The sequence below is a fragment of the Paenibacillus sp. MB22_1 genome (assembly GCF_047200555.1).
GTDB classification, from domain to species: Bacteria; Bacillota; Bacilli; order Paenibacillales; family Paenibacillaceae; genus Fontibacillus; species Fontibacillus phoenicis.
Genome location: NZ_JBLADV010000002.1, coordinates 1,223,983 through 1,281,653, shown reverse-complemented (window position 1 = coordinate 1,281,653; position 57,671 = coordinate 1,223,983). Strand labels below are relative to the sequence as shown.

48 protein-coding genes (1 of these 48 running past the window's edge) are annotated in these 57,671 nt (G+C 54.3%); 44 read left to right on the top strand and 4 right to left on the bottom strand.

Annotated features, from left to right (window positions below; genetic code table 11):
* Window positions 1–125 precede the first annotated feature (125 nt).
* The 21 genes from ispE to hydG all read left to right on the top strand — a co-directional run bounded on the left by ispE (window position 126) and on the right by hydG (window position 27,338).
* Entirely contained in the window at window positions 126–980 is an 855-nt protein-coding gene (ispE, locus tag ACL02P_RS17795) for a 4-(cytidine 5'-diphospho)-2-C-methyl-D-erythritol kinase (protein ID WP_260071386.1), read from the top strand.
* A 114-nt stretch (window positions 981–1,094) separates the two neighbouring features.
* On the top strand, window positions 1,095–1,931 hold the full coding sequence (purR, locus tag ACL02P_RS17790; RefSeq protein WP_009226350.1) for a pur operon repressor: 837 nt from the start codon (window positions 1,095–1,097) through the stop codon (window positions 1,929–1,931).
* 176 nt (window positions 1,932–2,107) lie between these two features.
* Window positions 2,108–2,392 carry a septation regulator SpoVG gene (spoVG, locus tag ACL02P_RS17785; RefSeq protein WP_009226349.1) on the top strand — a complete coding sequence of 95 codons (285 nt, stop codon included), beginning with the start codon at window positions 2,108–2,110 and terminating at the stop codon, window positions 2,390–2,392.
* Between the two features lie 165 nt (window positions 2,393–2,557).
* Complete coding sequence (gene glmU / locus ACL02P_RS17780) at window positions 2,558–3,958, top strand: bifunctional UDP-N-acetylglucosamine diphosphorylase/glucosamine-1-phosphate N-acetyltransferase GlmU (RefSeq protein WP_412837802.1); 1,401 nt, start codon at window positions 2,558–2,560, stop codon at window positions 3,956–3,958.
* A gap of 112 nt (window positions 3,959–4,070) precedes the next feature.
* A complete protein-coding gene (locus ACL02P_RS17775) occupies window positions 4,071–5,024 on the top strand; it encodes a ribose-phosphate diphosphokinase (protein ID WP_009226347.1) in 954 nt (317 codons plus the stop codon).
* Between the two features lie 664 nt (window positions 5,025–5,688).
* Complete coding sequence (pth, locus tag ACL02P_RS17770) at window positions 5,689–6,249, top strand: aminoacyl-tRNA hydrolase (RefSeq protein ID WP_009226346.1); 561 nt, start codon at window positions 5,689–5,691, stop codon at window positions 6,247–6,249.
* Window positions 6,250–6,334: 85 nt separating this feature from the next.
* Window positions 6,335–6,565 carry an anti-sigma-F factor Fin family protein gene (locus ACL02P_RS17765; RefSeq protein WP_009226345.1) on the top strand — a complete coding sequence of 77 codons (231 nt, stop codon included), beginning with the start codon at window positions 6,335–6,337 and terminating at the stop codon, window positions 6,563–6,565.
* Between the two features lie 158 nt (window positions 6,566–6,723).
* Window positions 6,724–10,248, top strand: a complete 3,525-nt coding sequence (gene mfd, locus ACL02P_RS17760) for a transcription-repair coupling factor (RefSeq protein WP_260071389.1) — start codon at window positions 6,724–6,726, stop codon at window positions 10,246–10,248.
* On the top strand, window positions 10,235–11,395 hold the full coding sequence (locus tag ACL02P_RS17755; RefSeq protein WP_260071390.1) for a peptidylprolyl isomerase: 1,161 nt from the start codon (window positions 10,235–10,237) through the stop codon (window positions 11,393–11,395). The genes mfd and ACL02P_RS17755 overlap by 14 nt, the downstream gene beginning before the upstream one ends.
* A 314-nt stretch (window positions 11,396–11,709) precedes the next feature.
* Window positions 11,710–12,252, top strand: coding sequence for a stage V sporulation protein T (gene spoVT, locus ACL02P_RS17750; protein WP_009226342.1), 543 nt, complete (start codon window positions 11,710–11,712; stop codon window positions 12,250–12,252).
* Window positions 12,253–12,458: 206 nt separating this feature from the next.
* On the top strand, window positions 12,459–14,114 hold the full coding sequence (locus tag ACL02P_RS17745) for a polysaccharide biosynthesis protein (protein ID WP_260071391.1): 1,656 nt from the start codon (window positions 12,459–12,461) through the stop codon (window positions 14,112–14,114).
* 138 nt (window positions 14,115–14,252) lie between these two features.
* Window positions 14,253–15,749: a nucleoside triphosphate pyrophosphohydrolase gene (gene mazG / locus ACL02P_RS17740; RefSeq protein WP_260071392.1), complete on the top strand. Its 1,497-nt coding sequence runs from the start codon at window positions 14,253–14,255 to the stop codon at window positions 15,747–15,749.
* 194 nt (window positions 15,750–15,943) lie between these two features.
* Entirely contained in the window at window positions 15,944–16,216 is a 273-nt protein-coding gene (locus ACL02P_RS17735) for an HU family DNA-binding protein (RefSeq protein WP_009226339.1), read from the top strand.
* Window positions 16,216–16,497: an RNA-binding S4 domain-containing protein gene (locus tag ACL02P_RS17730; RefSeq protein ID WP_009226338.1), complete on the top strand. Its 282-nt coding sequence runs from the start codon at window positions 16,216–16,218 to the stop codon at window positions 16,495–16,497. The genes ACL02P_RS17735 and ACL02P_RS17730 overlap by 1 nt, the downstream gene beginning before the upstream one ends.
* A gap of 504 nt (window positions 16,498–17,001) precedes the next feature.
* Complete coding sequence (gene hydE / locus ACL02P_RS17725) at window positions 17,002–18,060, top strand: [FeFe] hydrogenase H-cluster radical SAM maturase HydE (protein ID WP_412837801.1); 1,059 nt, start codon at window positions 17,002–17,004, stop codon at window positions 18,058–18,060.
* Window positions 18,061–18,160: 100 nt separating this feature from the next.
* Window positions 18,161–19,153 carry a 2-oxoacid:acceptor oxidoreductase family protein gene (locus ACL02P_RS17720; protein WP_036646166.1) on the top strand — a complete coding sequence of 331 codons (993 nt, stop codon included), beginning with the start codon at window positions 18,161–18,163 and terminating at the stop codon, window positions 19,151–19,153.
* 63 nt (window positions 19,154–19,216) lie between these two features.
* Window positions 19,217–21,508, top strand: a complete 2,292-nt coding sequence (locus tag ACL02P_RS17715) for a thiamine pyrophosphate-dependent enzyme (protein WP_412837800.1) — start codon at window positions 19,217–19,219, stop codon at window positions 21,506–21,508.
* Window positions 21,509–21,545: 37 nt separating this feature from the next.
* Window positions 21,546–22,049: an NADH-quinone oxidoreductase subunit NuoE gene (gene nuoE, locus ACL02P_RS17710; RefSeq protein ID WP_036646164.1), complete on the top strand. Its 504-nt coding sequence runs from the start codon at window positions 21,546–21,548 to the stop codon at window positions 22,047–22,049.
* A gap of 130 nt (window positions 22,050–22,179) precedes the next feature.
* Window positions 22,180–23,952 (top strand): NADH-quinone oxidoreductase subunit NuoF, encoded by a 1,773-nt coding sequence (nuoF, locus tag ACL02P_RS17705; RefSeq protein ID WP_412838260.1) that lies wholly within the window; start codon window positions 22,180–22,182, stop codon window positions 23,950–23,952.
* An 18-nt stretch (window positions 23,953–23,970) separates the two neighbouring features.
* Window positions 23,971–25,707: an NADH-dependent [FeFe] hydrogenase, group A6 gene (locus tag ACL02P_RS17700; protein WP_412837799.1), complete on the top strand. Its 1,737-nt coding sequence runs from the start codon at window positions 23,971–23,973 to the stop codon at window positions 25,705–25,707.
* A 194-nt stretch (window positions 25,708–25,901) separates the two neighbouring features.
* Window positions 25,902–27,338 (top strand): [FeFe] hydrogenase H-cluster radical SAM maturase HydG, encoded by a 1,437-nt coding sequence (gene hydG, locus ACL02P_RS17695; RefSeq protein ID WP_412837798.1) that lies wholly within the window; start codon window positions 25,902–25,904, stop codon window positions 27,336–27,338.
* Between the two features lie 1,147 nt (window positions 27,339–28,485).
* Here hydG and hydF read toward each other — a convergent pair.
* Window positions 28,486–29,748, bottom strand: coding sequence for a [FeFe] hydrogenase H-cluster maturation GTPase HydF (gene hydF / locus ACL02P_RS17690; protein ID WP_323078426.1), 1,263 nt, complete (start codon window positions 29,746–29,748; stop codon window positions 28,486–28,488).
* A gap of 15 nt (window positions 29,749–29,763) precedes the next feature.
* Window positions 29,764–31,197: an aspartate ammonia-lyase gene (locus tag ACL02P_RS17685; protein WP_412837797.1), complete on the bottom strand. Its 1,434-nt coding sequence runs from the start codon at window positions 31,195–31,197 to the stop codon at window positions 29,764–29,766.
* A 159-nt stretch (window positions 31,198–31,356) separates the two neighbouring features.
* Between ACL02P_RS17685 and yabP the strand changes: the two genes are divergently transcribed.
* From yabP to ACL02P_RS17595, 18 genes are all read left to right on the top strand, one after another.
* Window positions 31,357–31,638, top strand: coding sequence for a sporulation protein YabP (gene yabP / locus ACL02P_RS17680; RefSeq protein WP_009226328.1), 282 nt, complete (start codon window positions 31,357–31,359; stop codon window positions 31,636–31,638).
* Window positions 31,635–32,222: a spore cortex biosynthesis protein YabQ gene (yabQ, locus tag ACL02P_RS17675; protein WP_260071765.1), complete on the top strand. Its 588-nt coding sequence runs from the start codon at window positions 31,635–31,637 to the stop codon at window positions 32,220–32,222. The genes yabP and yabQ overlap by 4 nt, the downstream gene beginning before the upstream one ends.
* 17 nt (window positions 32,223–32,239) lie before the next feature.
* A complete protein-coding gene (locus ACL02P_RS17670; RefSeq protein ID WP_260071766.1) occupies window positions 32,240–32,596 on the top strand; it encodes an FtsB family cell division protein in 357 nt (118 codons plus the stop codon).
* A gap of 124 nt (window positions 32,597–32,720) precedes the next feature.
* The gene (locus ACL02P_RS17665; RefSeq protein ID WP_009226325.1) at window positions 32,721–33,191 is read left to right on the top strand and encodes a S1 domain-containing RNA-binding protein; all 471 of its coding nucleotides are present in this window, start codon (window positions 32,721–32,723) and stop codon (window positions 33,189–33,191) included.
* A 399-nt stretch (window positions 33,192–33,590) separates the two neighbouring features.
* On the top strand, window positions 33,591–36,098 hold the full coding sequence (spoIIE, locus tag ACL02P_RS17660) for a stage II sporulation protein E (RefSeq protein WP_339300863.1): 2,508 nt from the start codon (window positions 33,591–33,593) through the stop codon (window positions 36,096–36,098).
* Between the two features lie 112 nt (window positions 36,099–36,210).
* The gene (locus ACL02P_RS17655) at window positions 36,211–37,122 is read left to right on the top strand and encodes a winged helix-turn-helix domain-containing protein (RefSeq protein ID WP_323078432.1); all 912 of its coding nucleotides are present in this window, start codon (window positions 36,211–36,213) and stop codon (window positions 37,120–37,122) included.
* A 240-nt stretch (window positions 37,123–37,362) separates the two neighbouring features.
* Window positions 37,363–39,117, top strand: a complete 1,755-nt coding sequence (locus tag ACL02P_RS17650) for an ABC transporter substrate-binding protein (protein WP_036646187.1) — start codon at window positions 37,363–37,365, stop codon at window positions 39,115–39,117.
* 81 nt (window positions 39,118–39,198) lie between these two features.
* Complete coding sequence (locus ACL02P_RS17645; protein ID WP_009226321.1) at window positions 39,199–40,152, top strand: ABC transporter permease; 954 nt, start codon at window positions 39,199–39,201, stop codon at window positions 40,150–40,152.
* 17 nt (window positions 40,153–40,169) lie between these two features.
* Window positions 40,170–41,105, top strand: coding sequence for an oligopeptide ABC transporter permease (opp4C, locus tag ACL02P_RS17640; RefSeq protein ID WP_009226320.1), 936 nt, complete (start codon window positions 40,170–40,172; stop codon window positions 41,103–41,105).
* 12 nt (window positions 41,106–41,117) lie between these two features.
* The gene (locus tag ACL02P_RS17635; protein ID WP_009226319.1) at window positions 41,118–42,101 is read left to right on the top strand and encodes an ABC transporter ATP-binding protein; all 984 of its coding nucleotides are present in this window, start codon (window positions 41,118–41,120) and stop codon (window positions 42,099–42,101) included.
* A complete protein-coding gene (locus tag ACL02P_RS17630) occupies window positions 42,094–43,059 on the top strand; it encodes an ABC transporter ATP-binding protein (RefSeq protein ID WP_009226318.1) in 966 nt (321 codons plus the stop codon). The genes ACL02P_RS17635 and ACL02P_RS17630 overlap by 8 nt, the downstream gene beginning before the upstream one ends.
* Window positions 43,060–43,103: 44 nt before the next feature.
* Entirely contained in the window at window positions 43,104–43,586 is a 483-nt protein-coding gene (locus tag ACL02P_RS17625) for a hypothetical protein (protein WP_323078438.1), read from the top strand.
* 151 nt (window positions 43,587–43,737) lie between these two features.
* Window positions 43,738–44,481, top strand: a complete 744-nt coding sequence (locus ACL02P_RS17620) for a VWA domain-containing protein (RefSeq protein ID WP_260071771.1) — start codon at window positions 43,738–43,740, stop codon at window positions 44,479–44,481.
* A complete protein-coding gene (locus ACL02P_RS17615; RefSeq protein WP_260071772.1) occupies window positions 44,453–45,406 on the top strand; it encodes a serine/threonine protein kinase in 954 nt (317 codons plus the stop codon). The genes ACL02P_RS17620 and ACL02P_RS17615 overlap by 29 nt, the downstream gene beginning before the upstream one ends.
* A gap of 244 nt (window positions 45,407–45,650) precedes the next feature.
* Window positions 45,651–47,108 carry a tRNA lysidine(34) synthetase TilS gene (gene tilS, locus ACL02P_RS17610; RefSeq protein WP_412837796.1) on the top strand — a complete coding sequence of 486 codons (1,458 nt, stop codon included), beginning with the start codon at window positions 45,651–45,653 and terminating at the stop codon, window positions 47,106–47,108.
* A gap of 51 nt (window positions 47,109–47,159) precedes the next feature.
* Entirely contained in the window at window positions 47,160–47,699 is a 540-nt protein-coding gene (hpt, locus tag ACL02P_RS17605; protein ID WP_009226313.1) for a hypoxanthine phosphoribosyltransferase, read from the top strand.
* A gap of 100 nt (window positions 47,700–47,799) precedes the next feature.
* Window positions 47,800–49,929, top strand: coding sequence for an ATP-dependent zinc metalloprotease FtsH (ftsH, locus tag ACL02P_RS17600; RefSeq protein ID WP_412837795.1), 2,130 nt, complete (start codon window positions 47,800–47,802; stop codon window positions 49,927–49,929).
* 544 nt (window positions 49,930–50,473) lie between these two features.
* Window positions 50,474–51,838 carry an ISNCY family transposase gene (locus ACL02P_RS17595; RefSeq protein ID WP_019007868.1) on the top strand — a complete coding sequence of 455 codons (1,365 nt, stop codon included), beginning with the start codon at window positions 50,474–50,476 and terminating at the stop codon, window positions 51,836–51,838.
* Between the two features lie 93 nt (window positions 51,839–51,931).
* Here ACL02P_RS17595 and ACL02P_RS17590 read toward each other — a convergent pair whose 3' ends face one another.
* Window positions 51,932–53,308, bottom strand: coding sequence for an IS110 family transposase (locus tag ACL02P_RS17590; RefSeq protein WP_009227146.1), 1,377 nt, complete (start codon window positions 53,306–53,308; stop codon window positions 51,932–51,934).
* A 156-nt stretch (window positions 53,309–53,464) separates the two neighbouring features.
* On the opposite strand from ACL02P_RS17590, the gene rlmH reads away from it, so the two are divergent.
* The 3 genes from rlmH (at window position 53,465) to ACL02P_RS17575 (ending at window position 56,190) form a co-directional block, all read left to right on the top strand.
* A complete protein-coding gene (rlmH, locus tag ACL02P_RS17585) occupies window positions 53,465–53,944 on the top strand; it encodes a 23S rRNA (pseudouridine(1915)-N(3))-methyltransferase RlmH (protein ID WP_412837794.1) in 480 nt (159 codons plus the stop codon).
* Between the two features lie 281 nt (window positions 53,945–54,225).
* Window positions 54,226–55,458 carry an FAD-dependent oxidoreductase gene (locus ACL02P_RS17580; RefSeq protein ID WP_260070439.1) on the top strand — a complete coding sequence of 411 codons (1,233 nt, stop codon included), beginning with the start codon at window positions 54,226–54,228 and terminating at the stop codon, window positions 55,456–55,458.
* Between the two features lie 96 nt (window positions 55,459–55,554).
* On the top strand, window positions 55,555–56,190 hold the full coding sequence (locus ACL02P_RS17575; protein ID WP_009223398.1) for a TetR/AcrR family transcriptional regulator C-terminal domain-containing protein: 636 nt from the start codon (window positions 55,555–55,557) through the stop codon (window positions 56,188–56,190).
* Between the two features lie 263 nt (window positions 56,191–56,453).
* Here the strand turns inward: ACL02P_RS17575 and ACL02P_RS17570 are convergent, their stop codons facing one another.
* A complete protein-coding gene (locus ACL02P_RS17570) occupies window positions 56,454–57,140 on the bottom strand; it encodes an NmrA family NAD(P)-binding protein (protein ID WP_009223399.1) in 687 nt (228 codons plus the stop codon).
* On the opposite strand from ACL02P_RS17570, the gene ACL02P_RS17565 reads away from it, so the two are divergent.
* Together ACL02P_RS17565 and ACL02P_RS17560 are read left to right on the top strand one after the other, a co-directional pair.
* Entirely contained in the window at window positions 57,126–57,308 is a 183-nt protein-coding gene (locus ACL02P_RS17565; RefSeq protein ID WP_232282215.1) for a winged helix-turn-helix transcriptional regulator, read from the top strand. The two genes, ACL02P_RS17570 and ACL02P_RS17565, sit on opposite strands and share 15 nt — an antisense overlap.
* A gap of 135 nt (window positions 57,309–57,443) precedes the next feature.
* Window positions 57,444–57,671 carry the 5' end (the start) of an aminoglycoside phosphotransferase family protein gene (locus ACL02P_RS17560; RefSeq protein ID WP_412837793.1) on the top strand. It continues 633 nt past the right edge of the window, so only the first 228 of its 861 coding nucleotides appear in the window; its start codon is at window positions 57,444–57,446; its stop codon lies off the right edge, out of view.

Genomic DNA, 57,671 nt, shown 5'->3' with positions numbered 1-57,671 from the left:
AGAGGGAGGAAAAATTGTCTTTCATACATAGACGTGGAGGCAACGTTTTTTTAGAATTAAAGAATGTGCCAAAAAGACCGGATGGATGCGGATATTCCACGGAATTGCTGAGGTGGGGAAGCGGCATGAAAATTTACGAAAAAGCACCGGCCAAAATTAATTTAATGCTCGACGTGTTACATAAGCGTCCTGACGGATACCATGAGGTCGAGATGATCATGACCATGGTGGATCTGGCAGATCGTTTGGAAATGAGCGCCCTTCCGCGGGATACGATCATTATTTCGAGCCAGGCCGGATATATTCCGCTGGATGAGAAGAATTTGGCGTTTCAGGCGGCGAAGTTGATTAAGGAACGCTACAACGTGCGGAGCGGGGTTTATATACACCTCGATAAGAAAATACCGGTGGCTGCCGGCCTTGCCGGCGGCAGCAGTGACGCGGCGGCTACGCTGCGGGGCTTAAACCGGCTATGGGAGCTTGGCATTCCCGAAGAGGAGCTGAAGGAGCTGGGGGCGGAGCTGGGCTCGGACGTGCCTTTTTGCGTGACGGGCGGGACGGCGCTGGCGACAGGGCGAGGCGAAGTGCTGACGCCGCTGGTGAATCCGCCGCAATGCTGGGTGGTGTTGGCGAAGCCTCCGATCAACGTGTCGACTGCAGAGGTGTATGGACGTCTACAGGCGGAGCGAATTACCGATCATCCGTCGGCAGCCCGGATGCGGGAGGCGCTGGAGAGACGATCATTCACGGGTGTATGCCAAGAGCTCGGCAACGTGTTGGAGCAGGTGACGCTGGAGCTTCACCCGGAGGTGGCGCAACTGAAAGAAGCGATGCTGCGTCTTGGCGCGGACGGCGTGTTGATGTCCGGCAGCGGACCCACGGTGTTTGGGCTCGTGTCGAAGGAATCGAAGGTGCCCCGCATTTATAACGGATTACGCGGGTTCTGCAAAGAGGTTTACGCCGTGCGGCTGTTGACCTAAAGCTCAGCTGCGGAACTGGAGCCGGGTACTCCTTCCTCGTTCCAAGGCTTGGACAAATCCGTACAAAAGTGTTATAGTTTCATTAAAATATTCGGATTTAGCGAGGGGTACTTCGTGAAGAAATTAAAAAGAAGCGCTCGTTTGGTGGAGATGACCCATTATCTGTTGTCTAGACCACACCATTTAATCCCGCTGACTACCTTTGCGCAACGGTATGGGGCGGCTAAGTCGTCCATCAGCGAGGATCTGGGGATTATTAAAGAAGTGTTTGAAGGCGAAGGCATGGGGGAATTGCTGACGCTTGCCGGGGCGGCCGGCGGCGTGAAATACATTCCCCGGGTCGGACGGGAGCAAGCGAACGCTTTTATCCAGCAGCTCTGTGAGAAGCTGGCGCAGCCAGACCGAATTTTACCGGGCGGATATTTGTATATGTCGGATCTCTTAGGACAACCGGCGCTGATGAATGAGGCGGGCAAGTTGTTTGCCACCGTCTTCGGTGATTTGGAGATCGACTGCATTATGACCGTGGAAACGAAGGGGATCCCTCTCGCTTATGCAACGGGAGCGGAGCTGAATCTGCCGGTCGTCCTGGTTCGCCGCGACCATCAGGTGACGGAAGGCTCCGCCGTTAGCATTAATTACGTATCGGGCTCTCACAAGAGCCTGCATACGATGACGCTGTCGCGCCGGGCATTGAAGGAACACTCTCGCGTCTTGATCGTCGATGACTTTATGAAGGCGGGGGGTACGATTCAAGGGATGGTTGACCTGCTGGCTGAGTTTAACGCGGAGGTTGCCGGAGTCGGGGTTCTGGTTGAATCAGGTGAAGTTGCCAGCGAACAGCGTCTGTTACATGATTACGTTTCCCTGGCTACACTTCGGGCGGTTGATCCCAAGGAGAAGGAGATTTCAGTAGAACCTGGGAATTATTTTTCGAAATTTGAACAATAAGAACTATGTCGAGATCTCCTCAAATTGTAAGAATTCTCGACGAAACATGTCGAAAACCCCGTTTTATCAAAAAAAATCGTGATTTTAGGCCATTTTGTTGATCAAAAAAAAAGGATTTCGGTTTGCTATGTGGAATAATACACCAAGTCTCTGATGGAAAAAGGTGGTGAACACATATGCAAATTACGGATGTAAGACTCCGCCGAGTCAGCTCTGAGGGCAGAATGAAGGCCATCGCATCCATTACCATCGATAACGAATTTGTTGTTCATGACATTCGCGTCATCGATGGGAACAATGGGATGTTCGTAGCAATGCCTAGCAAGCGCACGCCGGACGGGGAGTTCCGGGATATCGCTCATCCGATTTCCTCCGGTACTCGCGAGAAGATTCAAGCCGCAGTTCTGGCTGAGTACGAGCGTGCCGCCGAACAAGAGGAAGCGATTGAAGAAGGGGCGTAAGTCGCATTTATTTGATTTATCGATCAATTGGGGTTCGAGGAAAAGGGAGCCATGTCCGCATGGCTCCCTTTTCTTTTTGCCCTAAATGAGATATATTCAGTAATGAGTTTTAATGAGAGAGAGAGAAATACTTCTTTTTTTAAAAATAAGAAGGAGGCCGGGGACTTGAAGAGATTAGCGATCGTTCTTGCCGCAGGCCAAGGGAAACGGATGAAGTCCAAGCTCTATAAGGTGCTTCACCCCGTTTGCGGCAAACCGATGGTTGGGCATGTACTAAATGCGGTTCAAGAAGCAGGTTGCGAACGCAGCATCGTCGTTGTTGGCCATGGAGCTGAAGCTGTAAAATCCTATTTGGGTTCATCGGCGGAATACGTGTTGCAGGAGCAACAGCTGGGAACCGGACATGCCGTCAAGCAGGCCGGGCCATTATTGGCGGGAGAAGAAGGAGTCACACTGGTTATTTGTGGCGATACCCCTTTGGTTACGGCGGAAACACTGGAAGCTCTTTTCGAACTTCATCAACGTAAGGGAGCGGCAGCAACCGTACTGACAGCGGTGATGGAACAACCGTATGGTTACGGCCGAGTGATCCGCGGCGCTAACGGAACGGTTGAACGGATCGTCGAACAGAAGGACTGCTCGCCGGAGGAAGCCGCCGTGCAGGAGATTAACACAGGCACTTATTGTTTTGATAATGCAAAATTATTTGCTGCACTGGAGAAAGTGACGAACAACAACGCCCAGCAGGAGTATTATCTTACCGACGTGATCGGCATTTTGGTGCAGGCGAACGAAATCGTAGAAGGCTATGCAGTAGCCGACGTTCGCGAATCGATTGGCGTCAATGACCGAGTGGCCTTGGCGGAGGCCGAAGCCGTCATGCGGGAACGCATCGTGCGGGGCCATATGCTGAACGGCGTAACGGTGATTGATCCGGCTTCCACGTACATCGGGGCCGATGTCACCATTGGAGCGGATACCGTAATTTATCCGGGGACCGTTCTATCCGGTAAAACGTCCATCGGTGAAGATTGCGTGATTGGGCCGGCCGCAGAAATCGAAGATAGCGTGATCCAAAACGGCGCGAAGGTGAAACAGTCGGTGCTCAGCCAGGCAGAAGTCGGCCGGGAGACGACGGTTGGTCCTTTCGCTTATTTGCGTCCAGGGGCGAAGCTCGGAGCGCATGTGAAGGTCGGCGATTTTGTAGAAATTAAAAATGCGACCCTCGATGAAGGCTCCAAAGTCTCGCACCTCAGCTATATCGGCGATGCGAAGGTTGGTAAGAACGTGAATATTGGCTGCGGCGCGATAACAGTGAACTATGATGGTTATAATAAGTCCATTACGGAGATCGAGGACGATGCCTTTGTAGGCAGCAACGTCAACTTGATCGCTCCGGTTAAGGTGGGCAAAGGCGCTTATGTCGTTGCCGGATCTACGATCACACAATCGGTTCCGGACAATGATCTTGCTATTGCCAGAACCCGGCAGGAGAATAAACCCGGCTATGCCGAGAAGATTCGTGCCCGGGCGAAAGCGAAGAAGGAAAGACAGCAACAATCTTAATTTCAAATGCAGTGATCTGCAGTGACCATTTGAATAGACGGGGTAGCTGTGAAGGCGGGTTGTTTAAGAGACTCCCTGACGCTATCTACACAGCACGGAGGGTTTTAATTTTATGACTTATTGTGATTCTAAATTAAAGATATTCACCTGTAACTCCAATCCGAAATTGGCTCATCAAATCGCTGACTATATCGGCATTCCGATGGGCGAATCGGAGACGACGAGCTTTAGTGACGGCGAAATACAGGTCAAGCTGTCCGAAAGCGTTCGGGGCTGCCACGTCTATGTGGTGCAATCGACTTGCGCACCTGTCAACGATAACTTGATGGAGCTCCTCGTGATGGTGGATGCTTTGAAAAGAGCTTCGGCCAAGAGCATTAATGTCGTTATCCCGTATTACGGTTACGCCCGCCAAGACCGGAAAGCCCGTTCGCGCGATCCGATCACGGCGAAGCTGGTTGCCAATCTGATCGAGAAAGCCGGCGCACATCGGGTCATTACGATGGACCTTCATGCGATGCAGATCCAAGGCTTCTTCGATATCCCGGTGGATCATATGCTAGGCGTGCCGATCTTGGCCCAGTATTTCCGTTCCAAGCATATCGCGAATCCGGTTGTCGTCTCGCCTGACCATGGCGGGGTGGTACGTGCCCGTAAGCTGGCAGATTTCCTGAACGCTCCGCTGGCGATCATCGACAAGCGCCGTCCAGAACCGAATGTCAGCGAAGTCATGAACATTATCGGGAACATCGAAGGGAAAACTGCGATTCTCGTCGACGACATCATCGATACCGCCGGTACGATTGTCCTTGGTGCCAACGCGCTCAAGGAAGGCGGGGTAGAAGAAGTGTACGCTTGCTGTACGCACCCTGTCTTGTCCGGTCCGGCGATGGAACGTCTGGAAAACTCTCCGCTGAAGGAAGTGATCGTGACCGATACGATCCCGATCACACATCCGAATCCGACAAGCAAGCTCAAAGTGCTGTCTGTCGCTCCGCTGATGGGCGAAGCGATTATTCGCGTGCACGAGGAGCTGTCGATCAGCAAGCTGTTCGAGATCGAATAAAATGGTCACTGCCACACCAGGGGTTGCGTCCTCCCAATCGGGGACGTAACCCCTATCGGTGTATTGGCAGTGTTGGGTGTTAGGCGGAGGCAGGCATCCGTGTGAAATGTTCTTACGATCGCTGTTGCTCGCGGATTTCTTGAATTGGACTAAAATCAGAAGTGGTAGAAATCCGCTCACAAAGGCGAACGCCTCGCTTCTTCAGAACATTTCCCCCTCTTGCCTGAATCCGCCCAACGGACAATGCTGCCCCACCGATCGAGTGGTGATGGCCATACGCTGAGGGCAACGTCCTCGTTAGGGTGTTGGCCGCAATGCCCTGGAGTGGCAGTGGGGTGGGGAGTAGTAGGGACGACGGGATTGTTGGCACTCCCCGTCGGTGAATACAAACTAACTGGAATTTCTACCGTTAATTTTGGCGGGAACGTAGGTTTTGGGCGATTTAACGGTAAATTGTATAGTTAATTTGGGTACTTTTTCGCTAAAGTGGCAATTTCGCTGAAATTAACAGTAGGTTTTACCGTTAGTTGCGCGGACAGCCGATCCACGCCGAAATTAACGGTACATTTTCCAGTTAATTCGAGGCAAGTAGTAGTTAGTTTAACGAACAATCAAGCACCAGAGGCGGTTTGAAGATACATTAGCGTTTGGAGGGACATGACCCATGAAGTGGATCGTAGGGCTCGGCAATCCGGGAGCCCAATATGAGAAAACCCGGCATAATATCGGCTTTATGGCCGTGGATGAGCTGGCGCGCCGGCATGGCATCGAGATCAAGCAAAGCAAGTGCAAGGCTTTGATTGGAGAGGGGATGCTGCCGGGCGGGAAAGTCGTGCTGATCAAGCCGATGACCTACATGAATTTATCTGGCGAAGCGGTGCGCGCTTATATGGACTACTATAAGGCGTCGATTGAAGACATGATCGTGGTGTACGACGACCTCGACACCGAGTTGGGGCGTAATCGGCTGAGATATCAAGGCAGTGCCGGTGGGCACAACGGCATTAAGTCGATCATTCAACATATCGGCACGCAGACGTTTAACCGAATTCGGATGGGCATTTCCCGGCCGGAGCCAGGGTATGCGGTCGTAGATTATGTTCTGTCGCCGTTTCCGAAGAAAGATAAGCCGCTGCTTGATCAGTCCATTCAAGCGGCATGCGATGCATTGGAATATAGCCTGGACCATACCTTCGAACAAACGATGGCAAAGTTTAACGGCTAAATAATTGATCTAGCAGGGTCGATAGGCTAAAAGCCGTCCGCTTGGGGCATACTGGAGACATAATGAATCTTCAGGAGGCATATAGATGGCTGTAAACTATGTTTGTCGGCACTGCCGAACGGTGATTGGTAGAATCGAATCGCCTCAAGTCACAGAAGCCCAATTAGGCTTCCATTCCTTGACCCCCGATGAGCGGAGAGATATAATAGCGTATGATTCAAACGGCGAAATGACGGTCCGGGTGACCTGCGACTATTGCAAGGAAGCACTTGATCATAACCCGGAACTGCTGCTGCTCGCCAATCCTTTGCAGTAGACTGCAAGCTACGAGGAACAATGGACAAATTTACCGGAATATACGGTTATAGAGCCTTGGCACGTTGCTGAGGCTCCTTTTTGGTTCGGGTAAGCTGGACTTACCCTTTTCGTCTAGCCATAGATTTCTATCCATCAGCAGTAAGAGAGGTGCCTCATTTGCTACAAGCACTTATTGAAGCTTTTTCACGCGATACCGATTTTGCTTCGACGGTTGCGGGCATTAATTCGGGCATGAAGGAGCAGTTGATTTCCGGCTTGTCGGGTTCATCCAGGCAAGTGATGCTAGCCGCGCTGCATCAGGAAACGAAACGGCCGCTGCTCGTCGTGACCCACAATATGTTCTCCGCACAGAAAATGTATGAAGATTTACAGGAAGCGCTATCACCGGATCAGGTGCTGATGTACCCGGCGAATGAGCTGGTTGCTGCCGAATCGGCCGTATCCAGCCCGGAAACGCTGGCCCAGCGGATCGAGGTGCTGCTGCAATGCTCCCGGGGATTCCGGGGCATCGTGGTGGTGCCTTATTCCGGTATTCGCCGCTATATCCCAACGCCGGAGGCCATGGCCGAAGCGGGACTGACCGTCCGGCTCGGGGGCACGCTGGAGCTGGAGCGTTTCATGGCTCAAATGGTCGAGCTGGGCTACGAGCGGGTCGAACGAGTGGAATCCCGCGGCGAAATGAGCCTGCGCGGGGGCATCATTGACTTTTATCCACTGACAGCGTCCATGGCTTACCGGGTGGAGCTGTTTGATGATGAAGTTGATTCGATCCGGACCTTTGATCCGGCGGATCAGCGATCGGTGGACCAGATCAAGGAAGTGTTCATTCCACCTTGCAAGGAACTGATCGCAACGAAGGAACGGATGGGCCAGGCAGCGCAGGCGTTATCCGAGAAGCTGGAGATCCAGCTGGACAAGATGACCGACCGCCAGGCCAAAAATCGTCTCCGCGAAGAGATGTACAAAGAAATCGAAATGCTGCGCGAGCATGTTTATTTTTCGGAAATCTATAAATATATTTCTTTGATCTATCCAGAGCGAAAAACGTTATACGACTACATGCCAGAGGATACGCTGCTTCTGCTGGACGAACCGTCGCGCCTGCTGGAAACGGCCAAGCAGTTGGAACGCGATGAGGCGGAGTGGAATCTGCACCTGTACCAGAACGGGAAGAGTCTCCCCGACCTGCCGCTTGCGGTGGACGTGGATCATCTGATCTACCATCGTCCGTTCCAGACGTTGTTTCTGTCATTGTTCCTGCGTCAAGTCCCGCATTCCCAGCCGCAAAATATCGTGAATTTCGTTACGCGGGCAATGCAGGATTTTCATGGGCAAATGAATGTCTTAAAGGCAGAGATGGAGCGTTGGAAAAAAAGCGGCGCCCACGTCATCATGTTGGCCAGCACCGAAGAGCGCGTGGATCGGATGCGGCGGGTGCTGCAGGATTACGGCATTGATGAGCCTCAATTACTGCAAGGCAACCTGCAGTCCGGCTTCGAACTGCCTTCTGTACACCTCGTCGTGATTACCGAAGGCGAGATGTTCTCCCAGAAGCAGCGCAAAGCGCGCCGCGTCGCCAAGAGCATGGACAATGCCGAACGGATCAAGAGTTATACCGAGCTGAAGGTCGGCGATTACGTCGTTCACCAGAACCACGGGATCGGGAAATACATGGGCATCGGTACGCTGGAGGTCGGCGGGATCCACAAGGATTACATGCATATCCTCTATGCCGGCGGCGACAAGCTGTCGGTACCGATCGAACAGATCGACATGATTCAGAAATACGTGGGTTCCGAGGACAAGGAACCGAAGATTTATAAGCTGGGCGGCAACGAGTGGAACCGCGTGAAGAACAAGGTTCGTTCCTCCGTCCAGAACATCGCCGACGATTTGATCAAGCTGTACGCTGAGCGGCAAGCTGCCCCGGGGTATGCCTTCGAGAAGGACACTCCGGAGCAGCAGGAATTCGAAGCGATGTTCCCGTATGAGGAAACTCCGGACCAGCTGCGGGCCATTGAGGAAATCAAGAGAGATATGGAACAAAGCCGTCCAATGGACCGCCTGCTGTGCGGTGACGTTGGTTATGGCAAGACCGAAGTCGCTATCCGCGCGGCCTTTAAGGCAGCGATTGAAGGCAAGCAGGTTGCCGTGCTTGTGCCAACGACGATTTTGGCGCAGCAGCACTATGAGACGTTCCGGGAGCGGTTTGCCGGTTATCCGATCAACATTCAGACGCTTAGCCGTTTCCGCAGCCGCAAGGAGCAGAACGAAACCATCAAGGGGATTCGTCAGGGCACGGTGGATATCGTGATCGGAACCCACCGCATTTTGTCGCAGGATCTGGTCTTTAAAGACTTGGGACTGCTGATCGTTGACGAAGAGCAGCGGTTTGGCGTCACCCATAAAGAGAAGTTAAAGAAACTGAAAACCAACGTAGACGTGCTGACGCTGACGGCGACCCCAATTCCGCGGACGCTGCATATGTCCATGCTGGGCGTACGGGATCTGTCGGTCATTGAAACGCCGCCGGAAAACCGGTTCCCGGTGCAGACGTATGTCGTCGAGTACAGTCAGTCGCTCGTGCGCGAAGCAATCGAACGGGAAATGGCGAGGGGCGGACAGATTTATTACCTGTATAACCGCGTGCAAGGGATTCATGAAATTGCCGCACAAATCTCTATGCTCGTGCCGGAAGCGCGAGTTGTCGTTGGTCATGGGCAGATGTCGGAGCAGGAGCTGGAGAAGACGATTCTCGATTTTCTTGACGGGGAATACGACGTCCTGGTCAGCACCAGTATCATTGAAACCGGAGTGGACATTCCGAACGTCAATACGCTGATCGTGCATGATGCGGACAAGATGGGCTTGTCCCAGCTGTATCAGCTGCGCGGCCGTGTTGGACGATCCAACCGGATTGCCTATGCTTATTTCACATATCAAAAGGATAAGTCCTTAACCGAAGTTGCGGAGAAACGGCTGCAGTCGATTAAGGAATTTACGGAGCTCGGTTCCGGCTTCAAAATCGCCATGCGCGACTTAGCCATCCGCGGCGCCGGGAATTTGCTTGGTGCGGAGCAGCATGGCTTCATCGCTTCCGTCGGCTTTGATCTGTATTCGCAGATGCTGGCGGAAGAAATTCAGAAGCGTAAAATTACGATGCTTGGGGAGACCCCGCCGGCTGAGGCGACTTGGAACACCACGATCGATTTGGGCATCGACGCGTATTTGCCGTCGGATTACATCTACGACAGCATTCAGAAGATCGAGATCTACAAGAAGACAGCCTCTGTGCAGACTTTTGAGGACGTGGCCGAGTTGGAGGACGAGTTGCTCGACCGGTTCGGGGAGCTGCCGGATGCCGTGCAGAATCTCCTGGCGGTTGCCCGCGTCAAGTTGTACGGCAAGCAGTATGGCATCGAGTCGATGACGCTGCGGGGCGAGGAAGTGACGATCAAGTTCTACGAAGGACAGGAACAGGCCATCGTTCCGAGCAAGCTTGCGGAAGTTGGCAATCTATTCGGAAGATGTGTACAATTTAGTCAAGGGTCCGTGATGCTTATCCGGATAAATACCAAGGGAATGGACGACAAAGAAATGATGGGCTTGCTGGAGCAGTTTCTCGGCGCCCTGAAGGATGCGTTCAAAGTGAAAGGGGAACTACAGAATGTTTCAAAGTAAAAGGCGCTCATGGAGAATGCTGCTGATTGCGCTTGTAACGGTACTGGCTTTTTCCGTTATGGCTGGATGCGGCAAGAATGCAAGCTCGGGAGGGAAAGATACGAGTAAGGTTATTGCGACGTACGAAGGCGGCGAAATTACGGAGAACGAATTCGACCGCGAGCAGCGGATCGTGCTTGCCCTTCAGCCGCAAATGGAACAATTCATGCAAATGGAAGACTTCCGTCAATATTTGGTGAAGCAGGAGATCGCGTATGAATACCTTGAAGCCAAAGCCGACGAGAAGACGAAAGAAGCCGGCAAGAAGAAAGCCGAGGAGCAGTTTGATTTGATGAAATCGTCCTACGGCGAAGAGAACTTCAAAAATATGCTGGACGCCCAGAAGGTATCCGAAGCTGAATTCAAGGACTATATGGTTCGGATTTATACCGTGATGGAAGGCGAACGGCAGAAGATCTCTGAGGATGATGTGAAGAAGGAATTCGAAGCGACAAAACAGGACTATACGACGGCTTCGGTCCGCCATATCCTGATTAACTTCACCGATCCAGACGGCAAAGAGCGGACTGAAGAGGAAACGCTCAAGCTGGCGAAGGAAGTGAAAGCGAAACTGGACAAGGGCGAGGATTTCGCCGCGTTGGCGAAGCAGTACTCCGAGGATCCGGGCTCCAAGGATAACGGCGGTTTGTACGAGAACGTGGAAGTGAGCAACTGGGTAGAAGCTTTTAAACAAGCTGCTTTGACCCAACCGCTGAACCAAATTGGTGATCCAGTGAAGACGGAATACGGCTACCACATCATTCGCGTGGAATCTCGGACCGAGAAGAAATTTGAGGATCTGACGCAGGAACAGAAGGACATGATCCAAACAACGCTGGCCTCGAACAAATTGGACGAGTTCATGGCGGGGGATCTAGAGAAGAAGATCATCAAGAAAATCGACTTGCCTAAAGTGGAAACGAGCACCGGCGAAAATGGCACGGGAACGGACACCAATGCGGGCAATGGCTCCAATGCAGGAACTGACGCGGGTACGAATGCCGGTACAGAAGGGTCCGGCAATGCCGGAAACACCGGAACGGGCAGCAACACGGGCAACGGTGCTGCCAACAATGCCGGCTCCAACAGCGGCAATACGAGCAAATAAAGCAGAGCTTAGGAAGCAGCGCGGAGAAGGTTTGCGTTGCTTTTTTTGCGGACGGACCTATTGTTCCTTATACGCATCCAGCTGTTAAAAATCATGGTTCATTATGATGAATAAGGTGTTCGCCCGGGATGAATACTATGGTCAGAATCACAGAACAAGCCATCCCTGTCCCCACCTTCGGCCGCTCGTTTTGGCGAAGCTTATGGCGCATACATCTGCGTAAGCCGCAGATTACGTATAAAGTCCGATTAGGTGAAGCTTTAGGAAATCAAGCCGTAGTTCAAAACTTCTAAGAAAGCGGGGCATCAAGTGAAATGAAAGCTACTGGTATTGTACGCCGTATCGATGATTTAGGCCGTGTTGTTATCCCTAAGGAAATCCGCCGAACGTTGCGGATTCGGGAAGGAGATCCGCTCGAAATCTTTGTGGACCGGGATGGAGAAGTGATTTTGAAGAAATATTCGCCGATCGGGGAATTGGGCGATTTTGCCAAGGAATATGCGGAGTCGCTGTATGAGAGCACCAGCCATATTACCTTAATCTCCGACCGGGATACGATTATTGCTGTCGCAGGCGCTTCCAAGAAGGAATACCTGGATAAGCAAATTAGTTCCTTGCTGGAGAGCAGCATGGATAGCCGTAAAATCATCATGGAAACAGCGTCTGGATCGTACGAAATTACGAAAGATCATCCAGAAAACATCTCTTCGTTTGTCATTGCGCCAATTATTGCTGGCGGTGACCCGATCGGGACTGTGGTGCTTGTGAACAAGGACGATTCTGTGAAGATGTCCGACTTGGAATCGAAAATGGCGGAGACAGCTGCCGGTTTTCTCGCAAAACAGATGGAGCAATAAAAAGAACTCAAGATATCCGCAAGACGCATGGAGGAACTTACACACACCGCTGTTTGGGGCGGACGCCGTCCGTCCGAAACGTAGAGGGATGTGTAAGTTTTTTTGTGTTGGGGCTTAGGAAATGGCGATGGCCTCCGTTTCGTCTTATAATGGAACCTGTTAGCTTAAAAAACATGCTGATGACTGTTAAAGCAAAGTAGGTTGCCATGATGGAAACGAAGGAAAGCCTGTCCTCCAAGCTGCTAAAGGGAGCGGCCGTTCTGAGCGCGGCGGCGCTAATCACCAAGCTGCTGGGAATGCTGCAGAAGATCCCGCTGCAAAATATCGGGGGAGACGGCGTATTCGGCATTTATAATACGGTATACCCTTTGTACACCCTGCTGGTTACGCTCACGACCTCGGGGTTTCAGGCGGCGGTGGCCAAATTTATTGCGGAACGCCAGGCCCCTGGGCTGGAACGGGAGCGGAGCGAGGTGCTGCGACTGGCATCGGCGACGATGCTGGTGTTGGGGGTTGCCTTTGCGGTGCTGCTTTACTTTGGCGCCCCGGTATTATCGCAGCTCATCGGAAGCAGCTTGTTGATTCCGGCTTTTCGCGGCGCGGCGCCTGCGCTGCTGCTCATCCCGGTGGCGGCGGCGCTGCGGGGATATTTTCAGGGACACCAAAATATGACGCCGACCGCGGTCTCCCAGGTGGTGGAGCAGGCCATTCGTGTCACGGTGATGATCGTCCTGCTGCTGGCGTTAAGCCGGCTGGGAGCCGCTGATGCGGATCTTGCCGGAGGGGCACTGGTCGGCTCCTCTGCGGGAGCAGCTGCGGGTCTTGCCGTGATGCTGCTGTATTGGCGGGGCTATACCCGTTCTTCGCTGCAGCGGCGGGAAGCCGGACCATCGGCGGAGGCGGATCAGCCGCTGACTGACGAGAAACGATTGTTGCCTCGGGAAACAAGGGGGCAGCGATGGTCCGCGCTCTTCAAGGTTGCGCTGCCGATCAGCTTGGCCTCGCTTGGGGTGCCGCTGATCAGCCTGGTGGATACGTTCACGCTGCCGCGGCTGCTTTCCGCCCATGGGGAGGAGCTGCAGATCATGGCCCAGGTGGGGATTTACAACCGGGGTATCCCGTTGGTTCAGCTCGTCACGATGCTGGCGACGTCGCTGTCGGTGTTGTTTGTGCCCGCGATGGCCGAGCTGCAGATGAAGGGAGATACCGGGGCGATCCGGCGTCAGGTGCAGCTGGCCTTGCGCTGGTTCTGGCTGATCGGCCTGGCGGCTTCGCTGGGCCTGGCCTTGCTGGCTGCGCCCATCAACGTCATGCTGTACGAGGATGCGGCGGGATCGGCCACCTTGGCTTGGGTGGCCTGGACGGCGGCGCCCGGCGCGCTGGTCGCGGCGACGAGTGCCCTGTTACAGGGCCTCGGCCACGTGCGCGCCCCGGCGCTGCACCTGCTCGCTGCGGCATTGCTCAAGACCGCGTTAAACGCGGTGCTCGTGCCGCAGCTTGGCATCACCGGCGCCGCCATCGCCGGCGTCGCCGCGTACGGCGCAGCAGCGGCGCTGAACGCCGCGCTGCTGCTGCGCCGGGTCCAGCTGCGTCCGCGCCTGCGGGACGCGCTGCTGCGCCCGGCGGCGGCCGCCCTGGCGATGGCCGCCGCGGTGCTGGCGCTGCGCCTCGCCGCCGCCGAGCTGCCCGCAGGCCGCGGGGGGGCCGCGGCCGTGAGCTTGCTCGGCGTGCTGCTTGGCGCAGCCGTGTTCGTCGCAGCCGTGCTGCGCACACGGCTGCTCAGCGCGGCAGAGCTGGGCGCCCTGCCGCGGATCGGCCCGAAGCTGCTGACGCTGCTTCGGAAGCTGCGGCTGCTGCCGTAGCGCTCTGCGCAGCTTGCTGCTTGCCGTTGCAGCGGAACTTACTGCGGTTACCGCCGGATGGCGCAGAAAATTTCAGTTTCGCCGCCAGCAATGGTATAGTAATAACATGCTGAACGGACAGGGAGTGAAAGGCATAACATGAGCGCAACCATTACAGTGGTCGGCCTCGGCTCGGGAGATCCCGACCGGCTGACCTTAGGCAGCCTGAAGCGGCTGCAGGAGGCGGAAGAACGTTACGTCCGGACGAAGGACCATCCGGTGGTGGACTGGCTGGAGCAGACGGGCGTCCAATTTACTTCGTTCGACGAGGTGTATGAAGCGAAGGACGATTTTCCTTCCGTTTATGAGGAGATTGCCTCCAGACTGTTAGCGCGGGCTGAAGCAGGGCGACAGGGAGAGAATATCGTATACGCTGTTCCTGGGCATCCGCTGGTTGCCGAAGCGACGGTGAAGCTGTTGCGGGAACGCTGTCCGGAGCATGGAATCTCGCTCGATATCATCGGCGGGGAGAGCTTCCTGGACGAGGCCTTCGTTCGTCTGGGCTTCGATCCGATCGAAGGGTTCCTCCTGTTAGACGCCTCGGAGGTCCGGGGGGAAGCGATCGATCCGAGACGGCATACGTTAATAGGGCAAGTTTATGACCAGATCACTGCTTCGGAAGTCAAGCTGGGGTTAATGGAGCTGCTGCCTGACGATTATCCGGTCGTTGTGGGACATGCCCTTGGGGTGGCGGGACAGGAGCGGATCGAGCGGGTTCCGCTGTTTGAACTGGATCGTATGACCGGCTACGGGAACCTGTCTCTGGTCTATGTGCCGGCCAGCGAGGACGATACGCTTCGCAACCGCAGCTTCCAGCGGCTTCATGAGATCGTGTCGATTTTGCGCAGTCCGGGTGGATGTCCGTGGGATCGCGAGCAGACGCATGAATCGATTCGCAAAAATCTCATCGAAGAAACCTACGAGGTGCTGGAGACGATCGACGACGACGATCCCGACCACATGCGTGAGGAGCTTGGCGATCTGCTGCTGCAAATCATGCTCCATTCCCAGATGGAGGAGGAGACCGGCACTTTTACGGTGTATGATGTCATCCAGGAGCTGAATGAGAAGCTGATTTACCGCCATCCGCATGTCTTCGGCAATTTGAGTGCGGAGGATGCCGAGGCGGCGCTGAACAACTGGGAAGCGATGAAGGCCGAGGAGAAGAAACGCAAAGGCATCCAGCCGGAGCGCCAATCGGTCATCAGCGGGGTGCCGCGTGATTTGCCGGCATTGATGAAGGCATACAAGCTCCAGAAGAAGGCGGCCAAGGCCGGATTCGATTGGGAGGATATCGACGGGGTTTGGTCCAAGCTGGAGGAGGAGATCCGCGAGCTGAAGGAAGCCGTCGCGCAAAAGCAAGATCCTGAGTCGCAGGAGCTGGAGCTGGGCGACGTGCTGTTCTCGGTGGTGAATGCTGCCCGGTACATCGGAGTTGATCCGGAGCAAGCCCTCTCGCGGACGATCCGCAAATTTACGGAGCGGTTCCATTATGTCGAGGAACGGCTTCGCGAACAGGGCAAAACACCTGGCGACAGCACATTAGCCGAAATGGACGCCTTATGGGACGAAGCTAAGTCGAAAGAACGGGAATGATGGGAGAAAAGGACTAAATTTCAGTTTTTTTGAGAAAAAAACAAAAAAAGTTCCTAAGAGTGCAGGATTTTTCAAATCAAGCAAGAATACTCATACAAAGATAACCATCTGGCGCTGGGTAGGCTTGAAGGCAGGCCTGAAGCCTATAGTGCCAAGGTATCACCTATTTCTTTAATTATTGGGAGGCATTATTAATGAACAAAACAGATCTGATCAACAACATTTCCAGCAAAAGCGGTTTGACGAAAAAAGACGTTGAATCCGTATTGAATGGTTTTCTCGGCGAAATTACCGATGCACTTGCTAGCGGCGACAAAGTTCAACTGATCGGCTTCGGTACATTCGAAACTCGCAAACGCTCCGGTCGTACGGGCCGCAACCCGCAAACCGGCAAAACAATCGAAATCCCAGCTTCCACAGTTCCGGCATTCAAAGCGGGCAACAAACTTAAAGAAGCTGTAAAATAATGCGTCTCGATAAATTCCTGAAGGTATCGCGGCTGATCAAGCGGCGCACCGTGGCGAAGGACGTCTCCGAACAAGGCAGAGTTCTGATCAACGGGCGCGAATCCAAACCGAGCAGTACGGTGAAGGTGGGCGACGAAATTACGGTTCAATTCGGCCAGAAGCTGGTGACCGTGCGCGTCGAACGTCTGGTCGAAACGACTCGTAAGGATGAAGCTGCTTCGATGTATACCTTAATCAAGGAAGAGCCCATCGCAAAAGAGACCGGTCTGGACTGGTCCTGACATAGTGACGCTCAGAGCATGTTCCGTTTCTTCGGGGCATGCTCTTTTTTAACCTCATGAGGTGTAAAAAATATCCTAGCCAAACTGTGAATTCATGATAATATAGTAAATACACTTACTAATGTTTTCGATAAGCACACATCTGCTTCTTAGAGAACACCTCTGAATCAACCTCATGTTTAAATCATCGACGCTGCACATGCGGCACACCTCTACGAAATGAAATCGCGCCTAACGATCAAGCAACTTTCATACTAACGATCGAACAACCAAACGAAGCAGGAAATGAAGAAACAGGCAACAACAAACCAACTAGAGCAGCAGATCCTATCGTCGCTCAGGCTGCAGCTCACTATTCAGAAACCGGGGTGATCCAATCAACGAAGATAATTTAAAACGCTTACAAAGTGAAAATATTCACAACTATTTCGTTCATCATTTTTCACGACAGCCATAGGGTATACCAAGGTCCATAATCCAGTCTATCCAAAGGATGATTGCCTGATGAAACAGCTCGTGCACAAGCTCTATGCGCGGGGAGAGCTCTCCAAGGAGGAGCTCGTCGATCTACTGGAGCATATGGATGTCGAAACGCGCAAGGAGCTCTTCCGATTGGCCCGTCTAAGGCGGGAGCAGGCTTACGGGGACAAGGTGTATATGCGCGGTTTGATTGAATTTTCAAGCTACTGCCGGCGGAACTGCTTGTATTGCGGACTGCGGGCCGGGAATCGCGAAGCGGAGCGTTATCGGCTCAGCCCGGAGGAGATTCTCGAATGCTGCCGGGAAGGATACGAGCTGGGCTTCCGCACGTTTGTGCTCCAAAGCGGGGAGGATCCCTGGTATACGGCCGATCTGCTGGCTGCCTTAATCCGGGAGATCAAAGCGGAGTTTCCGGATGCGGCCATCACCTTATCCATCGGCGAGCGGGAGGCGGAAACCTACCGATGGCTGTATGAAGCGGGGGCGGATCGCTTTTTGATGCGTCATGAAACCGCTTCCCGAAGATTGTACGAGGCGCTGCATCCTTCAATGTCCTTTGATCACCGGCGCCAATGTTTGGAGACGCTGCAGTCGATCGGCTATCAAGTTGGTGCAGGCTTTATGGTCGGGTTGCCCGGCCAGACCGCGGAGGATTTAGCGGAGGACTTGAACTATCTCCAAACGCTAAACCCAGACATGATTGGCATTGGCCCGTTTATTCCCCATGATCAGACCCCGCTTGGCAATGCGAAGGCCGGATCGCTGGAGGATACACTGGTTATGGTCGCGCTGGCCCGCCTGTTCCTTCCCGAAGCCTTAATTCCCGCGACAACCGCGCTTGGTACGTTACACCCGGAAGGAAGGGAGTTGGCGCTGAAGGCCGGGGCCAATGTGGTCATGCCCAATCTGTCACCCGTTGCCGTCCGCAAGAAATACGCTTTGTACAACAACAAAATCTGCACGGGTGATGAATCCGCCCAGTGCAGGCATTGCCTTGAGCTCCGGATTGAAGCCGCGGGCTTTTCCGTAGATATGGGAAGGGGGGACAGCCTGAAGGCGCTGGCAAGCCGCCGTCATGCTTAGTCATCGTTGCACAGAAGTCGGTTGAGTCAAGAGATGAGGCATTTTTATTTCGTTATTATTCGTGAATTATTTCACAAAAAACGTAGAGGAGACATGGCGAATGAGCATATTGACCAAAACCAATGACCTTGGCTTTTTTGAAATTCGGCTGGAATCTATCGGCGGGCTCGGCGCCAACCTGGCCGGGAAGATGCTGGCGGAATCCGGGGTGCTTGGGCTCGGCCTAAATGGAGCAAGCTTCTCGTCTTATGGTTCGGAGAAGAAGGGCTCCCCGGTGAAGAGCTTTATCCGCTTTTGCGAGCCGGACGTGGAGATCCATGACCACAGTCCAATCGAGGAACCCCACGTCATCGGCGTGTTCCACGAAGCGTTGCACAAAACGGTAAATGTCCTAAGCGGCTTGAAGCCGGACGGAATCGTATTGGTGAACTCAACCCGCGATTTTGAGGAAATTCGGCGCGACCTGATGTTCCCTTACGGGACGCTCGCTGTGGTGGACGCGATGGGGATTGCCATTGACGAGCATACGAAGGTGAACACCTCGATGCTGGGGGCGTTGTTCCGGATATGCGATTTTTTGGATCCAGATTCGATGCGCGAAGTGATTCAGCATACATTCCAGAAAAAATACCCGCACTTGGTGGAGCCCAATCTGCGTACGTTCGACCGGGGGTATCATGAGGTGCGCTTCCAGACGATCCCGGCTCCCGAGGGGGTACAAGGGATACAATTCGAACGGCCGCAGCCGCTGCTCGGCTATAAGACGCAGGCGCCGGGCGGCATTATCCGGGCGCAGGGCAACAGCCTGCTGAAGGATTTGAGCGGCTCCCGGCAGGGTTTTGTGCCGGAGCTGGATACGGACAGCTGCATCCATTGTGCTAACTGCGACTCGGTTTGTCCCGATCTTTGCTTCGTGTGGGAAGCTGGGGAGGACAAGAAGGGGCGCCCGCAAATGTTCTTGAGCGGAATCGACTACCAATATTGCAAAGGTTGCCTGAAATGCGTGGAAATCTGCCCAACGGGGGCGCTTAGCATGCGTCGGGAGGAACCCGGATATGCCGACAGCCACCGCGTCGCTCACGTCTTTCAGTAGAGGTTTTTTTCCAAGGTCAAGGTATTTTGAACTCGCAGAAGAGCCTAAAGGAGGACTTTATCGATGTCTATAACCGAAGAGAAAATCACGAAAATGACGCTGGCGGAACAAACGACGGCCTTCGAGTCAGGCAATGAAGCGGCAGCCATGGCGGCGGCTCAGATCAATTACCATGTGATGGGGTATTTTCCGATCACGCCGTCCACGGAGATCGCGCAAATACTGGACCAGAAGAAGTCGCAAGGCCTGCATGATATCCAGCTGATTGCAGCGGATGGGGAGCATGGCTCGGCGGGGATCTGTTACGGGGCAGCACTCGCTGGGGCTCGGGTGATCAATGCGACCAGCGCCAACGGGTTCATGTACATGATCGAACAGCTGCCGGTGCAGTCCGGGACGCGGTTCCCGATGGTGCTGAACCTGGTCACGCGCGCGATCAGCGGTCCGCTGGATATTCGCGGCGACCACTCCGATTTGTATTTCGCGCTGAACACCGGCTGGTTGATCCTGACGGCGAGCACCCCGCAAGCGGCATACGACATGAACATCATGGCGCTGAAGTGGTCGGAGCATCCAGAGGTTCGTCTGCCAGTGATCGTTGCCTATGACGGGTTCTTCACGTCTCATCAGAAACGGAAGTTAAGTTATTTCAAGGACGCCAAGACGGTCCGGGCGTTCGTAGGTGAAACGCCGCCGGTCGGATTTGATAACGTAGTCGATCCGTCGCGGCCGATCTCGGTTGGCGCGCATATGAACGGCGATGACCTATTGAATAACCACTACCAGCTGCACCTGGCTCAGGAGCGGGCAGCCGAAGTGTATCAACAAATCGCTGCCGAATATAAGGCGATTTCGGGACGCGATTACCCGGTGCTCGAATTGTATCAAATGGAGGATGCGGAGGTCGCTTTATTTCTGCTGAACTCGGCGGCGGAAACGGCCAAGATCATCGTGGATAAGCTGCGGGGTCAGGGGATTAAAGCGGGGCTCATTCGGCCGAACGTCATCCGGCCTTTCCCGGCGAAGGAGATCCGCACCGCGCTGCGGGGCGTCAAAGCGCTGCTGGTGGGGGAACGCGCCGATTCCTACGGCGGCAAAGGCGGCAATATGACGCATGAAATCCGCTCCGCGCTGAAGCTGGACCCGGCGAACCAAACGATCGTCTTGTCCCGCGTGTTTGGCCTGGGCGGTAAAGACTTCTATCCGGATGAAGCGGAAGCGTTCTTTAACCTGGCCATTGAGGCGATGAACCAAGGCGAAGCTGCGGTGCCGTTCGATTATTTTGGGCAGGTGCCCGGGGATCCGGTGCACGAGCTCAAACCGATCTTGACGCCGCAGCACGGCGATGCCTTTAACAGCGGGCTGATTCAGGTGACGCCGGATGAGGCAACCGGCAAGCTGAAGGTGAAGCTGCCGCCGCTGCGCAGCCTGACGGCGAAGCCGAAGCGGCTGGCGCCGGGCCATGGGGCATGTCCGGGCTGCAGCGCGATCTCATCACTGGAGCTGTTTTACAAAGGGATTGAAGGTGACGTGGTCACGTTGTTCCAGACCGGTTGCTCGTACGTCGTTACGGCCGGGTACCCTTATACCTCGCATAAGCAAACGTTCATCCACAACCTGTTCCAGAACGGGGCCGCAACCGTGGCCGGTGTCGTCGAAGCGTTCTGGGAGCGGAAGCGCCGCGGCGAGATCGACGTCTCGGATAACGTGACCTTTATCATGGTGACCGGTGATGGCGGGATGGACATTGGCATGGGGCCGGCGATCGGCTCGGCGCTGCGGAACCACAAGATGATTATTTTGGAATACGACAACGAAGGGTACATGAACACCGGCTCACAGCTCTCCTACTCCACGCCGCTGGGTCATCAGACCAGCACGTCCGGTGTAGGCAAGGCGCAGAAGGGGAAAGCGTTCCACCACAAGGATACTCCGCAGATCATGGCGGCGACGAATATCCCGTACGTGTTTACCGGGGCGGAAGCTTTCCCGCAGGACCTGATTATGAAGGCGGCCAAAGCGCAGTGGTACGCACAACATGAAGGCTTGGTTTACGGAAAAATGCTTAGTACCTGTCCGCTCAACTGGCGGTCTGAGGATCAGCTCGGTACGAAAATCCTGCAAACGGCAGTAGACTCCTGCTTCTTCCCATTGTACGAAGTCGAGCATGGCGTGACGAACATCACCTACAATCCGGAGGCGAAAAACAAGCGGATCTCGCCGCAGGAATGGTTGAAGCTGATGGGTAAAACGAAGCACATGCTGCATGACCAGGAACTGCTGGATGCCTTCGAGGAAGAGGTCAACCGGCGTTGGGAACGGCTCAAGCTGAAGCACGAAAGTCCGCTGCTTTAAGGTCAGCATTCGGACGATGAAGGGAGAGAAAGCGAAGATGGAAGAGACTTGCCGTTGTGCGAAGGATGAGGAGCGGCTGCACCGGGTGGGGGAAATCATCGATCAGTTTCGCCAGCTGCCGGGCGCGCTGATCCCGGTGCTCCACGAAATTCAGGATTTGTATGGCTATCTGCCGGAGGAAGCGCTGCAGATCGTTTCGCGGGAGCTGGGAATGTCGATGGCTGAGATTTACGGGGTGGCGACGTTCTACTCTTTTTTCTCGCTGGAGCCCAAGGGAGAGCATATCATCCGCGTTTGCATGGGGACGGCTTGTTACATTAAGGGCGCGCAAGGGGTGCTGGATCGCTTGAGCCAGGAGCTGAACGTTCCGGTCCAAGGGACGACGGCCGACGGGAAATTCACGCTGGATGCGACCCGGTGTCTGGGGGCTTGCGGTTTAGCGCCGGTCATGACCATTGGGGAGAAAGTGCATGGCCGGCTGACGCCAAACGAGATACCGAAAATACTGAAGCAGATGCGCACACCTGTACAGACGCATTAGAAGGGATGGTGGAACGATGAAAACGTTGTTGGATCTCGAGGGCATTCGAACGTCGCAGCTTAGCCGGCTGGTCCGCCGTAAGCTGGGCAAGGTCGAGGCTGTTGAAGGGGGCGTTGCCGAGCGTTCTGTCATGATTTGCGGCGGCACAGGCTGTACCTCTTCGGACTCGATGTTCATTGCGGAAGCCTTTGAGCAAGCGGTGGCCAGCCAAGGGATTCAGGACAAAATCGAGATTGTCCGGACGGGCTGCTTTGGACTGTGCGAGCTGGGGCCGGTCGTGATCATTTACCCGGAGGAGGTATTCTACAACCGGGTGAAGGTGAAGGACGTAGCGGAGATCGTCGACAAGCACCTGCTTCAGGGCAAAATCGTCGATCGCCTCGTCTACCGACAGTCGCTGGAGAAGGACGGGCGGATCAAGCCGCTGCATGAGGTCGACTTCTTCCGCAAACAGCAACGGATCGCGCTGCGTAACTGCGGGACGATCGATCCGGAGGACATTGACGAATATATCGCCATGAATGGGTATAAAGCGTTGCATAAGGTCCTGACGACGATGGAGCCGGCGCAGGTTGTCGCCGAGGTGAAGGAAGCAGGCCTTCGCGGACGCGGGGGCGGCGGGTTCCCGACCGGTATTAAGTGGGAGACGGCGGCGAAGCAGCAGACGGGGCCAAAATACATGATTTGCAACGCCGACGAGGGCGACCCGGGCGCGTTTATGGACCGCTCGATCCTGGAGGGCGATCCGCACTCTGTACTGGAAGGCATGGCGATCGCCGGCTACGCCATCGGAGCGAATCACGGCTTCATCTACGTACGGGCGGAATATCCGATCGCCGTGCGCCGGGTGCAGGCGGCGATTAAGCAGGCCCGGGATTACGGGCTGCTGGGCGAGGATTTGTTTGGCAGCGGCTTCTCCTTTGATATCAGCGTCCGGCTGGGAGCTGGGGCGTTTGTCTGCGGGGAAGAGACCGCGCTGATGAACTCCGTCGAAGGCAAGCGCGGCATGCCGAACCCGAAACCGCCGTTCCCGGCCGTCAGCGGGTTATGGGGGCAGCCGACGGTGATCAACAATGTGGAGACGCTGGCTAACGTGCCGATCATTATGCTCGAGGGCGCTTCGTGGTATGCGAGCATCGGGAAGGAAAAAAGCAAAGGCACCAAGGTCTTCGCCTTGGGCGGCAAAGTCGTCAACACCGGGCTGGTGGAGGTGCCGATGGGGATTACGCTGCGCGATGTGATCTACGAAATCGGCGGCGGGATTCCCGGCGGCAAGGCGTTTAAAGCGGTGCAGACCGGGGGGCCGTCCGGCGGCTGCTTAACGAGCGAGCATCTCGATCGGCCGATCGATTACGATACGCTGCTCAGCTTGGGGTCGATGATGGGCTCGGGCGGCATGCTCGTGATGGACGAAGAGACGTGTATGGTCGACGTGGCCCGGTATTACCTCGACTTTACGCGTGACGAATCGTGCGGGAAATGCGCGCCTTGCCGGATCGGGACCAAACGCCTGCTGGAGATTTTGGAGAAAATCACGGAAGGCAAAGGAACGATGGAGGACCTGGAAGCGTTGGAGGAACTATCTGAGCAAATTAAGGCGGCTTCGCTGTGCGGGCTCGGCCAGACGGCGCCGAATCCGGTGCTGTCCACGCTGAAGTATTTTCGCGAGGAATATATCGCCCATGTGGTCGACAAGAAATGTCCTGCCGGCGTTTGCCGCTCGCTGATTACGTACACGATCGATCCGGAGAAATGCCGCGGCTGTACCCTTTGTGCCCGGAAGTGCCCGGCGGAAGCGATCTCGGGCGAGATGAAAGAGCCGCATGTCATCGATCCGCAGCTGTGCATCAAATGCGGAATTTGCTTCGACAGCTGCAAATTTGAAGCGATCTATAAGAGCTGAAGGGGGGAGAGTTCGAGCATGGATACGGTGAATTTATGGATTGACGATATGGAAACGGAAGTGCCGAAGGGAACAACGGTGCTCCAGGCTGCCCGCGGACTAGGCATTCACATTCCTACCCTTTGCCATCTGCAGGGCATGAACCACCCGTCCAGCTGCCGCGTCTGCTTGGTGGAGTCGGGCCCCCGCCTGATCGCTTCGTGCACGCTGGTGGCCGAGGACGGCATGCGGATTCGGACGAATACGCCGCGGGTGCGGAAAGCCCGCAAAACGACGGTTGAGCTGATTCTGTCGGATCACCATCGGGAATGTCTCACCTGCCTGCGCAGCGGAACCTGCGAGCTGCAGGAGGTGGCGAATCAAATTGGGGTGCGCGATGTGCGATATGCGGGAGGCAAGGCGCGGTCGACGGTTGATATCTCGTCGCCGTCGATCGTGCGCGACACTTCAAAATGCCTGCTGTGCGGCCGGTGCGTCTCCGTGTGCAGCGAGGTGCAGACTGTGGGGGCCATCGGGTTCATGAACCGCGGATTCAACACGGTGATTGGGCCGGCTTTGGGGCGGCCGATCGGCGAATCGGTCTGCGTTAACTGCGGGCAGTGCATCATGGCTTGTCCGGTTGGCGCGCTGCAGGAGCGGGAGAATGTGGGCGACGTGTGGCAGGCAATCGCTGACCCGCATAAATTCGTCGTTGTGCAGACGGCTCCGGCGGTGCGCGTCGCCTTGGGCGAGGAGTTCGGGATGCCGATCGGGACGCGGGTGACGGGCAAGATGGTCGCCGCGTTGCGCCGGCTTGGCTTCAACAAGGTGTTTGATACCGATTTTGCCGCCGACTTAACGATTATGGAGGAGGGCACCGAGCTGGTGCATCGCTTGGCCACTGGGGAGAACTTGCCGCTGATGACCTCCTGTTGTCCGGGCTGGGTGAAGTTTGTGGAGCATTTCTTCCCGGATATGATGGAGAATCTGTCGAGCTGCAAATCGCCGCATGAGATGGAAGGGGCGATGATCAAGAGCTATTTCGCCCAAACGATGGGGATCGATCCGGGGAACATTGTGGTGGTGTCGATTATGCCGTGTACGGCGAAGAAGTTTGAGGCACAGCGCGAGGAGCTGGCTCACGAGTCGTTACCGGACGTCGATTACGTGCTGACGACCCGGGAGCTTGCGCGGATGATCAAAGAGGCGGGGATCGATTTTGTGAACTTGAAGGGCGAGACGTTCGACAACCCGTTTGGCGAAGCTTCGGGGGCCGGCGTGATCTTCGGCGCGACCGGCGGGGTGGCCGAAGCGGCGCTACGCACGGTATTCGAGCTCGTCGCCGGCGAAGAGCTGGAGACGGTGGAATATACCGCAGTACGCGGAATGGACGGCATGAAGGAGACGACGGTGGAGCTGCCGGACGGCCGGATGATCCGCACGGCGGTGGTTCACGGGCTCGGCAACGCGCGTAAGCTGATGTCGATGATTCAGTCCGGTCAGCGCCAATACGAGTTTATTGAAGTGATGGCTTGTCCGGGCGGTTGTATCTGCGGCGGCGGGCAGCCGATCGTGGGTGCGAGCCTGCGGGATACCCTCGACGTGAAGGCTGCCCGAGCCAAGGCGATTTATGACGAGGACGAAGCGTCTACGGTTCGGAAATCGCACAAGAACCCGTATATCCAGCAAATTTATCGCGAGTTTTTGGAGAAGCCGAACAGCCATAAGAGCCATAAGTATTTGCACACACATTATTTGGTGCGCTCTCGTTATTAGCTTTTTGCCGTTGCGTGTCGGGTATCGGTGTTGCGCTTTGAGCGTTGAGTGTTGAGCGTTGAGTGTTGAGTATTGAGTGTTGAGTGTTGAGTATTGAGTGTTCATCGTTGAGCGTTAAGTGTTAAGTTGCTTTTGTCCATACAGTCTCGAAGGGGTTCAGAAGTCATTTTGGCATCTTACAGGGAGGGATGGGGATGAGCAGGTCAGAGCAAAAACAGGCAGCGGACTTCATCCGGGATGAGACCATTGTGTCAGCGCTCGCTTACGGGTCGCGGCTAGCCCGCGACCGTAAAAAAGTGCTGGCGATTCTGGAGCGTGCCCGGACCGCCAAAGGCATCAGTGCGGAGGAAGCCGCCGTCCTATTGAACGTGGAGGACGATGTATTGCTGGAGGAGATTTACCATGCGGCACGCGAGGTGAAGGAACGCATTTACGGGAATCGGATCGTCTTGTTTGCTCCTTTATATGTCAGCAACTATTGCGTCAATAACTGCGAGTATTGCGGCTATAAGCTGTCGAATAGGGGCATGGTTCGGCGGCGGTTGAACCGGGAGGAGCTGATCCGAGAAGTCGAGGTGCTGCAGCAACTGGGGCATAAGCGGCTGGCACTGGAGGCCGGGGAGGATCCGGAGCATTGCCCGATCGATTACATTCTTGAATGCATTGAAACGATCTACTCCGTGAAGGTCGACAACGGAAGCATTCGCCGGATTAACGTCAATATCGCAGCGACGACGGTGGAGGATTACCGCAAGCTGGCGAGCGTCGGGATCGGCACGTATATCCTGTTCCAGGAGACGTACCACCGCCCGACCTACAGCCGCATGCACCCCAAAGGGCCAAAACGCGATTACGACTGGCATACGACGGCGATGGACCGCGCGATGCAAGCCGGCATCGACGACGTTGGCGTGGGGGTGTTGTACGGGCTGTATGATCACAAATACGAGACGATCGCCATGCTGATGCATGCCGAGCATCTGGAAGCGACGTATGGCTGCGGGCCACACACGGTTTCCGTCCCTCGCTTGCGGGCGGCGGACGGCGTGGATCTGAACAGCTTCCCGTATCTCGTGAACGATCATGAATTTAAGAAGATCGTGGCCGTGTTACGGCTCGCGGTGCCTTATGCCGGCATGATTCTGTCCACCCGTGAGGACTCGAAATTCCGCGACGAGGTCATCAAGCTGGGGATCTCCCAGATCAGCGCAGGCTCGTGCACCGGCGTTGGCGGTTATACCAACACGTACGGCAGAGAGGGCCAAGCGATCTCAAGCAGCGATACCGCCCAGTTCGAGGTAGGTGACCACCGTTCGCCGCTGGAGATGATCAAGTCGCTGTGCCGGGACGGGTATATACCGAGCTACTGCACCGCTTGTTACCGGGAGGGGCGGACGGGCGACCGTTTCATGCGGCTGGCCAAATCGGGCCAGATCCATAACATCTGTCATCCCAACGCTCTGCTCACTTTGCAGGAGTATTTGCTGGACTACGGGGATGACGAAGCCCGGGAGATGGGAGCCACGCTGATCAAAAACAATCTCCGCCGCATCCCCAAAACCTCCGCCCGCGATGCGACGATCAACCGCCTGCAGCGTCTCAAGGAAGGCGAGCGGGATTTGTACTTCTAGCCCGGGGCCCGCGGAAATCAAAAACCTTCAATGCCACCTTAGCGGTTGGCGTTGAAGGTTTTTTTGGCGCCAATATGCTGATTATTCGGCATCTCGCCCAGTTGCCAACTCCATTCCGCTTGCCACGGTACAGGGTACACTTACTGCGCTCAACCCCCGGCTAGTGCTTTATTTCGCCTGCGGACTCCGGCGTGCGGCGTGTGGCTAACCCATTATTTCGCCTACGGACTCCGGCTAACGCTTGCCAGAGTGCTTATTTGGGCCAAATGAGGGGGATTTCATTTCTAACGCTTGTCAGCGAGCTTATTGGCATCAAATGGCCTCGTTTTGGGTGCGAAACAGGAAAATAAGCTCTCTCATAAGCGTTACATTTTGAAAATCCCCATTTTGGGCCCAATAGCGTTGCTGGCAAGCGTTAGAGGTTCGTTTCGCCGTGGTTGCTCCTCTAGTGTCTCTGCTGTCTCTAGTGTTGTTACTCAGCGAGTGTCCCTGCTGTCGCTAATGTTGTTACTCAGCGAGTGTCCGTACTGTTAGTTACTGTTGTTATTCCACCAATGTCCGTGCTGTTTGCTACTGTTTTTGTTTTGCCAATCTCTGCTGACACTACTATTGTGCTCTTTCAGTATCTATTGCTGACGCTAATGTTGTTGATCCGTGAGTGTCACTGTTGTCACTATTGACGCTGCCGACGCGAAAGTTACTACTGTGCTTAACTGCGCTTAAATGTGCTTAACTACTCAAACTACCTTAACTGCACCTAACTTCTGCTAACTCTAACTACTCTAACTACTCTAACTACTCCCAACTGCCCTAACACACCTGCGACGTTTAAAGCTCCTGCACACCTTGCTTTTGGAGTAACTATTTCTCTTGCTTTCGCCTGCGGACTCCGGCGTGCGGCTAACGCTTGTCAGAGCGCTTATTTGGGCCAAATGAGGGGGATTTCAATTCTAACACTTGTCAGCGAGCTTATTGGCATCAAATGGCCTCGTTTCGGGTGCGAAACAGGAAAATAAGCTCTCTCATAAGCGTTACATTTTGAAAGTCCCCATTTTGGGCCCAATAGCGTTGCTGGCAAGCGTTAGAGGTTCGTTTTGCCTCAACAGCCATCACCGGAGCCGATCAGATCACAGGAGCCGAGTTTCTCTCACTGCGACTGAGACCCCCGAGCCGCCTCATCCCACGCCATCATGGCGGAGGGGAAGAGCTCGATCGCGCGAGGGAACACGCCGTGAAGGTAGGCGATTAGCACGCCGTAGTTGACGATCGGGACGCCGGCCGCTTTGGCTTCGCCGAGGCGGTGCAGCATGGCGCGGCGGTTGAGCATGCAGGCGCCGCAATGCACGATCAGCGCGTAGCGGGACAGGTTCGGCGGGTAGCTGTAGCCGGAGACGTGCTCGATCTGCAGCTGCTTGCCCGTGGTTTGGCGCAGCCAGCGGGGGATTTTGACGGTGCCGATGTCGTCGGACTGCTGATGGTGCGTGCAGGCTTCCGCGATCAGCACGCGGTCGCCGTCCTGCAGGTTCTCCACGGCCCGCGCGCCTCGGACGAGCTCATTTAGGTCGCCTTTATGGCGGGCGAACAGGATGGAGAACGAGGTCAGCGGCACGTCCCGCGGCGTATCGGCGGCGACCTTAAGGAAGACCTGCGAGTCGGTGATGACGAGCCGCGGCTTCGTCCCGAGCCGATCCAGCGTGGCCCGGAGCTCGTGCTCCTTCGTCACAACGGCGATGGCGTCGCTCTCGAGCAGGTCGCGGATCGTCTGCTGCTGCGGCAGGATCAGCCGGCCTTTGGGCGCGGCTTTGTCGATCGGCACGACCAGCACGACCAGATCGCCCGGCGCCACGAGGTCGCCGACGAGCCGGAAGCGCTCCTCCTCGTGCGGAAGCGCCGCGACGATGGCCCGCTTCAGCTCCGGCACGCCGCTCCCGTCCAAAGCGCTGAATGCCACGCATTCCAGGGCAAGCTGGGCCTTCACCTCGGCAAGTACAGCCGCCCTCGCGTCCGTATCCAACAGCGCGTCGACTTTATTCACCACGCCTACGACAGGGATCTTCCGTTGCTTCAGTTCGGCCAACAGCTCCCGATAAAAATCATCGGGACCCGCCAACGCATCAATCACCAACAAGGCGAGGTCGGCGCGGTGGATCAGCTCCCGCGTTTTCTGCTTGCGCTGCTCGCCAAGCTCGCCTTCGTCGTCCAGCCCGGCGGTATCAATCAGCACCACTGGTCCCAGCGGCAGCAGTTCCATCGCTTTGTACACCGGGTCGGTGGTTGTCCCCCTCACCGGCGAGACGACGGCAATCTCCTGCCCCGTTAAAGCGTTCACCACGCTGGACTTCCCCACATTCGTCCGGCCGAAGACGGCGATATGCGTCCGCTCCCCGCGCGGCGTTGCGTTCAGACTCATCTAACCATTCCCCCTCTATTCGCCGGGGATGCCCGGCTTCGTGACCTGCAGCGGATTCAGGATGGCGGCAGCGCGTTCGGCGGTCAGCCAGCCGCCGCTCACAGCGACCTGCTCCACCGACAGCCCCTCGCGCCGGGCGATCCCGGCAATCTCGGCGGCCGCCTCGTAGCCGAGATGCGGGACCAGCGCGGCGGCCAGCACGGTGGAACGCCGCAGATGCTCGCGGCATACGCCCTCGTTGACGGCGATGCCGCGAATGCAGCGCTGCTCGAACAGCGGAACGGCCCGCCCCAGAATCTCCAGCGATTCCAGCAGGGAATCGGCGATCAGCGGGCCGTACGCGTTCAGTTCGAGCTGGCCGCCGGCGGCGGCCCAAGTGATCGCGGCATCGTTCGCGATCACCCGCATGGCCGCTTGGCCGGCCATTTCCGCCATGACGGGGTTCACCTTCCCCGGCATGATCGACGAGCCGGCCTGGACGGCGGGCAGCGTGTATTCGCCGATGCCCCCGGCGGGGCCGGACGCCAGCAACCGCAGGTCGCCGGCGATCTTGAACAACGTCACGGCTGCCGCTTTCAGCAGCCCGGACACCTCGACGAAGACGTCCATGTTCTGCGTCCCGTCCATCGGAAATTCGCTGCGCGCTAAGCCCAGCCCGGTCAACTCCTGCAGCGTGTCGGTGACCTGGAAGATGTAAGCCCGGGGCGCGTCCAACCCGGTGCCGATCGCCGTGCCGCCGAGATGAATCTCGCGCAGCCGCTCCTCGGCTTTGTACAGCCGCCACCGGTCGCGGGCGACCGCCTTGGCGGAAGCGCCAAAGCCCTGGCCGGCCATCATCGGCAGGGCGTCCATCAGCTGCGTGCGTCCGAGCTTCAGCACATCCGCGAATTCCCGCTCCTTCTCCTGCAGCGCCTCCTGCAGGGAGGCATAAGCGTCGCTGAGCGGGCGCAGCAGCCGGATCGCCGCGATTCGAAGCGCGGTGGGGTACACGTCGTTGGTCGATTGACATCGGTTGACGTGGTCCAACGGATGGACAAGCTGGTAGTCGCCTTTTGTCCCTCCCAGCCGTTTAATCGCTAAATTGGCGATCACCTCGTTGACGTTCATATGCGTGGACGTGCCCGCGCCGCCCTGCAGGGCATCAACCACGAATTGATCGACCAAGGCGCCCTCGGCAATCTTGTCGCACGCCCATTCAATCGCTTCCGCGACCTCAGCCGGGATTAGGCCCAGCTTGCCATTGACCCGCGCCGCCGCTTTCTTGACCACGGCGATCGCTTCGATCAGCCGGGGATGGGCTGGACGCCCGCTGACCGAAAAATTCTCCATCGCCCGCGCCGTATGAATGCCGTAATAGACTTCTGCCGGGATCGCTTTGGGGCCTAGCGCGTCGGTCTCCATGCGATATTTTTGATCGGAATCGGGTTGATTCGGAAATTCTTGACGCATTCGGGTTCGCCTCCGACAAATGTCAATCTCTTCCTTTCCATCGTAGTTGAAAGCGATTTCTCGAGACAGTAAAGAAGATCACGTGAAAGGCCGGAAGGAACTTGTTCTAAAGACGATTTTTCGTCCATAAGCTAGGGATAAGAAGGAGGGGTACATGCCATGGTCGAACCAAATAAAGCCAAGCATCAGGAGCTGCATTTGCTAAATCGCAAGCTGTTGGACATTACGGGGGTCCTCAATGTGGAAAGCTTCGACAGCGAGGAGTTTTTGCTTCAAACCGAACTTGGTGCGATGACGATCCGAGGGCATAATTTACATATCAAAAACCTGAACCTGGAGCAGGGACTGGTCAGCATCGAAGGTACGGTAAACTCGCTTTCGTATTTGGATCCGGGGTCCAATTCGTCCAGTAAGGGCCTGCTCGGCAAGCTGTTCCGATGAATTTGGAGACACAATGGGCGACCCTGCTCTGGATGCTGGCATCCGGGGGGATCATGGGCATCGCCTTTGACAGCTATCGCGTCGTCTCGGGACAGCTCCGGTTTCCCCGCTGGAGTGTCCATGCCCTCGATTTGCTCTACTGGTTGGCTGCCGCCTTATTCGTCTTCCGCACGTTGTATCACAGCAACCAGGGGGAACTAAGGTTCTATGTTTTTTTAGGACTTTTTCTAGGTATTTGGATTTATTTTTTGTTCCTTAGTGTTCTCACCGAGCGTTTTGTGTTAATGTTAATGAGGATAGCTAACAAAATTTATCATTTTATCGTACGAACGATTGAGATTTTCATCATCGCTCCGTTACAATGGCTGGTCAAAATGATCCGTGTTCTGCTCGGATTCGTTTGGATTGTGCTGCTGTTCCTAGGCCGGATCACCTTGTTGCCGATCTGGAAGCTGCTCGTATGGGTGCTTACACCTATATGGACAAGGCTTCGGATTCCGCAGGGGGTGGACAAGATTCGGCGTTGGGCGGCTGTGTGGCGAGAGCGTGTTTTGCGTCTATTACGCTGGTTCTACAAAGAATAAGGCTGGGAGGTGCCCTGGTGCGCGAAGTGTCGACAAATCCGAAACCATCGAACAAAACTTCATCCTCCGGAAACGGATCTGCTTTCGCTAAGCGCAGGCTGCGGATCTGGATGGGATTTATGGTCCTGTTTTTAAGCTGGGCCGGATATACGTTCATTTCTCAAGCCGGGGAGATCGGCAGCAAATCGCTAGAGCTGGCGGAACGGCAAGCCGCCAAGGCAGCCAGTGAGCAGAGCTTGAACCAGCTCAAATATGAGATTGACCGTTTGAATGACCCCGAATACATTGGACAAATTGCCATGAAGAAATATGGTCTGTACAAACCGGGTGAAATCCCTGTCCGGGTATCCGAGTCCGAAGCCGGAAATGACTGACCCCATGCGGGTTGACGGGACATCCGTCTGTTGACCTTGTTTCAGTCATTCGGTATAATCAAATCACCGCAGTCAAGATTTCGAGGCCTGGCTGTATATTTTTAAGGGAGGATCATTTTATTTTATGGCAATTGAAGTGGGCACCAAGTTAGAAGGAAAAGTGACAGGCATCACGCATTTCGGAGCATTTGTGGATCTGTCAGGAGGTGTCACGGGTCTCGTTCATATTTCGGAGATCGCCGACAATTACGTGAAAGACGTTAACGATCATCTGAAGATCGGCGATATGGTTACCGTAAAGGTAATCAATGTCGATAAGGACGGCAAGATCGGACTTTCCATCAAGCAGGCTGTTGACAAACCGGCCGAAGCCAGACCGCCTCGTGCACCGAGAACGGACCGGCCAATCGGCGGAGACCGTCCTGGCGGCGGATTTAACCGGGACCGGGGAGGACGCTCTTTCAAGCCCCCAGCCAGCAAATCCTCATTCGAAGACAAAGTTTCTCGTTTCCTGAAGGACAGCGAGGAGCGCATTTCTTCGTTGAAGAAGAATACGGAAGGCAAACGCGGAGGTCGCGGAGCCAAACGAATGTAATCCCTGAAAACTTAATTAATCAAACCCACCGTAGGCGAATCGCTCGCCTGCGGTTTTTTGTTTTGTTTCGCGCTCCAATCTTCACAAGTTGACTTTTGCCTATGCGATAAAGCATGTTTTGTCGCCTCTGGGCTTTTTGCCGACAGGTTCTTACGGTTTTTTACGAGGAGTGCGTTCAAATGGCCGTTGTTCGCAGAACAAGCCCGTGATTCCCCATGCGAACATAGAAACCCCTGATGCGGCTCATCGCTATGGGGGGCCTGTATTCGCGCGGTGTCGGCGTTCCCTCTCAATTTGTCGGAAATTTCTTTTGCGCCGGCTCCGGTATCTGACAAACTTTCCGGTTCTAGCCTCCTATAATGGGACATACCTTACTAATTTGGAAAAGGCGGTGCCAGGATGTTGAATAAGTGGAATGTCACCCTGTTTCCAGGGATGAGAAAGGCGAAGGCATGGGACAAGGGAGCGTTGCGGAATATGCTGCTGGGCCAGCCAATCATCCAGCGGGCTGGGCGGCTGTTCGCGGTCAACAAGTGGACCGGACTGCTTCTTGCGATGAGCTTCCTGCTGGGCCGGGCGACGATCTTGGATGAGCTGGCTCCTTTTGCCGTCGCTTTCTTTGCGGTGATTCGATTTATGCGGCGGGATATCGCGTGGTTCGCAGGGGCGGCGATGGTCTGCGGAGCGCTGCTGACGCCGGGTGCGCATCTTCATGCCATGGAAATCGCCGTGGAGCTTTTGATCTTCGCTTTGCTGCAAAAGGGGCTGGAGTCTTTTGAACGGGCAGATCTCTCCTATGCGCCGATTATGGTGTTTACGAGTACGTTCTTCGTTGGGATGTTCGGGGCGGTGATTGGCCCTTCCCTGACTTGGTACGCACTCGCGATGACCGTGATGGATGCACTGCTCAGCTTCGTATTGACGCTTGTCTTCATTCAGGCGGTCCCGGTGTTTACCTACCGGAAGAAGCATTACCAGCTGCGCGGCGAGGAAATTTTATGCCTCGTGATCCTGCTGGCTTCAGTGATGACCGGAACGGTCGGGTGGGAGATTCAAGGGTTATCGGCCGAGCACGTGCTGTCGAGGTACCTGATCCTGCTGTTCGCCTTGGCAGGCGGTGCACCTTTGGGAGCTTCGGTTGGCGTGATCACCGGATTGATCCTCAGCCTTGCAGATACGTCGGCCTTGTATCAAATGAGCTTGCTGGCGTTCTCTGGGATGCTGGCCGGGATGCTTCGGGAAGGGCGCAAATGGGCGGTCGGATTCGGCATGTTGCTCGGTTCGTCCATTCTGTCCATCTATATCGCCGGCCCGGCGGATGTGATGTCCTCCACTTGGGAGAGCTGCACCGCAGTTCTGCTCTTCCTGCTGACCCCCAAAAAGATGGTCCAAATTATTGCCAAATACGTACCCGGTACGCAGGAGCATGCCAAAACCCAGCATGAGTACGCCAAACGGGTACGCGATATTACGGCTGGCCGGGTGGCGCAGTTCTCCCAAGTCTTCAAGCAGCTGGCGCGAAGCTTCGGACAAGTGTCCAGCACCGGGGAAATCGCTAAGCGCGGCGAGGAGATCGACCATTTTATGAATGCGGTGACCCAGGGCGCTTGCGCTACCTGCTTCCGCAAGAATACGTGCTGGGACGGACGATTCTATCAAACGTATAAGCTGATGACAGAAATGATGACCGCGATCGAGGAGAAGCCGGACATTACTGCGGACGAGTTGCCGGCAAGATGGTTGAAGATGTGCGCGAAGACCGACCAGGTGCTGGATATTATGAAACACGAGTACGATCTGTATCAGCATGATCTGCATTGGAAACGGCAAATCTACGACAGCCGCCAGTTGGTGGCCGAACAGCTCTCGGGGGTCTCGCAGGTGATGGAGGATTTGGCCCGAGAGATCCAACGCGAAGGACAAGCCATGTATAAGCAGGAGGAGCAAATCCGCGAAGCGCTGGAGAAAATGGGCTTGTCCATTCATAGCATCGACATTGTGAGTCTGGACCACGGAAACGTAGAGATCGAAATCGTACATGCGTACACCCGCGGTTTCGATGAATGCCGGAAGATTATTGCTCCGCTGCTGTCAGATATCCTCGGAGAGCATATCGCTGTAATGAATGAAGTCCATCATGGAGGAAAAGAAGGCCTGGCGACCGTCACCTTCGGCTCGGCGAAAGCGTTTGAGATTACGACCGGGGTCGCTGGCACCGCCAAAGGCGGAGACATGCTCTCGGGCGACAGCTTCAGTGCCAAGGAGCTGGGCAACGGCACGTTTGCTGTGGCGATCAGCGACGGGATGGGCAACGGGGAGCGGGCGCGGCTCGAGAGCAGTACGGCGCTGAACATCCTCGAACAGCTGTTGCAATCCGGCATGGAGGAGACGCTGGCGATTAAATCGGTGAACTCGATTCTGATGCTGCGTTCGCCCGATGAGGTGTACGCGACGGTGGATATGGCGCTGATTGATCAATATACGGCGCGGACGACGTTTATGAAGATCGGTTCCTCACCTAGCTTCATCAAGCGAGGTCAGGAGGTGATCCCGGTGACGGCCAGCAACCTGCCGATCGGCATCATCCAGGATATCGAGGTCGATCTGGTGTCCGTTCAGCTCTATCCGGGAGATACGCTGATCATGATGACGGACGGTATCTATGATGCGCCGGGCCCCGCGGTCAACAAGGAGCTGTGGATCAAGCGGCTGATCCAGGAGATCCAGGCCGAGGATCCGCAGGAGATTGCCGATTGTCTGCTGGAGTCCGTCATCCGGTATCAGAAGAACGTCATTCACGATGATATGACCGTGGTTGTGGCAAATATCGACCATCTGCAGCCGGAGTGGGCTACGTTGCATATCCCCGGCATCAGCCGACTGGAGCGGCCGCGCACCGTGAGTTAAACAGAGAGCTTGAGGTGAGAACCTCAGGTTCTTTTTTTGGCGGAAAAATCTTGTTTTTCCTGAACTGGGGGAAAGCGCGTTATAATAGGGGGTGAGAAAGGGGAGTGGAATATTGGATTACCGTGTGGAGGTTACCTTTGAACCCCGGTACGAGCTGCTTAGCAGCCTACATACGATGATATGCCGCAAATCACATAAGAAAATCGACCTGAGCCCGGCATGGGTGAAGGATACGTTAAAACAAATTACGCCGGATTTGAGCTCCCTTCTCAGCGAAATGGAAGTGGACAGCGACTGGAAAACCACGTATTTGCTTGCTTACTTGTGCCCGGACGGGGCGTCGCCTGAGGAGTTTCTGGCGTGGCTGGAGAAGAAGACGCCGGGAGATCTGTATGAGCTGATCGCCGAGTACAGTCAGCAATTTCCGAAGGATATGGGGCAATTCCGCTCCCGTACCTTGACCGTGTTGTCCAGCTGGCATGAGCAATATTTCCGTAAGCTGGAGCCGGAAGTGATCGGCGGGCTGCGTTCCGAAGCTCAGGCGCGTACGGCGGAGCTGGCCAACCAAACCGAGTTGTCGGCGTTTATCGAGGAGACGACGAACGGATTAACGTTTATGCCAAAGGAAGGGCTGGAGAAGCTGGTTCTTGTGCCGCACTATCATTTTCAGCCGATGAATATCATTTATCACTTTGGCCGGATCACGCAGTGTCATTATTCGGCGCGATTCTATCTGGACGACGAAACGGATTTTCCTCCCCATGAATACCGGATGCTCCGGGCGCTCGCCGAGCAGAGCCGACTGAAAATTTTGCGTTATTTGAGCGGCGGTCCCCGAACATTTACGGAGATCGTCCGTCACTTGCAGATTTCCAAGGGGATTACGCATGATCATGTGTCCAAGCTTCGCAGCGGCGGCTTTATCCGTGCCCATATCGATGGGGAAACGATATCCGAATACAGCTTGCGTCCGGAAATGCTGGATGTGATGCACCGGAAATTGGTCGATTATATCGTCAACTAAATCAGTGCCAGCCATGGCAGTCATAAGGATTCCGCACCGTGTGAACGGGGGCGGGGTCTTTTTTTTGTGGCATAAATATTAAATTCTCTGAATAAAGAAAAAATATTAAGTTCTCTATTTACAGAACCGCATCCCGATCGTATAATAGGAGCGTTAAAACTCTACTTAACTTATCGGAATTAATGTCTATTGTAAGGTTCCACCTGAAAAAAGACAATTCGGAGGGAGAAAATCATGCAAATGAAGAAAAAACGAGTGACTGCGCTTCTGACCTTATTGTTGTCCGGGGCTTTGGTACTGACGGCCTGCGGCGGGGACGGGGGCAACAATACTGCGCAGGGAGCGGATTCGACATCGGCTCAGGCGGGTAATGGCCAAAGCGAGGCTGGTGCGAACAACGCAGGCGCAGAAGCAGGAGGCGCGCTGCAGTTCATTCCGGCCAGCGATATGTCCAAGCTTCCAGCGATAGCCAAAGAGCGCACCGATACGATTATCGTTGGCTTAACCGACCCGAGCGGTGCGTTTACGCCGTACTTCCAGCAGAGCGGATATGACGGCAATGTATCGTCGCTATTATTTACGCCGCTGGTAACGGTGGATGACAATGGGCTGCCGACCCCGGGCCTCGCCGAAAGCTGGGAGGTTTCCGATGATCAGCTGACGTATACGTACCATCTGCGTAAGGACTTGAAGTTCAGCGACGGTTCGCCAATGACTGCAGACGATGTGGCCTTTACCTGGACGTTGCTGCATGACAAAGCTTACGACGGGGACTCCCAAATCCCAACGCTGCATATCGTTGGCGGTGAAGCTTATAAGGAAGGGAAGGCGGACAGCATTTCCGGCATTACCGTGAAAGATCCGCAGACCATCTCGGTGACGCTGGAGCAGCCAAATGCGACCGCCCTGGTGCTGCTTGGCGGCGATATCCTGTCCAAAGCTTATTACGGCAAGGACTACAAGTTCGGCCAGCTCGATTACATTAAGAAGCTGCACGAGAAGCCGGTCGGCAACGGCCCTTATATCCTGGAGAAGTTCATTCCGGGGCAAGAGGTGCGTTATGTCGCCAACCCTTACTACTATGCGGGTAAGCCAAAAACCGAGAAGTTTATCTATAAAACCTCTGAAGGTGACACATGGCAGTATCTGGAGACAGGTGAAGTGGACTACGCTTCCTTCAGCGCCACGACCGAGAACATCGATAAGCTGAAAAGCATGGGCTTCGTCAATATTTTGCCGTATACCCCAAGCACTTATGGTTATCTGCAATTAAATCTCGAACATGAAGCTTTGAAGGATAAGAAAGTTAGACAGGCGCTGACGTATGGATTGGATCGTCAAAGCATTTACGTGGAAGCGAACCAAGGCGCAGGGCAAGTCGCCAACATTCCAGCTTCACCAATTTCCTGGGCTTACACGGAAGAAGGCATCAACCAATATGCCTATGATCCGGACAAAGCCAATCAACTGCTGGACGAAGCCGGTTGGGTGAAAGGGGCAGACGGCATCCGTGAGAAGGACGGTCAGAAGCTGACCATCCATTACCTTGGTTCCAAGAACGCCCAAACCGACGTCTTTATTGCTGTAGCGACGGAGAACTTCGCTGCGATCGGCGTAAACTTCCAGCCGGAGGTGTTCGCGGACTTTAACGCGCTGGTCTCCAAGGTCGAAGGCGGCGACTACGATATGGCTTCCTTCTCTACTCCAATGCTTGCTGACCCGTCCGACGGCGTACTGCAATTCGTGGATGGAGAGATCAAAGGTTATGACAACCCGAAGGTCAAAGAGTTGTACGACAAAGCGCTGAGCACCAGCGACATCGAACAACGTAAAGCCACTTATAAGGAGCTGTTCCAGCTGCTGAACGACGAATTGCCGATTATCTTCACGAACTACAAGAAGACCGTATACGCCTATAACGGCCGCATTCAAAACCTGACGGTCAGTCCGTTTACCGGCCTGTCCTCCAGCTTGCCAAACTGGACGTTGGAATAGAATCTGAATCTTTGAAAAATCAGCCGCTCCCCTCGTGTGCCCTGCATGCGAGGGGATGGCTTGTCTAAGGAGTGCGACGCGATGAGCGCCTATATCACCAAACGATTGATTTATATGGCGGCGATTTTGCTGGCGGCCTCGCTGCTGATCTTTTGCCTGTACGCGCTGACGCCCGGCGACTTCATCAGCGGGAACATCAAGCTGACGCCGGAGCGCAAGGCCGAGCTGCGGGAGATCTACGGCTTGAACAAGCCGGTGCTGGAACGGTACTTCATATGGATGAAGAATGCTTTTCACGGCGACTTTGGCTATTCGTTAGCCCAGCAGAAGCCGGTGCTGGCGTTGTTTAACGACTATATCTGGAACTCGTTCCTGCTGGCGGCGGTATCGACGTTCTTTACCTGGTTTATTGCCGTGATCGTTGGCGTCATCTCGGCTTACAAGCAGTATTCCTGGTTCGATACACTTGTGCTGGTGCTGATCTTTGCCGCGATGTCGCTGCCGTCTTTTTTTATCGGACTATTCCTGATCAAGATTCTCGCGGTCGATTTGAAATGGCTGCCGCCGGGCGGGATGATCACAACGGGGAGCAGTGCCACTGGATTTGCTTACGTAAAAGAGGTTATTCACCATATGACCCTGCCGGTGATCGTAATGACCATTTTGGGCGTCGGTTCGCTGACCCGTTACTTCCGGACCAACATGATCGACGTGATTAAACAGGATTATATCCGAACGGCCCGCGCCAAAGGGTTGAAGGAAAGCAAGGTGCTGTACCGCCATGCGCTGCGAAACGCGTTGCTTCCGGCGATTACGCTGGTGGGCTTTGAGCTGCCTGCGTTGTTTGGCGGTTCGTTGATCATTGAGAAAATCTTTAACTGGCCGGGGATTGGGCAGTTGTATATGTCCTCTTTTTCTGTTCGGGATTATCCGTTATTGATGGGATTTACGATGCTGATTGCGATCTTGACTGTGATCGGGACGTTGTTATCGGACTTGCTGTACCATATCGCCGACCCGCGTGTCCGGTTGTAATAGGGGGTTAAGCAACCATGAACTCAATTCCAGAACATCTATCGAAGCCGGGCCAAGAGGCTGCCCGTACCGCCGTGTCCAAGAAGCCGTCGCTGTGGCGCCAGTCGCTGCGCCGGCTGCTTCGCAATAAACTGGCCATGTCGGGGCTCGTTGTTGTTGTTTTTATGTTTCTTGCCTGCTTCTTGGGTCCGCTGTTCTCGCCGTATGCGGATAACAAAATTCAGATGTCGATGATGAACAAGCCGCCGAGCTGGCAGCATTGGCTGGGGACCGATAAGCTGGGCCGGGACGTATTAACCCGGGTTCTGCAGGCCGGACGCATTTCGCTGACCGTTGGCTTGGCATCCATGGTGTTGTCCGTCTTCTTGGGCACGCTGCTTGGCGCGATTGCCGGGTATTATCGCGGGATTGTGGACCAAATCATCATGCGGCTTGCCGACTTGCTGTTAACAATTCCTGGTCTACCGCTGCTGTTCATTGCCGGGGCGCTGCTATCGGAGTGGAAGGTGCCGACCGACTACCGCATGTACATCGTGATGATCATGCTCAGTCTGGTGAACTGGCCGGGGCTGGCGCGGATGATCCGCGGGCAGATGCTGAGCCTGCGGGAGCGCGAGTTCATGCAGGCGGCGGAGGTGCTGGGGCTTCGCGACCGGCGCAAGCTGGTCCATCACCTGCTGCCGAATCTCGTGCCGCTGATTATCGTGATTGCCACCCTGAACATCGGCGGGGCGATTCTTAGCGAGTCGGTGCTCAGCTTCTTTGGGCTGGGCGTGATGCCGCCGACGCCGACCTGGGGCAATATGATCGACGCTGCGAACAATTTGATCGACTTCCAGCAGCATCCTTGGCTGTGGATTCCGCCAGGGCTGTCTATTTTTGCCACCGTCATTGCTATCAATTTGTTTGGCGACGGTCTGCGGGACGTGCTGGATCCGAAAATGAACAGGTAGGTGAAGAAGCTTATGTCAACTTTGCTGGAGATAGACCAGCTAAGCACGCATTTTCATACCGAAGAAGGACGTATCAAGGCGGTTGATGAAGTCAGCCTGCGGATCAAGCCGGGGGAAACCGTGTGTATCGTCGGAGAGTCGGGCTGCGGCAAAAGCGTGACGGCGATGTCGATCATGGGGTTGCTGCAAAGCGGACCCGAGGTGGAGATCGGCGGGCGAATCCAATTTGGAGATACCGATCTGTTGTCTTTAGATAAACATCATCTTCGCGCCATTCGCGGGCATGAAATCGCGATGATTTTTCAGGAGCCGATGTCTTCGCTGAACCCGGTGCTGACGATCGGAGAGCAGTTGATCGAGCCGATGGTGCTTCACTTGAAGCTGAGCAAGAAGGAAGCTCGCAAGCGTGCCATAGAATTGATTGAGCAGGTCGGGATCTCCCGGCCGGAGCAGATTATGAAGAGTTACCCGCATGAACTGAGCGGCGGGATGCTGCAGCGGATCATGATCGCTATCGCCATCTCCTGCCGGCCGAAGCTGCTGATCGCGGACGAGCCGACGACGGCGCTCGACGTGACGATTCAAGCGCAAATCCTCGATATGCTGCGGCAAATTAAGGCGGAATCGGACATGTCGATTCTGCTGATCACCCATGATCTTGGCGTCGTCGCGGAAATGGCCGATTACGTGGTCGTGATGTATGCTGGCAAAGTGGTTGAGGAAGGGGAAGTGACCGCGCTGTTCGAATCGCCGAAGCACCCTTACACGCAAGGGTTGTTGAAGTCGAAGCCGGTGCTCGGACAGCGTCAGGATGAGCTGTTTTCCATTCCGGGCCAAGTGCCAAATTTGCTGGAATTGCAGCCTTCTTGTTATTTTCAGGACCGCTGCGCGCACTGCATGGACATTTGCCGCACGAAGGAGCCGGCATTGAAATCGCTTGGAGGCGGCCAGAAAGCCGCTTGCTGGTTGTATGAGGAGGAGAAACGCCATGGGTGAGCCGCTGCTGACAGTACGGCATTTGAAAAAGTATTTTCCGATTAAGACAGGGCTCCTGCAGCGGACAACCGGACAGGTGAAGGCCGTGGACGACATCAGCTTCACCATTCAGCCCGGGGAAACCTTCGGCCTGGTGGGTGAATCCGGCAGCGGGAAGAGTACGGTCGGCCGCAGCATCGTTCGTTTGACAGAGAAGACGGACGGCGACATTCTGTTTAAAGGCACAGATCTTTACTCGCTAGCGGATGAAGAGCTGCGCCGGTTGAGACCGAAGCTGCAGATGATTTTCCAGGACCCCTACGGTTCCTTGAATCCCCGGATTCGGGTTGGCGACGCAATCGGCGAAGCTTTGCTCGACCACGGGTTGCTGCCGAAGGCGGAGATCCGCGACCGGGTGCTGGAGGTGCTGGCTTCCTGCGGGCTGTCCTCATATCATATCGATCGTTATCCGCACGAGTTCTCCGGCGGGCAACGCCAACGGATCGGAATCGCTCGCGCGCTGATTCTGAACCCCGAACTGATGATTGCCGATGAACCGGTGTCTGCGCTGGACGTATCGATCCAAGCGCAAATCATCAACCTGTTCCGTAAACTGCAGGAGACTCGCGGATTAACGTATTTGTTTATCTCGCATGACTTGAGCGTCGTGGAGCATCTGTGCACGCAGGTTGGGGTGATGTATTTGGGCGGAATGGTTGAAATGGCCTCGCGGGATGAGTTGTTCCGCCATCCGTTGCATCCCTATACTAAGGCGCTTCTGTCTGCCGTGCCGCTGCCAATCCCGCGCATGAAGCGGGAGCGGATTATTTTGAAGGGCGATATTCCGAGTCCGGCGAACCCGCCTTCCGGCTGCAAATTCCATACCAGATGCCCGTTTGCTACGGCAGAGTGCAAGCAGCGGGTGCCGGAATTCCGCGACGTGGGCGGAGGGCATTTTGTGGCGTGCCATTTGGTATAGTTTGAGATAGACTAGTATGAGTTAGTTATATGGGTAGGGAGGTCATGCTTTTGACAGCACCAAAAGCCAGCTTGCCGCAGCTCTATGCGCTGCGATTGGAGATGATTCGGGCGAAGGGCATCCAAGGCGCGGAGCTCGTGGAGCTGCTGGAGCGCAAGGATGCCGCTGAATTGCAGCAGCGAGTTAATCCGGAGCTGCAGTGGGACGGATTTGTGGAATACCTCCAGGAGCATTTGGATGAGGTCAAGCAAGCTCTATCGGAAGGCTACCGGTTTAAGTTCATGACAGTGGGCGGACTGCGGAGCTTGCTGGAGATCAAATTCGGGCTGCGGGCGGAGCAGGATTATGTTTTTGACAACAACCGCTTTGCCGGCGTAAGGCTACATCGGGAAGACTATCAACAACTCAGAGCCCTGGCTCCTGACTATTGGGAGATCCTGATGGATAAGGAGGACCCGGATACGGGGATTCTCGAAATGCGCATTGTGCATAAATATGCAGATAATTCTGGATTCTATCGAACTTAAGGCGACTGTCTTAGGTTCCTTTCTTTTTTATAAGGAAGTGATGGCCTCGGGCCGGGTCTTTCTTCGCGCAGCTGGTTTGAATTCTATCCTAGCTGGAAATGATAGATACGAGAATGTTGAACTCTATCTATTTGAAAGGCGGGATGATGAGATGAAACAGATTATGCTGATTACGGACGGGTGTTCCAATGTCGGAGAAAGTCCGGTGATGGCTGCGGCGCTGGCAAGGCAGGAAGGAATCACCGTAAATGTGGTGGGGATTGTCGATTACGGTACGATTGGCGAGCTGGGGAGTCTGGAGATCGCTGAAATCGCCAAGGCCGGCGGCGGGATGAGCCGGATTGTCGGAACCGAGAACCTGGCGCAGACGATGCAGATGATGACGCGAAAAACGGTCGTCCAGACGATTCAACAGGCGGTTCATAAAGAGATCCGGCAGATCCTAGGCGATCAGACGGTTAGTGACTTGCCGCCAGAGCAGCGCTCGCAGGTCGTCGAGGTGATCGACGAGCTGAGCGAGAACAGCTCGCTGCAGGTGGCGCTTCTCATTGATGCCAGCGCCAGCATGAAGCCGAAGCTCCGGGCCGTGGAGGAAGCGATTCGGGATATGATGCTGAGCTTGAGCTCGCGGAAAGGGGAGAGCCAGCTGGCCGTCTTCCATTTTCCCGGCTCGCACAGCGGAGAGGATGCCGTCCTGGATGTGGACTGGACCAGCGATCTGGGGTCTGCCCGTTCCATCTTCCAACGCCTCGTCATGAGAGGGGCAACGCCAACCGGACCTGCGCTTCTGAAGGTGATGGATTTTATGCGATATGGTACACTGAATGAACATGGTAAGTCTTGGCGTGAGAAGACGGAGGGACAAGATGGAATCCTCGGCGACTACGTCGTCTAAAATTCCCCTGCCGCAGGGAACACGGATTATCGGACGCTGGAACGGCGGTCGGTATGTGATCCAGCGTTTGCTCGGGCAAGGGGCTAACGGCGTTGTATTCCTGGTGAAACGGGAGAAAAACGGAAAATTATACGCTCTGAAGCTGGGCTTCGATACGCTGGATATTCAATCGGAAATCAATGTGCTGAAAGCGCTGCAGCGTCAAGGCCGGCGACGGGGTGCGGGGGAACGGGATCTCAATTACCTGGTGGAGGTGGACGACTTCACTTACCAGGGGAGGGAGATTCCTTTCTACGTTATGCGCTATGTGCAAGGGGAGCCGCTGCGCGCCTTTTTGGCCCGGCGGGGGCCGCGCTGGCTGGACGTGGCTGGCCTTCAGCTGCTGCAACAGCTCGGACGGCTGCACCATTCCGGCTGGGTGTTTGGTGACCTTAAGCCGGAGAACGTGCTCGTAGGGGCTTATGGCGAAGTCGAGCTGATCGATTACGGCGGAGTAACAAGTGAAGGGCACAGCGTAAAGCAGTTTACGGAGTGGTACGACCGCGGTTTCTGGGGGGCGGGAAGCCGTACAGCGGATCCCGCGTATGACTGGTTCTCCTTCGCGGTTGTCTGCATTCATTTGCTTGCTGAGAGTGCGTTAAAGAAAGCGGCGACTCAGTTGCCGCAAACGCGCAGCCGCAGCGATCTTATCGCCATCGTCGACGGGTATGAGACGTTGGCGCCGTACCGCGCCTGGCTGAAGCGGGCTCTCCATGGGGAGTTCCGGGATACGGCGGAAGCGTGCCGGTTGTGGAAGGAGATGGTCACCCGCCGTTTCACTCCGCGGCGCCGGACGCGGTCTGCGACCCCGGGATGGATCGTCGGGGCGTTTGCGGTATCGCTGACGTTGCTTGCCTGTGCGCTTTATTTGACTTTTAGGTTTTAGGCGGTGGGCTTCCGAAGCTAACGGACACCAGAGACGCTATTCGCTTGCGATTGGACTTCCTCCGATTCTAACGGACTGAGGAGACCTTATTTCGGATAACAGCGGCAATCTGGTCCATTAAAAGGCCACTTAAGGTCACTGGGGTCCGTTAGATTGGGAAATTGCCGGGAAATGGGCAAATAGAGTCCTTCCAGTCCGTTACGTTTACGAACTCATTTTTGAGGGAAGGGAGAGGGGGTATCCGATGAAAGAAACCACACTGTACCGATTAACGGAGCAGGTTCGCCGTTTTGGCAGGCAGGAACAGTTATGGTTGCCCGGAGATGTTATCGTTGTGGCGGTGTCCGGCGGGGTCGATTCTACGGTGCTGCTGCATATAATGAAGGAAATCGCCGGGGACAAGGCGCTGGGACTCCAACTGATCTGCGCGCACCTGCATCACGGCTTACGCGGCGACGAGGCGGATCGGGATGCGGAATTTGTCCGTGAGCTCGCCGAGCGGCTTGGTATCCCCTTTGAATTGGGGTACGCGGATGTGCGTGCTTATATGAAGGAAACGGGGCAAAGCCTGGAGCTGGCGGCTCGGGAGAAGCGGTACGAATATTTGCATCAGGTGGCCGAGCGTTATGGGGCATCGTCCATCGCGCTTGCCCATCATGCCGATGACCAGGCCGAGACGGTGCTGATGCGGCTGCTGCGGGGAAGCGGGCCCTCCGGATTAGCCGGAATGCGACCCAAACGCCGCGAAAAAAATGTGGAACTTATCCGCCCCTTGCTCCGTATATACAAGACGGATTTGCTCCAGGCGTGCCGCGAATCCGGGCTGGCTTACGTCGAAGACAGCAGCAACCCGGATAAAGAGATGACGCGAAATTCGATTCGGCTGGATGTGTTGCCATTTTTAGGGCAATATAATGGTCAGTTGCCGGAATCGCTGAACCGGTTGGCGGTGCTGACTGCAGCAGAAGACGATTACCTGCATCAGGAAGCGATGAGGTTGTACGCTGAGCTTGTGCGGACGGAGGACGGGATTCTCTCGTTTGAAGCCCCTCTTTTCTCCGGTTTACATGTTGCTTTACAACGGAGGTTGATTAAACTAATATTAAATTATCTGCCTTTAAGTACGGAGGATCGCGATTTTGTCAAGGTCGAGGCAATTCGTCAAGGGACGATTCAAGATCGGCCCACGACGTGGAGCTTAGATCTCGGCGGCGGCGTCAAGTGCGTACGCGAATATGACAGGATACGCTTTATCCCCCCGGCAGTAGAAAGTCGGATTCCTCATTATACATATTTGGTGGAACAATTTCCGGCAGAGGTGCCGATCGAGGGCCTGAGCCAGAGCTTGCGAATCACGCGGTATGGCGCCGGCAGGGAGCTTCACGTTAAGGCAGAAGGAAATAACGAAGCGAAATTTGATGCGGATGAGCTGGTCTATCCGCTTACCGTGCGTTCCCGATTACCGGGAGACGTGATGAAAGTTATGGGATTAAACGGCAGCAAAAAGGTAAAAGATATTTTCATCGATGCGAAAATACCGCCATCCCTCCGCTCCCGCATCCCGATGGTCACGGATGCCGCAGGCCGGATCCTGTGGATTCCCGGCGTTCGCCGTTCCGCAGTTGCTGCGGTGAACCCGCGCACGACCACTGTTGTGCATATGGTTCTAACGCCGCGTCCAGATCCGGGGCGCACACCTTGAGGATTAGCGAAAGATCGGCATTCATAGAATAACGTAGGAGGTTCACTCATTTTGCTAAACGATATCCAGGAAATTTTGATTACGCGGGAACAAATTCAAGAGAAGGTTGCTGAGTTGGGCAAACAGCTGAGTGCGGAATACGAAGGGCGTAACCCGCTCGTGATCTGTATCTTGAAAGGCGCTTTTATTTTTATGGCCGATCTGGTGAAGGAAATTACGGTACCGATCGAGCTCGACTTTATGGCTGTCTCCAGTTATGGAGCGGGAACCCGTTCTTCCGGGGAAGTGAAGATCATCAAGGATTTGGATACCTCCGTGGAAGGCCGCGATATCTTGATCGTGGAGGACATTATCGATAGCGGGCTGACGCTCAGCTATTTGATTGATGTGCTTGAACGGCGCAAGGTCAAATCGGTTAAAATCGTTACGCTGTTTGACAAACCGGCGCGGCGTACGGTGGATTTGCAAGCGGACCTGTCAGGGTTCGTTCTTCCGGACGCTTTCGTTGTCGGATACGGTCTGGATTATGCCGAGAAATACCGTAACCTCCCATTCATCGGAGTTCTGAAGCCGGAGATTTACACCAGTTGATTTCGTCGTCCGCTTGGACGAAGGACCACCCTTGCCGGAATTTTGAAATGGCGAGATTGGCTATGGTAAAATAACTTAAGGTCTTGAGAGGAGGTAGGGGATGAATCGGTTCATCCGGAATTCTGGTTTTTATTTAATACTTTTCTTAGTCGTGGTGGGCATCGTCCAATTCCTCAATGGCGGACAAGAAGCAACCGTCACCCCTAAGTATTCGGACTTACGTCAGGAACTGAAGGATAATAATGTTGCTGATCTAACCGTTAAATTTGACGGTTACGCTTATCTGGTAACCGGTAAGTATAAGGAACCTGTCGGAAACGACAAGACGAAGAATTTCTCTTTGTATGTGCCTTTTGACGAGAATGTCGTTAAAGAGATCATCGCATACAGCGAACAGAACGGTTTTAGTTTAGAATGGAAGAAGATGCAGGGCGAAAGCATCTGGCTCACCTTCCTAACTTCGATCGTTCCGCTGGCGATCATGTTCATTCTGTTCTTCTTCTTGTTTAATCAAGCGCAGGGCGGCGGCGGCAAAGTGATGAACTTCGGCAAGAGCCGGGCGCGCCTCTATAATGAAGAGAAGAAGAAAGTTACGTTTGAGGATGTCGCAGGTGCCGATGAAGAGAAGCAGGAGCTTGTCGAAGTCGTTGAGTTTCTGAAAGATCCGCGGAAGTTCTCGGCCGTGGGGGCAAGAATTCCGAAAGGCGTTCTGCTTGTAGGCCCTCCGGGTACCGGTAAAACCTTGCTTGCCCGCGCTGTTGCCGGTGAAGCAGGGGTTCCGTTCTTCAGCATTTCCGGTTCTGACTTCGTGGAAATGTTCGTTGGGGTCGGCGCTTCCCGCGTGCGGGATTTGTTCGAGAACGCGAAGAAGAATGCGCCTTGTATCATCTTTATCGACGAAATTGACGCCGTAGGTCGTCAGCGGGGCGCTGGACTTGGCGGCGGTCATGATGAACGCGAACAAACGCTTAACCAATTGCTCGTAGAAATGGACGGCTTCAGCGGCAACGAGGGCATTATCATCATCGCTGCGACGAACCGTGCAGATATTCTGGACCCAGCCTTGCTGCGTCCGGGACGTTTTGACCGTCAAATCACGGTGGACCGTCCGGATGTGAAGGGCCGCGAAGCGGTCTTGAAAGTGCATGCGCGCAACAAGCCGCTGACTAAAGACGTCAAGTTGGACGTGATCGCGAAGCGTACGACGGGCTTTACCGGCGCTGACCTGGAGAACCTGCTGAACGAAGCGGCCCTCCTGGCAGCACGGCGGAACCGCAAAGATATTTCCATGACGGAAGTAGACGAAGCGATCGACCGCGTTATTGTCGGTACTGAGAAACGCAGCCGCGTTATCAGCGACCGCGAGAAGCGCATCGTGGCTTACCACGAAGCGGGCCATACGATTGTGGGTTACTTCTTGGAGCATGCCGACATGGTGCACAAGGTAACGATCATTCCACGCGGCCGCGCCGGCGGGTATGTCATTATGTTACCGAAGGAAGACCGTATGCTGGCCACGAAGAACGAGCTGCTGGATCGGGTAACCGGTCTGCTTGGCGGCCGCGTATCCGAGGAGCTGTTTATCGGCGAGATCGGAACCGGCGCATACAGCGACTTCCAGCAAGCGACCAACATCGTGCGCAGCATGATCATTGAATACGGGATGAGCGAGAAGCTCGGTCCGATGCAGTTCGGCACATCGCAAGGCCAAGTGTTCCTGGGCCGCGATATCGGGCACGAGCAGAACTACAGTGATCAAATCGCTTACGAGATCGATCAGGAAATGCAGCGGTTCATCAACGAATGTTATGAACGTTGTAAGCAGCTGCTGACCGAGCACGCCAAGGAAGTTCACCTCATTGCGGAAACGCTGCTTGAAGTGGAAACCTTGGAGCTCGAGCAAATCAAGTCGCTGATCGAAACCGGTACGCTGGACGGCTTGAAGAAAGACGGCCAAGATGGCGGCAGCGGTTCCTCCGAGCCGGGTGAGCCGTCGATCGACAGCGTGGGTGACGTTCGCGTTCGCATTCAAGGCAAAACCGAGGATTCGGCGCCTGCTGCTCCGGTCGGGGATATCCCAAATGACGTTCCGGGCGGCACCGCCAGCGATCGGACGAACGATCCGGTTGTTGACGCACCGCAAGGTACCGTCAGCGATACGCCTGGTCAAGCCGATTCGGCGGACGAAGGTAAGGATCCAAACAATGGTGGCAGCACGCCAACCGTGTAACCATACCAGCAAAGACCTAATCCGGGAAACCTCAAGTTTCCCGGATTTTTTTTAGATATCAGCGTACTATGTCAAGTAGAATTTTTAGGTTTCTGGGTAACCCAAACACACCTAACCCCCCAGATTTTCAAAAAAGTTAGCAACTGACAGAGAAGCGATGCTTGAAACCGGCCTTTCTCGGACTTGAAAGGAAATAGCCTCGTTTTTTCAATCCTGCGATGCAATCTGGCTGAGTGCAGAGTATACGCTAACGTACAATTCGCATTCACAGGGCGAGGTGGATAAAGCTGACATACGAGATCCAAGGTCTCCAAGAAAGTGATCCGATCTTCCCTCAGTCCCAGAAAGACCGGTTCCAAGATCTTGCTTAGTTAGTTTCCCCTGAAAAAGTCAGGGTGTTTTGAGCATAATTAAAAGGAATTCAGCACCTCAAAATGGAAATTGTTATTGACGAGATAACAAAGTTCCACACCCCGAGGGAAGAATTCCTTTGCTATAGGAGTTCAACAGAAGCCCTCGGGAATCCTTCCAAGAGGTGAAGAAAATGTTGAAACTTCGAGACGAGCAATTGACCATCTGGGATGCCATTCTCCCGGAATCTGTTAGAAAGTTGCCGGTCGAGCTTGCAATCATAGATCAATTACTGGACGACGACCGTTTTCTTCAACCGTTTACTGAGTTGCACCCGAAAGGCAAGAAAAGCGGCCGTCCTACGCTTGCAATTGAAAAGTACATCCGTCTTATGGTCCTGAAGCATAAATACAATTTGGGCTACGAGTCACTCGTGAAGGAAGTCGGTGACAGCATCACATGGCGAATGTTCTGCCGGTTTGCCATCGACGAACCGATGCCCGACCCGTCTACGCTCATCTATGCCCGCAAACGCTACGGCGACAAGATCGTCGAAGACATCAATGCCGCACTCGTAAAGCAGTGTGAGGAAAAAGCCGTTCTGAAAACCCGCAAATTGCGCACGGATACGACGGTTGTGGAATCCGACATCCATCACCCGACAGACGCTACGCTGTTGCAAGATGGCGTAAAAGTCATCACTCGAACGATTCAGAAAATCCGGAAAGTCGCCTCCCACACTGTTCAAGGCTTTGAAGATCGTACGGCAGAAATCAAGGAAAAGATTCTGTCCATCGCGAAAGTTCTACGTCGCCGCACCCGTGAATCTTGGGAAGAAGTTGACCGGATCACTGGGAGCGTAATCGAAGTAGCCGAGAACGTTGTGAACAAGGCGCAAGCCGTTATCGAGAAACTGCAAGACAAGGGCAAAGCTGCTCTTCGACAAAGTAAAACCAAACTGACCGAGGCGGTCACGCTAACCGGCAAGTTGTTGGAACAAGCCAAACAGGTCGTTTCCGGCAATCGAATCATCGCAGATCGGATCGTCAGTTTCTTTGACCCGGAAGCAAGACCGATTAAGAAAGGTAAGCTGGCCAAAGGAACTGAGTTCGGCTACAAGGTGCGAATCGACGAGACGGAAAGCGGCTTTGTGACCGGCTACGCTGTCTACGAGGGGAACCCCTCGGATGATGAACTGCTCGTTCCCGCTGTACAGGCGCATATCAAGCAATTCGGCAAAGCGCCGCAAGCTGTAGCGACCGACCGCGGTTTCTCAAGCAAGAAGAACGAAACGGCCATTACCGAACTTGGTGTGAAGCGAGCTAGCTTGCCGCGAAAGGGCAAAAAAGGCATTGCCCGATCCGAGTACGAAAACGAATTATGGTTCAAAGACTTGCAGCGTTACCGTGCAGCTGGAGAAGCGAAGATTAGTCTTCTCAAGCGGAAGTACGGTTTGAACCGCAGCAGGTATCGGGGCTTTGTCGGCTCAAAATGCTGGGTCGGCTTCGGGATTCTGACCCACAACCTGCAAAGAGCGGCAAAAATGCTCCAAAACTAACATGGAAACCGATCATTAGGGAAAGTTCCCCCTCACAACCCAGCCAGCAACCCGAAACTATTTTTGAAAATCGACTTTTTCAGGAGCAACTAGTTAGGCCGTCGCTAGTGTCGGCATAACGCAATTGAAGTTCAACTTCTTATTGACCTCATCAAGGATGTGATAATCAGAGCACTGCGATTGAAACGGTAAACGGTCTCGCAGCATGGCGAAAGCGACTTTGAGCATCTTATTACCCATTGCAACAAAGATGGCTCGTTCATGTTTTCCTTTTTCCTTCAGACGATCATAGAAAGGCTTAAGGTCCTTATTATGCATGCAGAGACTCTTACCTGCTAGATATACCGCATAACGAAGGTGATCGTTTCCCTGTTTGGAAATCTTGCGGTAGGAGCCTTTGCCGCCACCTGTTTGCTTAACAATGGGGTTTGTGCCAGCTTTCTTAATTAACTGGTTTGCGTTCGAGTACTGAGATACATCGCCGATTTCAGCATAAAGCTCAGCCGCGGTAGTCACTCCTAAGCCCGGGACGGTAAGAAGCAGTCGTCCGTCTGTCTGAAGGAGAAGGTTCTCGATCTCTTGTTCCAAAACATTAATTTTGGCATCAAATGTTCGTAAGTCACGTAGCTTCATTTTCAGTAACATAAGCTCAGGCCGAAGTTCCTGTAAGTTTCTCGATAACGCTTGTTCAGCGACGTGCAAGAGCTTCTGGATGGTGGTGTTTCGCAATTTGAGATTATGCTGAATCGAGAGCTTCCGTAGCCCGGTCTCCCCTAGTTTCAGGACAGCAGCGGGGTGTGGATAATGCTCCATGAAGAAGAGCGAGGCTTTCCCCCAGAAGTCACTGAATACTTTGATTTTTCGAGCTCTACCGGCTGAATAATCTGCATATCCTTGGTACTCGCGCCAGATGAGGTCCATAAGTGCTCGAATCTCTGTACGCAAGGAAGCACGCTTCCGTGTCTCAGAGCGCCGTGCTCGAGTCAAGACATGGAGCTGACGCTGCACGCCATTCAAAAGCTGGTTTTCAGTGGCTTTGTTGCTTTTGATGGCATGGGCGATGGCCACAAGATCAAGATCATCTGTTTTGCACCAATTCAGTGCGCCGGCGCGTTCCTCGAAGGTGGTATACGGATTCAAGATCTGAACGTGGTACCCTCGTTTCGCCATCTCGCGGACGATGTCTTCATAGTAATGGCCTGTTGCCTCAATACCCAGGAACAAGCGAACAGCCTCTGTGGCTGTAACCGCTTGATTAATCTTCTTGCAAAGCAGCTCCATACCAGAATTATTCGCTGAGAAAAAGAAGGGTTTTTCAATGATGTCGCCGAAATAATTGCATATTAAGGCTTTTTGGTGGAGCTTGGCCGCATCGATTGCAACGATGAGGACTTGCTCCAGGTTAACGCCCCTTAGCTGTTGACTGAACTTAGTTCCCTTACGGCCTTGAATGTGCGAGGATTTCCCCATGCGACTTTAACCTCCTGTGGTTGGTAGGTAAGATTGAAGCTTCCCTGTCAGGTGCTTCTTTCTTCGATAGTCGCTGGGGATTTCCTCTTTATATTTTGATTATATTACACGCCAGAAAGTATACACTTCGGACGGACGATAACGGAGGATGTTACGGTGCAGATTCAAATCGTGGCGGTCGGCAAATTGAAGGAAAAATATCTGGTCCAGGGCATTGCGGAGTACGCCAAGCGCCTGGCGCCTTACGTGAAATTTCAAGTCGTGGAGGTGCCCGACGAGAAAGCGCCGGAGACGATGAGCGAGGCGGAGCTCATCGGCGTCAAGGAGCGCGAGGGCGAACGCATCCTCGCGCACATCAAGAGCGACGCGCATGTTATCGCGCTCGCGATTGACGGCCAGCTCTGGAGCTCGGAGGAGCTGGCCGCGTGTTTGGACCGGCTCGGCACCTACGGGACGAGCCATGTCGTGTTCGTCATCGGCGGCAGCCACGGGCTCGCCGATGCGGTTCTCAGCCGCGCGCAGCAGCGGCTGTCGTTTGGGCGCATGACGCTGCCCCACCAGCTCATGCGCCTGGTGCTCACCGAGCAGATTTATCGCGCGGTGAAGATTAATCGGGGGGAGCCGTATCATAAGTAAGGCGAAGGCAGGCACAAACTTAAAGTTTTCTTTACATTTCAATATATAGATTTTCAACCGTGGTATTATATTGATTGATTTTTTTAGCATATGATGTCTGTTTTTGTTGATGAGGAGGACTGATATGAAAAATACAGTGAAAAGAGTCACTTCGATATTTATCATCATGCTCATGGTGATGGGAAGTATACCAGGAACACAACTATTGACAAACAGAGGAGAACGGGTTTAATATAACGGTGTTATATAAATATAACTAAGTTATAGAAAGAAGGACTCGTATGACATCACTCTCTGCAGTTATTGTCGGCGGCGGTCTCGGAGGACTTGCATTAGCGCAAAGTCTGAAGAAGCATCACATTGACTTTGTAGTTTGTGAACGCGAGCAGGAAGGACAATTTCTTCAAACCGGTTATCGTATCAAAATCAATGACAACGGAATGAGTGCGCTGCGGTTTTGTCTGCCTGAGAAGCTTTACGATCTCTTTATGGAAACCTCCGTCATGGGACCGGAACACCCGATTTTCTTAAATCCAATTTCTCTCGAGCTGATGGAAGAACAGCACCCAATGTACAACAAGGCGAAAATCACGCCTGGCGTCAATCGTTTTACTTTCAGAGAAGTGTTGCTTGGTGAACTCAATGACCATATCCGTTACGGATATCGGTTTACCCATTATGAAACGTTGGAAAACGGCCGCTTGAGAGCTTGGTTTGAGAATGGAGAGTATATCGATGCGGATGTCCTTGTTGGCGCTGACGGGGGAGGATCGAAGGTTCGCCAACAGTATAAACCTGGGGTGAAAATTTTTGATACCTTGGGAAGAGCTCTTTATACAAAAGTATTTCTGGATGATACTCGGAGAAAAGAACTCGATCAGCTCATTGGGGACGGCAGCATGAGAGGCCTTTTTAGCCCGGAAGGAGAGGCTCCGGTTTCCCTGCTTCTTGAAGAAATGGCCTTCAAGCCGAATATGGAACGATTGCCGGAATCCATGTCCCTGAATGTGAAAATTACTCCACAACAGGATTACTTGTATGCTGTGTTTGCGTGCTCGCCTGAGTGGTTTGGGATGCCTGACGAGCAGCTTTTCCAATTGAATGGTTCGGAATTGTTGTCCCTTGCTCAAGAGAAAACCAAACATTGGCATCCCCAAGTCAAACGGATGTTGGAACTCGCAGAGCCAGAGAAAACGGCTGTTTATCACTTGCGTAATGTTTTGCCATATAAGCCTTGGAAAGAAACCACCTCTTTGGTATTGCTGGGGGACGCCTTGCATCCGATGACACCGGCTGGAATTGGCGGGAACGCGGCACTTTTTGATGCCTATGAGCTATCGAAAGAATTAATCAACGTCAAAGACGGGAAAAAGGAACTTTTGTCAGCGTTACGTGATTATGAGGTGGCTGCGATTGAACGTGGGATGCGGGATGTTCGCCTCTCCTCGAAAGCAGGGGAAAGCATGTTCAACCAGAAGCCGTTGCCTGAGGAAGATGTAGAGTTGGAGGAATAGGGGTTTGTTTTTACGTTTATCCTTGACTAGGCTCCTTTCTAAATCGAGTATAATAAGTTGTATAAGAATCTATGGAATGGAGTTGGATTGTCTGTTATGCCTCAACGCAGGCCACATATCAGCGAGGAGAAGATCATCGCAGCTTCGTGGCGGCTTCTCTCCGACCAAGGAATCGAAAACTTTACCATAAGAAGCCTTTGTAAAGAGCTAAATGTTCAAGCCCCTACGATCTATTGGTACTTCGAGAGTAAGCAGGTCCTTATTCAAACCTTAGCCAACCTGGTTTCAAGAGAGATCATAGGTGATCTTCCCAAGCAAGGTGACTGGCGGGAGAGGCTTCAAACCAGCGCCATGGTGATTCGGAAGAAACTCCAGCAGTATCCCTGCTCGGGTCAACTTCTGATGAAGTCGAAGCCAGAGGCTGATTTTATGGAACTGCTCGAATGCCTCTTGCAGATGATCGAACCTACTTCCTTGACGGATAAACAAAAATTTTCATATATCACCCATTTGCTTAACTATGTCATCAACTTCGTCGTTGAAGAATATGAACAACGGATGGTACAGATATCGTTAGGGAATAAGGAGGATATTCACGGGGATTTCTCGCAATTCAACCTGCTTCGTCGGATGTACGAAGAAGGGATGTTTAATTTAATTGGTTCTGATGAACTCTTTGACTCGGGAATTCTCTTATTACTCGATGGGATCGAGCAGAGAATAACTCCCTAGGTTTTTAGGAGCGGATCGCGTGGTGATCGCTCCTTTTTTCTTTTAAGTTGGTGCTGTTTTTGCGCTTATTTGAAGGCGGGAAGGTTCTCGGCGAGAAAGAGGTCCAGATTACGAGGGGACATCCCCGTAACTCGTTTCACATCATCGGATATCCATGCGGCGTCATCTTCGGCAATCAAACCGAATAATTGGGCGTTGGATGTGGCAACAGGCTCGGGAATCCCTGCCTGAATCATCGCTTTCTGATGCTCGGCGGGAGAGATTCACCGGTATTCGACGGTATACCCCAGAGCGTCAGACAGTTTACGTGCGACATCGTGATAAGTAATCAATTCGGGTCCGGTGAGCAGATAAGTACGGCCTGCATGCGTGGATCGTGATACGGCAATAGTTGCGGCCGTGGCGGCCACGTAGCGAGCATCGATCATGGCGAACTTGCCATCACCGGCAGACATTACGAAGCCTCTCGTTTGTTTAATCATCTGCGCGACAGCGAAGAGATTCTGCATGTAGAGATTCGGCGCAAGCAAAGTATAGTCGATCCCCGTCGCCTTCAGATGCGCCTCAACTCGCGCATGGCCACGCCGTCGATCAACAGGGGAATCTGCCGTAGCCTTATGATTCGTGATCTTTATAATATGTTTTATTCCGTTGCGAACAGCACTGTCAATCACGGCGATTTCCTGGTCCGGTACAGCAGGACTAATTAAAACGACCGTCTCAATGCCATGCATGGCTGCATCAAGAGTTTCAGGACGATCGAAGTTGCCAACGGCGATATCAATCCCATTCTCGGAGAACTCACGCGGCGTACGAGATAAGTCTCGAACTAGTGCGCGTGCAGGGTGTTGTTGCTTTGCAAGCAGGCGGACGGTTTCAGAGGACCCAAGCGATTTAATGAACTCGAGCGCTCCATTTCTAAAATTACGCGTAAGATGCTTACAGAACAACTAAGAGACCTGGAACGAGATAAACTGGTTATTCGAACAGTCTATAATCATGTTCCCCCGAAAGTGGAGTACTCACTTAGCGAACATGGTAAGACGTTCCTCCCTGTTTTAGAGATGATGGTCAAGTGGGGGGAATATCATCAAGAAAGTGTAGCTGGTCTCACATGATGAGGCTGGCTTTTTTTTTGATTAGAATACGCGGTGGTTTTTAACTATAACTAGATATGATCTGTTTATTTCGTGATTTCTTTGATACCTTAATTCTTGGAAAACCCCAAGGAGGTAGGGACGCATGGCTGAAAAATGCATGTTGACGAAATAGAAATGGATGAGGCGCTGGTTCGCCGTCTGCTGGTTGCCCAGTTTCCCCAATGGTCAGATCTATCCCTGCGGCGGGTCGAGCCAGCTGGCACCGTGAACGCCATCTTTCGATTAGGTAACCAATATTCGGTTCGGCTCGCGCGGCGGGAAGGGCCTGCGACACCAGAAAGCCGCGAGTTTACTTGGCTGCCCAAGCTTGCTCCGTTGGTT

Bases quoted from the DNA above. Each gene is read 5' to 3' on its own strand.
- ACL02P_RS17650 (WP_036646187.1), top strand. From the start codon at position 37,363: ATGAAGAAAAAACGAGTGACTGCGCTTCTGACCTTATTGTTGTCCGGG.
- hydF (WP_323078426.1), bottom strand. From the start codon at position 29,748: ATGAGTCTGAACGCAACGCCGCGCGGGGAGCGGACGCATATCGCCGTC.
- nuoE (WP_036646164.1), top strand. From the start codon at position 21,546: ATGGAAGAGACTTGCCGTTGTGCGAAGGATGAGGAGCGGCTGCACCGG.
- mazG (WP_260071392.1), top strand. From the start codon at position 14,253: ATGAGCGCAACCATTACAGTGGTCGGCCTCGGCTCGGGAGATCCCGAC.
- ACL02P_RS17720 (WP_036646166.1), top strand. From the start codon at position 18,161: ATGAGCATATTGACCAAAACCAATGACCTTGGCTTTTTTGAAATTCGG.
- pth (WP_009226346.1), top strand. From the start codon at position 5,689: ATGAAGTGGATCGTAGGGCTCGGCAATCCGGGAGCCCAATATGAGAAA.
- spoVT (WP_009226342.1), top strand. From the start codon at position 11,710: ATGAAAGCTACTGGTATTGTACGCCGTATCGATGATTTAGGCCGTGTT.
- ACL02P_RS17685 (WP_412837797.1), bottom strand. From the start codon at position 31,197: ATGCGTCAAGAATTTCCGAATCAACCCGATTCCGATCAAAAATATCGC.
- ACL02P_RS17595 (WP_019007868.1), top strand. From the start codon at position 50,474: ATGTTGAAACTTCGAGACGAGCAATTGACCATCTGGGATGCCATTCTC.
- ACL02P_RS17765 (WP_009226345.1), top strand. From the start codon at position 6,335: ATGGCTGTAAACTATGTTTGTCGGCACTGCCGAACGGTGATTGGTAGA.
- ACL02P_RS17645 (WP_009226321.1), top strand. From the start codon at position 39,199: ATGAGCGCCTATATCACCAAACGATTGATTTATATGGCGGCGATTTTG.
- hydE (WP_412837801.1), top strand. From the start codon at position 17,002: ATGAAACAGCTCGTGCACAAGCTCTATGCGCGGGGAGAGCTCTCCAAG.
- ACL02P_RS17745 (WP_260071391.1), top strand. From the start codon at position 12,459: ATGATGGAAACGAAGGAAAGCCTGTCCTCCAAGCTGCTAAAGGGAGCG.
- ACL02P_RS17715 (WP_412837800.1), top strand. From the start codon at position 19,217: ATGTCTATAACCGAAGAGAAAATCACGAAAATGACGCTGGCGGAACAA.
- ACL02P_RS17580 (WP_260070439.1), top strand. From the start codon at position 54,226: ATGACATCACTCTCTGCAGTTATTGTCGGCGGCGGTCTCGGAGGACTT.
- opp4C (WP_009226320.1), top strand. From the start codon at position 40,170: ATGAACTCAATTCCAGAACATCTATCGAAGCCGGGCCAAGAGGCTGCC.
- tilS (WP_412837796.1), top strand. From the start codon at position 45,651: ATGAAAGAAACCACACTGTACCGATTAACGGAGCAGGTTCGCCGTTTT.
- ACL02P_RS17565 (WP_232282215.1), top strand. From the start codon at position 57,126: ATGCTTACAGAACAACTAAGAGACCTGGAACGAGATAAACTGGTTATT.
- ftsH (WP_412837795.1), top strand. From the start codon at position 47,800: ATGAATCGGTTCATCCGGAATTCTGGTTTTTATTTAATACTTTTCTTA.
- ACL02P_RS17625 (WP_323078438.1), top strand. From the start codon at position 43,104: ATGCTTTTGACAGCACCAAAAGCCAGCTTGCCGCAGCTCTATGCGCTG.
- ACL02P_RS17775 (WP_009226347.1), top strand. From the start codon at position 4,071: ATGACTTATTGTGATTCTAAATTAAAGATATTCACCTGTAACTCCAAT.
- ACL02P_RS17590 (WP_009227146.1), bottom strand. From the start codon at position 53,308: ATGGGGAAATCCTCGCACATTCAAGGCCGTAAGGGAACTAAGTTCAGT.
- ACL02P_RS17630 (WP_009226318.1), top strand. From the start codon at position 42,094: ATGGGTGAGCCGCTGCTGACAGTACGGCATTTGAAAAAGTATTTTCCG.
- ispE (WP_260071386.1), top strand. From the start codon at position 126: ATGAAAATTTACGAAAAAGCACCGGCCAAAATTAATTTAATGCTCGAC.
- ACL02P_RS17700 (WP_412837799.1), top strand. From the start codon at position 23,971: ATGGATACGGTGAATTTATGGATTGACGATATGGAAACGGAAGTGCCG.
- yabP (WP_009226328.1), top strand. From the start codon at position 31,357: ATGGTCGAACCAAATAAAGCCAAGCATCAGGAGCTGCATTTGCTAAAT.
- ACL02P_RS17575 (WP_009223398.1), top strand. From the start codon at position 55,555: ATGCCTCAACGCAGGCCACATATCAGCGAGGAGAAGATCATCGCAGCT.
- ACL02P_RS17665 (WP_009226325.1), top strand. From the start codon at position 32,721: ATGGCAATTGAAGTGGGCACCAAGTTAGAAGGAAAAGTGACAGGCATC.
- ACL02P_RS17615 (WP_260071772.1), top strand. From the start codon at position 44,453: ATGGAATCCTCGGCGACTACGTCGTCTAAAATTCCCCTGCCGCAGGGA.
- ACL02P_RS17635 (WP_009226319.1), top strand. From the start codon at position 41,118: ATGTCAACTTTGCTGGAGATAGACCAGCTAAGCACGCATTTTCATACC.
- ACL02P_RS17755 (WP_260071390.1), top strand. From the start codon at position 10,235: ATGTTTCAAAGTAAAAGGCGCTCATGGAGAATGCTGCTGATTGCGCTT.
- spoIIE (WP_339300863.1), top strand. From the start codon at position 33,591: ATGTTGAATAAGTGGAATGTCACCCTGTTTCCAGGGATGAGAAAGGCG.
- ACL02P_RS17735 (WP_009226339.1), top strand. From the start codon at position 15,944: ATGAACAAAACAGATCTGATCAACAACATTTCCAGCAAAAGCGGTTTG.
- nuoF (WP_412838260.1), top strand. From the start codon at position 22,180: ATGATTTGCGGCGGCACAGGCTGTACCTCTTCGGACTCGATGTTCATT.
- hydG (WP_412837798.1), top strand. From the start codon at position 25,902: ATGAGCAGGTCAGAGCAAAAACAGGCAGCGGACTTCATCCGGGATGAG.
- ACL02P_RS17730 (WP_009226338.1), top strand. From the start codon at position 16,216: ATGCGTCTCGATAAATTCCTGAAGGTATCGCGGCTGATCAAGCGGCGC.
- ACL02P_RS17620 (WP_260071771.1), top strand. From the start codon at position 43,738: ATGAAACAGATTATGCTGATTACGGACGGGTGTTCCAATGTCGGAGAA.
- spoVG (WP_009226349.1), top strand. From the start codon at position 2,108: ATGCAAATTACGGATGTAAGACTCCGCCGAGTCAGCTCTGAGGGCAGA.
- yabQ (WP_260071765.1), top strand. From the start codon at position 31,635: ATGAATTTGGAGACACAATGGGCGACCCTGCTCTGGATGCTGGCATCC.